Source organism: Rhodococcus sp. IEGM 1241, assembly GCF_033142365.1.
Classification (GTDB): Bacteria; Actinomycetota; Actinomycetes; order Mycobacteriales; family Mycobacteriaceae; genus Rhodococcus_F; species Rhodococcus_F erythropolis.
Window position 1 is genome coordinate 566973 of sequence record NZ_JAWLSE010000004.1, and the last position, 57671, is coordinate 624643.

The 57671-nt window shown below is 64.1% G+C and carries 48 protein-coding genes, 1 pseudogene and 1 riboswitch (2 of these 50 cut by a window edge); of the genes and pseudogenes, 21 read left to right on the forward strand and 28 right to left on the reverse strand.

The window, feature by feature from the left end:
• Window positions 1-1166, forward strand: the 3' portion of a protein-coding gene (locus R4P70_RS20965; protein ID WP_317831520.1) for a DUF2339 domain-containing protein. It extends 679 nt beyond the left edge of the window; the window shows 1166 of its 1845 coding nt (coding positions 680-1845); its start codon lies beyond the left edge, outside the window; it ends in the stop codon at window positions 1164-1166.
• A 1-nt stretch (window position 1167) separates the two neighbouring features.
• Here R4P70_RS20965 and R4P70_RS20970 read toward each other — a convergent pair whose 3' ends face one another.
• Genes R4P70_RS20970 through trmB form a run of 3 tightly spaced genes read right to left on the reverse strand, consistent with a single transcriptional unit; the run spans window position 1168 to window position 5547 of the window.
• Window positions 1168-4074 (reverse strand): MMPL family transporter, encoded by a 2907-nt coding sequence (locus R4P70_RS20970; protein WP_141487721.1) that lies wholly within the window; start codon window positions 4072-4074, stop codon window positions 1168-1170.
• Between the two features lie 10 nt (window positions 4075-4084).
• Window positions 4085-4792 carry an NYN domain-containing protein gene (locus R4P70_RS20975; protein ID WP_003945733.1) on the reverse strand — a complete coding sequence of 236 codons (708 nt, stop codon included), beginning with the start codon at window positions 4790-4792 and terminating at the stop codon, window positions 4085-4087.
• Window positions 4789-5547, reverse strand: coding sequence for a tRNA (guanosine(46)-N7)-methyltransferase TrmB (gene trmB / locus R4P70_RS20980; RefSeq protein WP_019747110.1), 759 nt, complete (start codon window positions 5545-5547; stop codon window positions 4789-4791). Before trmB ends, R4P70_RS20975 begins: the two co-directional genes overlap by 4 nt.
• Window positions 5548-5746: 199 nt before the next feature.
• Here trmB and R4P70_RS20985 point away from each other — a divergent pair, with 199 nt between their 5' ends.
• From R4P70_RS20985 to epsC, 6 genes are all read left to right on the forward strand, one after another.
• Complete coding sequence (locus tag R4P70_RS20985; RefSeq protein WP_317831523.1) at window positions 5747-6643, forward strand: GTPase domain-containing protein; 897 nt, start codon at window positions 5747-5749, stop codon at window positions 6641-6643.
• A gap of 181 nt (window positions 6644-6824) precedes the next feature.
• Window positions 6825-7976: a hypothetical protein gene (locus tag R4P70_RS20990; RefSeq protein WP_317831525.1), complete on the forward strand. Its 1152-nt coding sequence runs from the start codon at window positions 6825-6827 to the stop codon at window positions 7974-7976.
• 133 nt (window positions 7977-8109) lie between these two features.
• Window positions 8110-8448, forward strand: coding sequence for a DUF6802 family protein (locus tag R4P70_RS20995; protein ID WP_021333139.1), 339 nt, complete (start codon window positions 8110-8112; stop codon window positions 8446-8448).
• Between the two features lie 277 nt (window positions 8449-8725).
• Window positions 8726-10555, forward strand: a complete 1830-nt coding sequence (locus R4P70_RS21000; protein WP_029254577.1) for a phosphoenolpyruvate carboxykinase (GTP) — start codon at window positions 8726-8728, stop codon at window positions 10553-10555.
• Window positions 10556-10736: 181 nt separating this feature from the next.
• Window positions 10737-11672: a cysteine synthase A gene (cysK, locus tag R4P70_RS21005; protein ID WP_003945916.1), complete on the forward strand. Its 936-nt coding sequence runs from the start codon at window positions 10737-10739 to the stop codon at window positions 11670-11672.
• Between the two features lie 5 nt (window positions 11673-11677).
• The gene (gene epsC / locus R4P70_RS21010; RefSeq protein ID WP_003945907.1) at window positions 11678-12256 is read left to right on the forward strand and encodes a serine O-acetyltransferase EpsC; all 579 of its coding nucleotides are present in this window, start codon (window positions 11678-11680) and stop codon (window positions 12254-12256) included.
• A gap of 58 nt (window positions 12257-12314) precedes the next feature.
• Here the strand turns inward: epsC and R4P70_RS21015 are convergent, their stop codons facing one another.
• From R4P70_RS21015 to R4P70_RS21025, 3 genes are read right to left on the reverse strand one after another with little or no spacing between them, the layout of a single operon-like run.
• Window positions 12315-12623 (reverse strand): hypothetical protein, encoded by a 309-nt coding sequence (locus tag R4P70_RS21015; RefSeq protein WP_317831529.1) that lies wholly within the window; start codon window positions 12621-12623, stop codon window positions 12315-12317.
• A gap of 28 nt (window positions 12624-12651) precedes the next feature.
• Window positions 12652-13611, reverse strand: a complete 960-nt coding sequence (locus tag R4P70_RS21020; protein ID WP_133727633.1) for a cation diffusion facilitator family transporter — start codon at window positions 13609-13611, stop codon at window positions 12652-12654.
• Between the two features lie 10 nt (window positions 13612-13621).
• On the reverse strand, window positions 13622-14560 hold the full coding sequence (locus R4P70_RS21025) for an alpha/beta hydrolase (RefSeq protein WP_317831531.1): 939 nt from the start codon (window positions 14558-14560) through the stop codon (window positions 13622-13624).
• A gap of 148 nt (window positions 14561-14708) precedes the next feature.
• On the opposite strand from R4P70_RS21025, the gene R4P70_RS21030 reads away from it, so the two are divergent.
• The 5 genes from R4P70_RS21030 to R4P70_RS21050 all read left to right on the forward strand — a co-directional run bounded on the left by R4P70_RS21030 (window position 14709) and on the right by R4P70_RS21050 (window position 19069).
• On the forward strand, window positions 14709-15221 hold the full coding sequence (locus R4P70_RS21030; RefSeq protein ID WP_047889133.1) for a TetR/AcrR family transcriptional regulator: 513 nt from the start codon (window positions 14709-14711) through the stop codon (window positions 15219-15221).
• A gap of 16 nt (window positions 15222-15237) precedes the next feature.
• Window positions 15238-15375: riboswitch (cobalamin riboswitch) on the forward strand.
• 115 nt (window positions 15376-15490) lie between these two features.
• Window positions 15491-16498: a FecCD family ABC transporter permease gene (locus R4P70_RS21035; protein ID WP_003945625.1), complete on the forward strand. Its 1008-nt coding sequence runs from the start codon at window positions 15491-15493 to the stop codon at window positions 16496-16498.
• On the forward strand, window positions 16495-17313 hold the full coding sequence (locus R4P70_RS21040) for an ABC transporter ATP-binding protein (protein ID WP_317831534.1): 819 nt from the start codon (window positions 16495-16497) through the stop codon (window positions 17311-17313). Before R4P70_RS21035 ends, R4P70_RS21040 begins: the two co-directional genes overlap by 4 nt.
• Entirely contained in the window at window positions 17310-18371 is a 1062-nt protein-coding gene (locus R4P70_RS21045; protein ID WP_151531831.1) for an ABC transporter substrate-binding protein, read from the forward strand. Before R4P70_RS21040 ends, R4P70_RS21045 begins: the two co-directional genes overlap by 4 nt.
• Complete coding sequence (locus tag R4P70_RS21050; protein WP_317831537.1) at window positions 18368-19069, forward strand: (2Fe-2S) ferredoxin domain-containing protein; 702 nt, start codon at window positions 18368-18370, stop codon at window positions 19067-19069. Before R4P70_RS21045 ends, R4P70_RS21050 begins: the two co-directional genes overlap by 4 nt.
• A gap of 330 nt (window positions 19070-19399) precedes the next feature.
• Here the strand turns inward: R4P70_RS21050 and R4P70_RS21055 are convergent, their stop codons facing one another.
• The 5 genes from R4P70_RS21055 to R4P70_RS21075 form a co-directional block, all read right to left on the reverse strand.
• On the reverse strand, window positions 19400-20845 hold the full coding sequence (locus R4P70_RS21055; RefSeq protein ID WP_003945530.1) for an aldehyde dehydrogenase: 1446 nt from the start codon (window positions 20843-20845) through the stop codon (window positions 19400-19402).
• 4 nt (window positions 20846-20849) lie between these two features.
• Window positions 20850-22019 carry a hypothetical protein gene (locus tag R4P70_RS21060; protein WP_317831539.1) on the reverse strand — a complete coding sequence of 390 codons (1170 nt, stop codon included), beginning with the start codon at window positions 22017-22019 and terminating at the stop codon, window positions 20850-20852.
• 1 nt (window position 22020) lies between these two features.
• The gene (locus R4P70_RS21065) at window positions 22021-23208 is read right to left on the reverse strand and encodes a phosphotransferase family protein (RefSeq protein WP_317831541.1); all 1188 of its coding nucleotides are present in this window, start codon (window positions 23206-23208) and stop codon (window positions 22021-22023) included.
• 139 nt (window positions 23209-23347) lie between these two features.
• The gene (locus tag R4P70_RS21070; RefSeq protein WP_317831543.1) at window positions 23348-24235 is read right to left on the reverse strand and encodes an ROK family protein; all 888 of its coding nucleotides are present in this window, start codon (window positions 24233-24235) and stop codon (window positions 23348-23350) included.
• A gap of 4 nt (window positions 24236-24239) precedes the next feature.
• On the reverse strand, window positions 24240-25010 hold the full coding sequence (locus tag R4P70_RS21075; protein ID WP_046379788.1) for a class I SAM-dependent methyltransferase: 771 nt from the start codon (window positions 25008-25010) through the stop codon (window positions 24240-24242).
• A 173-nt stretch (window positions 25011-25183) separates the two neighbouring features.
• Between R4P70_RS21075 and R4P70_RS21080 the strand changes: the two genes are divergently transcribed.
• Window positions 25184-26398, forward strand: coding sequence for a glycosyltransferase family 4 protein (locus R4P70_RS21080; protein WP_019747129.1), 1215 nt, complete (start codon window positions 25184-25186; stop codon window positions 26396-26398).
• On the opposite strand, the gene R4P70_RS21085 is transcribed toward R4P70_RS21080, so the two are convergent.
• Window positions 26345-28084, reverse strand: coding sequence for a hypothetical protein (locus R4P70_RS21085; RefSeq protein WP_317831546.1), 1740 nt, complete (start codon window positions 28082-28084; stop codon window positions 26345-26347). The genes R4P70_RS21080 and R4P70_RS21085 overlap by 54 nt on opposite strands.
• Window positions 28085-28117: 33 nt before the next feature.
• On the opposite strand from R4P70_RS21085, the gene R4P70_RS21090 reads away from it, so the two are divergent.
• A complete protein-coding gene (locus R4P70_RS21090) occupies window positions 28118-29344 on the forward strand; it encodes a lipopolysaccharide biosynthesis protein (RefSeq protein WP_030534642.1) in 1227 nt (408 codons plus the stop codon).
• Here R4P70_RS21090 and R4P70_RS21095 read toward each other — a convergent pair.
• Window positions 29325-30281: an ABC transporter substrate-binding protein gene (locus R4P70_RS21095; RefSeq protein ID WP_029254588.1), complete on the reverse strand. Its 957-nt coding sequence runs from the start codon at window positions 30279-30281 to the stop codon at window positions 29325-29327. The two genes, R4P70_RS21090 and R4P70_RS21095, sit on opposite strands and share 20 nt — an antisense overlap.
• Window positions 30282-30450: 169 nt before the next feature.
• On the reverse strand, window positions 30451-31584 hold the full coding sequence (locus R4P70_RS21100; RefSeq protein WP_019747133.1) for a DUF3068 domain-containing protein: 1134 nt from the start codon (window positions 31582-31584) through the stop codon (window positions 30451-30453).
• A 216-nt stretch (window positions 31585-31800) separates the two neighbouring features.
• Here R4P70_RS21100 and R4P70_RS21105 point away from each other — a divergent pair.
• A pseudogene (locus R4P70_RS21105) lies at window positions 31801-32850 on the forward strand (acyltransferase family protein); the annotation flags it as partial.
• 23 nt (window positions 32851-32873) lie between these two features.
• Here R4P70_RS21105 and R4P70_RS21110 read toward each other — a convergent pair.
• From R4P70_RS21110 to R4P70_RS21125, 4 genes are all read right to left on the reverse strand, one after another.
• Complete coding sequence (locus R4P70_RS21110; RefSeq protein WP_317831638.1) at window positions 32874-37208, reverse strand: DUF3367 domain-containing protein; 4335 nt, start codon at window positions 37206-37208, stop codon at window positions 32874-32876.
• A 43-nt stretch (window positions 37209-37251) separates the two neighbouring features.
• Window positions 37252-37425, reverse strand: a complete 174-nt coding sequence (locus R4P70_RS21115) for a DUF2613 domain-containing protein (RefSeq protein WP_003945488.1) — start codon at window positions 37423-37425, stop codon at window positions 37252-37254.
• Between the two features lie 129 nt (window positions 37426-37554).
• Entirely contained in the window at window positions 37555-38643 is a 1089-nt protein-coding gene (locus tag R4P70_RS21120; RefSeq protein WP_317831551.1) for an isochorismate synthase, read from the reverse strand.
• 45 nt (window positions 38644-38688) lie between these two features.
• Window positions 38689-39156, reverse strand: coding sequence for a universal stress protein (locus R4P70_RS21125; RefSeq protein WP_003945900.1), 468 nt, complete (start codon window positions 39154-39156; stop codon window positions 38689-38691).
• 101 nt (window positions 39157-39257) lie between these two features.
• On the opposite strand from R4P70_RS21125, the gene R4P70_RS21130 reads away from it, so the two are divergent.
• A complete protein-coding gene (locus R4P70_RS21130) occupies window positions 39258-40436 on the forward strand; it encodes a glycoside hydrolase family 3 N-terminal domain-containing protein (protein WP_019747138.1) in 1179 nt (392 codons plus the stop codon).
• A gap of 72 nt (window positions 40437-40508) precedes the next feature.
• Window positions 40509-41108 carry a TetR/AcrR family transcriptional regulator gene (locus R4P70_RS21135; protein ID WP_003945885.1) on the forward strand — a complete coding sequence of 200 codons (600 nt, stop codon included), beginning with the start codon at window positions 40509-40511 and terminating at the stop codon, window positions 41106-41108.
• Window positions 41109-41209: 101 nt separating this feature from the next.
• On the opposite strand, the gene R4P70_RS21140 is transcribed toward R4P70_RS21135, so the two are convergent.
• Both R4P70_RS21140 and R4P70_RS21145 read right to left on the reverse strand, forming a co-directional pair.
• Complete coding sequence (locus R4P70_RS21140) at window positions 41210-42073, reverse strand: MaoC/PaaZ C-terminal domain-containing protein (protein ID WP_084326925.1); 864 nt, start codon at window positions 42071-42073, stop codon at window positions 41210-41212.
• A complete protein-coding gene (locus R4P70_RS21145) occupies window positions 42073-43419 on the reverse strand; it encodes a 3-oxoacyl-ACP reductase (protein WP_317831554.1) in 1347 nt (448 codons plus the stop codon). The genes R4P70_RS21140 and R4P70_RS21145 overlap by 1 nt, the downstream gene beginning before the upstream one ends.
• Window positions 43420-43549: 130 nt before the next feature.
• Between R4P70_RS21145 and R4P70_RS21150 the strand changes: the two genes are divergently transcribed.
• Both R4P70_RS21150 and R4P70_RS21155 read left to right on the forward strand, forming a co-directional pair.
• Window positions 43550-44905: an acetyl-CoA C-acetyltransferase gene (locus R4P70_RS21150; RefSeq protein WP_019747140.1), complete on the forward strand. Its 1356-nt coding sequence runs from the start codon at window positions 43550-43552 to the stop codon at window positions 44903-44905.
• Window positions 44906-45199: 294 nt separating this feature from the next.
• Window positions 45200-47482, forward strand: a complete 2283-nt coding sequence (locus tag R4P70_RS21155) for a VanW family protein (protein ID WP_317831556.1) — start codon at window positions 45200-45202, stop codon at window positions 47480-47482.
• Window positions 47483-47486: 4 nt separating this feature from the next.
• On the opposite strand, the gene R4P70_RS21160 is transcribed toward R4P70_RS21155, so the two are convergent.
• The 3 genes from R4P70_RS21160 to R4P70_RS21170 all read right to left on the reverse strand — a co-directional run bounded on the left by R4P70_RS21160 (window position 47487) and on the right by R4P70_RS21170 (window position 49286).
• Window positions 47487-48470, reverse strand: a complete 984-nt coding sequence (locus R4P70_RS21160) for an LLM class F420-dependent oxidoreductase (protein ID WP_317831558.1) — start codon at window positions 48468-48470, stop codon at window positions 47487-47489.
• 85 nt (window positions 48471-48555) lie between these two features.
• Window positions 48556-49044 carry a hypothetical protein gene (locus R4P70_RS21165; protein ID WP_019747143.1) on the reverse strand — a complete coding sequence of 163 codons (489 nt, stop codon included), beginning with the start codon at window positions 49042-49044 and terminating at the stop codon, window positions 48556-48558.
• A complete protein-coding gene (locus R4P70_RS21170; protein ID WP_317831561.1) occupies window positions 49041-49286 on the reverse strand; it encodes a helix-turn-helix transcriptional regulator in 246 nt (81 codons plus the stop codon). The genes R4P70_RS21165 and R4P70_RS21170 overlap by 4 nt, the downstream gene beginning before the upstream one ends.
• A 65-nt stretch (window positions 49287-49351) precedes the next feature.
• On the opposite strand from R4P70_RS21170, the gene R4P70_RS21175 reads away from it, so the two are divergent.
• On the forward strand, window positions 49352-49930 hold the full coding sequence (locus R4P70_RS21175) for a nucleotidyltransferase family protein (RefSeq protein WP_317831563.1): 579 nt from the start codon (window positions 49352-49354) through the stop codon (window positions 49928-49930).
• Here R4P70_RS21175 and R4P70_RS21180 read toward each other — a convergent pair.
• Together R4P70_RS21180 and R4P70_RS21185 are read right to left on the reverse strand one after the other, a co-directional pair.
• Window positions 49927-51939 carry a YhgE/Pip domain-containing protein gene (locus tag R4P70_RS21180; RefSeq protein ID WP_021333162.1) on the reverse strand — a complete coding sequence of 671 codons (2013 nt, stop codon included), beginning with the start codon at window positions 51937-51939 and terminating at the stop codon, window positions 49927-49929. The genes R4P70_RS21175 and R4P70_RS21180 overlap by 4 nt on opposite strands.
• Before the next feature lie 5 nt (window positions 51940-51944).
• The gene (locus R4P70_RS21185) at window positions 51945-52667 is read right to left on the reverse strand and encodes an ATP-binding cassette domain-containing protein (protein WP_317831566.1); all 723 of its coding nucleotides are present in this window, start codon (window positions 52665-52667) and stop codon (window positions 51945-51947) included.
• Window positions 52668-52846: 179 nt separating this feature from the next.
• On the opposite strand from R4P70_RS21185, the gene R4P70_RS21190 reads away from it, so the two are divergent.
• Window positions 52847-53476: a hypothetical protein gene (locus tag R4P70_RS21190; RefSeq protein WP_223257928.1), complete on the forward strand. Its 630-nt coding sequence runs from the start codon at window positions 52847-52849 to the stop codon at window positions 53474-53476.
• 85 nt (window positions 53477-53561) lie between these two features.
• On the opposite strand, the gene R4P70_RS21195 is transcribed toward R4P70_RS21190, so the two are convergent.
• The 3 genes from R4P70_RS21195 to R4P70_RS21205 form a co-directional block, all read right to left on the reverse strand.
• Window positions 53562-55397, reverse strand: coding sequence for an acyl-CoA dehydrogenase (locus tag R4P70_RS21195; protein WP_020906438.1), 1836 nt, complete (start codon window positions 55395-55397; stop codon window positions 53562-53564).
• Between the two features lie 89 nt (window positions 55398-55486).
• Window positions 55487-56119, reverse strand: coding sequence for a class I SAM-dependent methyltransferase (locus R4P70_RS21200; RefSeq protein WP_269577670.1), 633 nt, complete (start codon window positions 56117-56119; stop codon window positions 55487-55489).
• Between the two features lie 21 nt (window positions 56120-56140).
• Window positions 56141-57671: the 3' portion of an ABC transporter permease gene (locus tag R4P70_RS21205; protein ID WP_317831571.1), read on the reverse strand. It continues 953 nt past the right edge of the window; 1531 of the gene's 2484 nt are visible here — the last part of the coding sequence; its start codon lies off the right edge, out of view; the stop codon is at window positions 56141-56143.

Consider the following 57671-nt stretch of genomic DNA (forward strand, 5'->3'; position numbering starts at 1 on the left):
TGACGTCGGGAATATCGTTGACCCTCATCGGTTTCCTCTTCGCGATCCAGTCGGCGACATTCTCCGCCCAGCTCGGTCGTGACTGGAAGTACCTGGGTATGGCGCGCACCGTACCCGTGGTTCTCGCGCTGCTCGTAGCGGTAGCGTCGAATGCAATCTTCAGCGAATCCGGTAACAGTGCAGTGCAATTGGTGATCAGTGCCGGCGTGGTTGCAATCGTGGGGGCCGGCTGCGCGATGGCCGTGCAGTGGAGGGGTTCGCCCTCGCGCGGCGGAGTTGCAGGGGCGTGGTCCACCGCTACCTTTGTTGTCTCGTCTCTTCCGCTGATGAGCGTCGGAGCCGTGCTCGGGCGCACCGAATCCGCAGTGCTGTACGGAATTGCTGCGGCACTACTACTTTCCGCTGCAGCGGCGGCCAAGCCTTTGCCGACGCAACTGCGATTCGGACTGGGCGCAACCGGCGCTCTTGCATTGTTGCTGTGCTGCTTGTCCGGGGCGACGGAATCTCTGGTCGTACCGCTGGTCCTCACCGTCGGCATGATCTTCCTCGGAGTCTCGCTGTATGCAGGTTCGCGCTTCGTCTTCGCCCTCGGAACCGCCTTTGCGGCAATCGGATCGATCGGATACCTCACGACGGTTCCGCCGGAAGCGTTGACGACTGCCCGTGCCGCATCCATGCAACTCGGTGCGATCACGGCACTCTCGAGCCTGACGGCGATAGGTGCACTGGTGATGCTGGTGTGGGCGATTCACCGACTGAAGTTGATCGCCGATTCGAATGCAGCGGTTCTATGGGCGGCCGCAGGGTTTGGTGTCCTCTACGCGGTGACGTGTGCGCTCGTCTCATCCGGCGTCGAAATCTTCGACAGTGCAACCGGATTTGTTGCCGGGCACAGCGTTGCAACCATCGTCTGGATGCTTGCCGCCACGTCAGCGCTGGTGCTCGGCCTGAACAACCGTCAGCATGCTCGCGTTTTGCTCGGAGCTGGTCTTGCTCTCACCAGCGCGGCAGTGGCCAAGCTGTTCCTCTTCGACCTGGCCACGCTCAGTGGGCTGGTGCGCAGCGCTGCCTTCCTGGTGGTCGGCTTGCTGCTCCTGCTGGTCGGGACTCGTTATGCACGAGCCTTCGCCAAGCAGGAGCAGGTCAGCTCCGCTTCTGGATCATGAGTCAGCTTCGCTTCTGGCGAGCGATGAGCTCGCTGACACTGATGGCGCCTGCGTCGTCAGGTCGGTGCCTGCCGGTGGCGTTGTCGTCGCCGTCAGAGGCATCCGAGACTCGGGGCTCGGTGGGACGACGCTCCGGAGCGATCGGTGGAGGCGGCGACTGGGGGGTCGCCTCCACCGAGGTCGGGGCCGAGCCGTTTGTTGCAGCGCCATTTGTTGCAGAACCGTTGGTAGCACCGTTTGCAGAGCCATTCCGGCTCGAGCCGTTGGTACCTGAACCGCTGCTTGCCGAACCGTTAGTACGCGAAGGCGTCCGGACCACCGGCAGCGGCCGTGAGGCCGGGGGAGTCTGTTCCCGAGCCCGCAGGTCCGACAACCAACTCTCGATGGGACGCTCGGCCGGCGCAGCGGGCGTCGGGTTTCTCCGCTTGTCGGTGGTGTTCGGTTGCGGTCGGTACGAAGGATTGGGGACCGGTGCCTCGATCAAGTTCTGGGGCGCGCTGGCTGCACTCCCGATATCGAGACGACGTCGCGGTGCCGGCTTCTCCGCGGCAGGTGTATCCGTGTTCGGTGCCTTGATCGTCATTTCGCTGAGCGGAATGGGCTCGGTGAGAGGATCGGGAACACGAGGTCCGCTTTCCGGCTGTGCAGCCGGGGCAGGCGGCGGCATGACCCGCGAGGCCGCTTCGATCTTGCGCGGCTGACCCGGTCCGGCGATCGCACCGACGGGCGCGATCTGCGGGACGTTTGCGAGCACAAGTTCGTTGTCGAGGATCGGCTCACCCAGCCCGATCTTCTGCTGGATCCGCTTCATCCAGGCCGGGGCCCACCAGCAGTCGTCGCCGAGCAGTTTCATGGTCGCGGGGACCAGGAACATTCGGATCAGCGTGGCGTCGATGATCAGCGCGGAGATCATGCCGTACGAGATGTACTTCATCATCACCAGATCGGACAGGCCGAATGCACCGGTGACCACGATCAGAATCAGTGCGGCAGCGGTGATGATCCGGCCGGTATGTGCCGTGCCGATTCGGATGGATTCGGTAGTACTCGCGCCCTGCGCTCGCGCTTCGACCATGCGGGAGAGCAGGAACACTTCGTAGTCGGTCGACAGGCCGTAGACGATCGCGATGATCAACACCAGGACGGGAGACATGATCGGTCCCGGCGTGAAGTTCAAGAGACCGGAACCGTGCCCGTCGATGAAGATCCAGGTCAAGATTCCGAGCGTCGAACCCAGGCCGAGCGCGCTCATCAACGCAGCCTTGATGGGCAGGACGAGCGAACCGAACGTCAAGAACATCAGCAGCGTCGTCAGCAGGATGACCGATACGACCATCAGCGGCAGACGGTCGAGCAACGCGTCGACGCTGTCCTGCTCGATGGCCGGAGTACCGCCGACGAGCACAGTTGTGCCCTCGGGCCAATCCGCGGATCGCAGATAGTCGATGGTGGGACGTGCCTCGTTGCGCTCGGTCAGACCGGCTTTGAGGACGTTGACCCCGTCCTTGGTCGCGACCTCCGGGGTGAACTTCTCGACCAGACCCGGCGCAGCGTTTGCGGTCTTGGAAATCTGACCGAGAGTGGTGTTGTCCGCTCCCTCGATGACGAGTCGAACGGGCTCGGTGCGATTGCCCGGGAAGAGTTCGTCGAACTGCGCCTGCGCGACACGCGTGGGGCTGTCCGGGGGCAGGTACGTCTCGTTGATACCGCCGAACTTGATGCCCGTCAGCGGAATGATCATCAGCAGTAGAGCCGCGACGATCGGGACCGCGACCTTGAGCGGATGCTGCATGACCCAGCGGGTGAGCTTGCCCCAGAAACCGTTCTCGATTTCCTCGTTGGTCTTGGTCTGGCGCAGCTTCTTGAAGGTCAGCGCGTCGATCCGCTTGCCGAGAATGCCGAGAATAGCGGGAAGAATCGTGATGGACGAGATCGCGGCAAGCATCACGGCAGCAATGGCGCCGTAAGCCACCGATTTGAGGAAGCCCTGCGGGAACAACAGCAGACCGCCGAGGCTGACGGCAACCATGGTCGCCGAGAACATGACCGTTCTACCCGCCGTCATGACCGTTCGGCGTACTGCGGTCGGGGTGTCGTACCCCTCGGCTATCTCTTCTCGGAAACGGCTGACGATGAACAGTCCGTAGTCGATCGCGAGACCCAGGCCGACCAGAGAGACCACGGGCGCAACAAACGCGTTGACCTCGGTGAAGTTGGTGATCAGTCGAATGATGCCGTTGGCGCCGATGACGGTCAGACCGCCGACGATCAACGGGAGGGCCGCAGCGACGACGCCACCGAAGACGAAGAACAGCAGGACACCGACGGCGGGAATTGCGAGCATTTCCATGCGCTTGATGTCGTTGGCCATCGTGTCGTTGAGCGAATTCGCGACAGGTTGCAGGCCGGCGAGTTGCACGTCGACGCCGTCGATGTAGAACTGCGACTCGACGTCGCGGAAGTTGTTGGACACCGCGGTGTCGTTGTCGCCGGCGATCGCGATGCTGGTGACCGCGTGTTGCTTGGTCTTGTCCGCCAGGGCCGCCACCGAGAGACCGTTGTCGACCTTGAAGTACGAGCCGTTGATCTTCATGATCTGGTCGGGGTTGTCGGCGACGAGCCGCTGCAGATTGTCGATGACCTTCGCTTGGAACTCGGGGTCGTCGACGGTCTTGCCCTCCGGCGCCGTGTACAGCGCCAGAACGTCACCCGTCGTGCTGCGTCCGAACGTGCCGTCAGCGAGTTTTGCAGCCTCTACCGATTCCGACCCCGGATCGTCCCAGCCGCTCTGGCTGAGATGATCCTGCAGGCTCAGGCCGTACGCAGCGAGCCCGAGGAGCCCCGCCACCATGACAGCGATGACGGTGAAGCGGGCTCGATAGACGATGCTTCCCCAGCTGGCGAACACTGATCAACTCCTACTCGGCAACACTTTTTCGCCCGATGAGCAGGGCAGAAAGCGGTCGGAACGGCTGCAACCAGGCGCCCTCGTCGGGCAGGGTGTCCAGGCTTACCCGTGGCAGAGGCTCACGGAAGACACCTGGGATGTCCTCGAGATCGACGAAGTCCAAGATATCGGACGACACAGCCCAGCTGGCGTGTTCACGGAACCCGAGAACCTGGACCGGGATACCGGTTGCTGCGATGTCCTCGAGAGGTTCGCGGAACGCTTGGCCGTCGGCGGACGCGACCATGATTCCGGCGAGGCCCTCGCCGTACCGGAGCGCGATGTGCTCGAGCATGTCCGAATCGACATCGCTGTCTTCATCGACCTTCGGCTTGGCGAACACCGCGAAACCCACGTTACGCAAGGCTTCGACCCAAGGACGAACGACGTCGGCGCTGCCGGACGCGATGTTGGTGAAGACGGTCGCTTCAGGCTCGAGCGTGCCGCTGTTCTGTGCGGACAGTTCGGCGGTGCGAGAGAGCAGCCAACGACCCAAAGCGTCGAATCGTGGCCGGTAGGCGGCGGTAGGCCGGCCACCGAGGATGGCGCCGAGGCCCATGTCGAGGTTGGGGGCGTCCCAGACCAGAAGCACCCGCTTGGGGTGGCGGGAGTCACGACCGAAGTCGAGAGGAGATTCCGACGACGTCACGTCGTCGGATAGCTGTTCGCTGACGCTCATGCTCTGATCTTCCCCCATATAAGCTCGGTGATTGCACTACCGACCTTATGGGCTTTGTCCTCGAACTTGGTGACCGGACGCTCGTGGGTCATCGGCGACTCCCAGTCGAGTGCGGTCAGCAGTGGCTCGGCATTGCCGGCTTCTTCGATCCATTCGGCGTACTCGGCGTGATCGGTTGCCACGTGCAGGACTCCGCCGGGCTTGAGGCGGTTGGCGATCAGCGCGAACGTCGGCCCCTGCAGGAGGCGACGCTTGTGATGGCGGGCCTTGGGCCACGGGTCCGGGAAGAACACCCGGACGCCCGTCAGGGACTCGGGGGCGACCATGTTCTCGAGTACGTCCATCGCGTCACCGCGTAGTACGCGGACGTTGGGAATCTCTTCACGCTCGACCTGCTGGAGAAGTTGCGCGAGCCCCGGGCGGTACACCTCGATCGCGATCAGGTTCACGTGCGGTTCCGCCTTGGCCATAGCGGCCGTCGCGGTGCCGGTACCCGAACCGATCTCGATGATCAGGGGTGCCTCGCGTCCGAACCAGGCGTTCGCGTCGAGCGGTGTGTCCGAGACGTCGGCGCCGATGAGCGGCCACTGACGGTCCCAAGCCTGCTGCTGCGCGTCGGTCAGCGCACCCCGGCGAGAGCGAAAGCTGGTCACTCTCGGATGGAGACGGGACCCCTTGGCGTGGTCCGTCTGCCCCGTGTCAGGGGTCTGCGGTGCATGCTGATCGGCTTCGTTCACGAACCCATTGTCACGCATGACCCCCGTTTAGCGCAGACGGGTCTGAAGTTTGAGTTGAGACTTTCTGCGGAAAGTCCTGAAACAGCCGACTTCGGACAGCCAGCGAAAGAGTGGTGTCACCTGCCGTCCTTGCCGAGAACCTGACAGAATCTCACCGACACGATGGGGACGTGGGGTGGGGATGAACACAGGATTTGCATGCAGTAATTGGTCAAGAATGTTGCCCGCAGAATCGATCGACGACGCCTGCGCGGAGCCGATCGACCACTTGCGCGCTCTGGCATATCGGCTGACGTCGATCGATTCGGGAGCCGCAGAGGCGGTTCACTCGGTGCTCGGATCGCTGAGCGCGCCGCTCGAATTGGTGGTCGCCGGGCGAGCCGGGGTGGGGCGGTCGTCGTTGGCGCGGATCCTGGGGCGCGACGACCGGTTCTCGCGCAGAGTCGTCGGCGCACCGGTTGTGGTGACCGAGTCGCGCGCGTTCGACGTCCCTGGAACGTCGAACCCCGATCTGGGTCGTCGTTGCGTTGTCTACGTGGTGGTCGACGCGGTCCGCGACGTCGACGGCCGAGCCATTGCCCGAGTTTCCGATCGTGTGGTCGTCGCTGCGAACAAGGCTGACTTGTTCGGGCCGCGCTGGGACGAGGCGCTGGGACGGGCCGCGGAGATCTCGGAGACCGTCGGCGTGCCCACGGTTCCAGTGGAGACACTGACCGGGCGCGGCGTCGAAGAATTGTTCGAGGCTCTCGGATCTGTTCTGGAGGCGCAGTGGTGGGGCCGGGTCGAGCAGATCGGCCCGGCGCTGAGGCGGTCTGCCTCGCGCAGCGCTGCGGGCAGGGACGAGATCGAGTTGTATCTGAGTTCGGACTCCGCGGTGCTGTTCGGCGCCGCGGCGGCGATGATGAGCCCCGAAATTCGAGCCCTGCTTCAAGGCGAGCCTCCCGATCCTCGTACCGCCGACGACGCGGGCACATGCAGCCGGTGGTGGGGCGAGCTCGTGGACGAGTCGGAACAGGCTCCGCAACAAAGGGTCTCACTGATTCGCCGCGGGTATGTGCGTCGGTGGGCGCAGCTCGGGGGCGATCGCTCCGCTCCGGCGGTGACCGATGGATAGCGTTTCGGTACTTCCGGATTCGGTGCTGCGCGTGGTGCAGCGATGGAATCCGGCATCCGATCCGGGTCGCCAGATCGCCGCCGAAACATCCAGTGGCACTAGAATTTACGTTGTCGGCCCACCGAGGTGTGGACGGGAAGACGTCGCCCGGATGTTCAATGCTTCTGATGACTGTTCGACAGTGACACGCGAGGTGGACGCCGACGTCGTACTTCTGGTCGTCGACGCCGCCAGTGTGATCGGACGCGAGGATCTTCTTCTTCTCGACGACGCTGCAGAGAGCGGAATCCCGGTGGTGGTCGCGCTGACCCGCGTCGACGTCTACCGAGACTGGCAGGCGGTGCGCCGGCGTGATGCCGAGATTCTTGCTTCGCACTGCACTGCTTTTGCTCAGGCCCCGGTGGTCCCGATTGCGCCCGGTCAAGAGCAGTCGCTCGTTTCGGTCGTCAGCCGGGCGGCACGGCAGAGGGAAGCAGGCGGTTCGGATTCCGGTGTCATCGCGCAGACGCGCCGGATGATCGAGATAGAGATCCGGAATCTGCGTGACAGCGTTCCTGGTGCCGAACTGCGGGCCGAGCGATCACAGCTGCTCGCAGACCGCGACGGCCGGCGAGGCGAACGCCTGGTGCAGGTGCGAAGCCGACTGCAGCGAGCGCGCGGGGATCTGTCACAACAAATCGCCGAGGCAACCCGGGCTACGGTCGCGGGGGCACGTGCCTGGGTCGATGTGGCCTCGCGAGCCGAATTGGGTAGCGTGCCGACGCGACTGCAGCACGAGGTCGACCATCACACCCGGGTGTTCGATGCCGCGATGGCGGCAGCGGTGGAAGTGGCGGGCACGACCGGGTACATGCCTTCCCCACGGATTCCGGAGGGCCCGCCGGGACGTCAGCGCGGAAACGAGGACCGGGTGACAATTCTTGTCGGCGCGTCCGCGGGTCTCGGCCTCGGCCGTATCGCGGTGACTCCGCTGGAAATGATTCCGGCCTTGGAGTTCGCGAGTATCCCCGTGACGTTGGTTCTGGGCGGCGCCGCGGCGTGGTGGTTGGCGCGAACTCGCGGGCTGACGGCGGATCGTGCCTACTCCAGGTCGTGGATCGTCGAATCGATGTCGACGGTTCGCGCACAGTGGGAGCAGCGAGTCCAGAGTGTTCTGCTCGAGGCCGAGGCGGATCTGGGAGCGGCGATCATGGCGGAGAGTCGCGAGCAGGTGGCGTCGGCGCAGGCCCGAATCGTGGAGATCGACGGTGAACTTCGCGAGCTTGCCGCGGCCAGATCAGGGCAACTGGCGTCGTGCGAGCGCGACCTCGCCGTTTTGAACGCCGCCTACTGACATTCCGCGAGTGCAGAGTTCTCCACAGCGTCGTAATTTCGGCCTCGACTGATCGTCGGGGTCTGGTAATACTGAGCGGACGGTTTCGGTAGGGGTTGCCGAAGCAGTAGGTCACCATCCAGTAGGGGGAGTAATGGACGCATTTCTGATCACGGCCGGACACATCGACGGGCACGAAGCCGAAGCGCTCGATCCTGGGCGTATCGAGCCCGAGACCTTCGGGCCCTCGTCGGGACCGGTCGATGCCGGCGACCTGAACTTCGACGCCTTCGACTTGGACGGTGACGGAACGGTCGACAGCCGTGTCGTCCACTCCGACGACGACGTCGTGATCGTGTCCGACTTCGATCGCGACGGTAGTGCCGATCGCCTCACGATGATCGAGTCGGACGGCGACTACTCGGCCTGGGAATGCAGTCGAGACGACGAAGGCGCCCTCGTGTGGCAGAAAATCGATGCCGGAGCGCTCTGAGAAGGTTCCGTTTATGTGCTCTGAGCGCCGGGTAGGCACCTGAACACACCAACTGAATCGTTTCTGTGACATTTCTGACCGCACCCGATTACCTGCAGGTGAACAGCCAGCGTTAACCTCAATACATAGGACACCCGGCGTCCGTGAAATCCACGTGAGTGGATGACGCGGCTGGACCCCGTCGAGAGGGGGACACCGGGATCGACTGGTATCGGGGCGCTGCAGTTTGCATCCGGTGTCACGAGAACCCGGTTCCGGCTCACCCCAGGAGAGTTTGATGACCTCAGCGACCATTCCCGGTCTCAATGGAACTGACGGCACGCCCCCCACGCAGCACAAGGAACTGCTTGCATGGGTGCAAGAGGTTGCCGAACTCACCCAGCCTGATCGCGTCGTCTTCGCAGACGGCTCGGACGAAGAATGGGACCGACTGACAACGAAGTTGGTCGAGGCAGGAACCTTCACCCGCCTCAACGACGAGAAGAAGCCGAACTCTTTCCTCGGCAACTCCGATCCGTCCGATGTCGCGCGAGTCGAATCGCGTACGTACATCTGCTCGAAGGAAGAAATCGACGCAGGTCCCACCAACAACTGGATGGACCCGGCGGAGATGCGCACCCTCATGGGTGACCTGTACCGCGGTTGCATGCGTGGACGCACCATGTACGTCGTGCCGTTCTGCATGGGCCCCCTCGACGCCGAGGATCCGAAGCTGGGCGTCGAGCTCACCGATTCCGAGTACGTCGTCGTCTCCATGCGCGTCATGACCCGCATGGGCAGCAAGGTTCTCGACAAGCTCGGCACCGACGGATTCTTCGTCAAGGCGCTGCACTCGCTGGGCGCTCCGCTGGCCGATGGCCAGGAAGATGTCGCGTGGCCGTGCAACGACACCAAGTACATCACCCACTTCCCCGAGGATCGTGAGATCTGGAGCTTCGGTTCCGGCTACGGCGGAAACGCTCTCCTGGGCAAGAAGTGCTACTCGCTTCGTATCGCTTCGGCAATGGCGCACGACGAGGGCTGGCTGGCCGAGCACATGCTCATCCTCAAGCTCATCTCGCCCGAGGACAAGGCCTACTACATCGCGGCGGCATTCCCCTCCGCTTGTGGCAAGACCAACCTCGCGATGATCCAGCCGACCATCCCCGGATGGCGCGCCGAGACCCTCGGTGACGACATTGCCTGGATGCGTTTCGGTGAGGACGGACAGCTCTACGCCGTCAACCCGGAATTCGGTTTCTTCGGCGTGGCTCCCGGCACCAACTGGTCGTCGAACCCCAACGCCATGCGCACCATCGACCAGGGCAACACGGTCTTCACCAACGTCGCTCTGACCGACGACGGTGACGTCTGGTGGGAAGGCCTCGAAGGCGACCCGCAGCACCTGATCGACTGGAAGGGCAACGAGTGGACGCCCGAGTCGGGCACCCATGCGGCTCATCCCAACTCGCGTTACTGCACCCCGATGTCGCAGTGCCCGATCATGGCTCCCGAGTGGGACGACCCGAAGGGCGTGCCGATCTCGGCAATCCTGTTCGGTGGACGCCGCAAGACGACGGTTCCGCTGGTCACCGAGGCTCGCGACTGGCAGCACGGCGTCTTCATGGGTGCAACGGTCGGCTCCGAGCAGACCGCAGCAGCCGAAGGCCAGGTCGGTACGGTTCGCCGCGATCCGATGGCAATGCTGCCGTTCCTCGGCTACAACGTCGGTGACTACTTCCAGCACTGGATCGACCTCGGCAAGTCCGCGGACGCGTCCAAGCTCCCCAAGGTCTTCTACGTCAACTGGTTCCGCCGTGGCGACGACGGACGCTTCCTGTGGCCAGGCTTCGGCGAGAACTCTCGCGTCCTGAAGTGGATCGTCGAGCGCATCGAGCACAAGGCTGCCGGCATCGACACCCCGATCGGCGTCGTTCCCACCGGATCGGCACTCGACATCGAAGGCCTGGACGTGTCGGACGCCGACATCACCGAGGCCCTCGCGGTCAACATCGACGAGTGGAAGGCCGAGATCCCGCTCATCGAAGAGTGGTTCGACTTCGTCGGCGAGAAGCTGCCGACCGGCATACGTGACGAGTTTGAAGCTCTGAAGCAGCGGTTGGCCTGATAAACCGCCCCCGTATGTAGTGGCCTGATGCCGCATTGGTTCAATTTGATGAACCGATGCGGCATCGGTCGTCTGTATGCCCTTGCCTGTAGCCGTTATGCAGTTCAGCCGTAAAGCAGTTCAGCCGTAAAGCAGTGATCAGCGAGCGGGTCGACACACTCGATCCTCAGGAGGACCAGATATGAGCGGGATCTACAACAACGTGACCGAATTGGTCGGGCGCACCCCGATCGTGCGGCTCAACCGTCTGACCGAGGGCCTGGACGCACAGGTCGCCGTCAAGCTCGAGTTCTACAACCCGGCCAACAGCGTCAAGGACCGGATCGGCGTGGCAATCATCGACGCCGCCGAGAAGTCCGGTGCACTCAAGCCCGGCGGAACCATCGTCGAGGGCACCAGTGGTAACACCGGTATCGCACTCGCCATGGTCGGTGCTGCTCGCGGCTACAAGGTCATCCTGACCATGCCCGAGACCATGTCCACCGAGCGTCGCGTGATGCTGCGTGCTTACGGCGCCGAGATCGTCCTTACCCCGGGCTCCGAGGGCATGGCCGGTGCAGTCGCCAAGGCCAAGGAAATCGTCGAGCAGACCGAGAACGCTGTCTCGGCCAGCCAGTTCGCGAACCCGGCCAACCCGGCCATCCACGAGGCAACGACGGGCGAAGAGGTCTGGGCCGACACCGACGGCGCCGTCGACATCTTCGTGTCCGGCATCGGCACCGGCGGCACCATCACCGGCGTCGGACGCACCCTTCGCAAGTACAAGCCCGAGGTCAAGATCGTGGGCGTCGAGCCCATCGACTCGCCGATCCTCAACGGTGGCCAGCCCGGTCCCCACAAGATCCAGGGAATCGGCGCGAACTTCGTGCCCGACGTCCTCGATCGCGAGATCTACGACGAGATCATCGACGTCTCGTTCCCCGATTCCATCGAGGTCGCTCGCGCACTCGGCACCAAGGAAGGCATCCTGGGCGGCATCTCGTCCGGCGCCATCGTCTGGGCCGCACTCGAGTTGGCGAAGCGTCCGGAAAACGCCGGCAAGCTGATCGTGGCTGTCGTGTGTGACTTCGGCGAGCGTTACATCTCCACCCCGCTGTTCGAGCACATCCGGGACTGAGACTTGTGAGTATCCTCGGGACAATTCGCGAGGACCTGCAGGCTGCGCGCGGTCAGGATCCTGCCGCGCGCAGCAATGTGGAGAACGCGCTCGTTTATTCAGGGCTGCATGCCATTTGGGCGCATCGGGTTGCGCATCGTATGTGGGCCGTCCCTGCACTACGCGGCCCGGCGCGAGTGCTCTCGCAGCTGACACGCTTCGTTACCGGCATCGAGATTCACCCCGGTGCCACCATCGGTCGACGGTTCTTCATCGACCACGGCATGGGCGTCGTGATCGGGGAGACGGCCGAGGTCGGTAACGACGTGATGCTCTATCACGGCGTCACCCTGGGTGGTCGCTCGCTCGAGCAGGTCAAGCGTCACCCGACGCTGGGAGACCGGGTCACCGTCGGCGCTGGTGCCAAGATCCTCGGACCTGTCGTCATCGGTGAAGGTAGCGCTATCGGCGCCAATGCCGTTGTCACCAGAGATGTTCCGGCCGAATCCATCGCGACGGGTATCCCGGCGGTGGCGCGGCCACGGACCACCAAGGAAAAACTGGTGGACCCGAACAGTTACATCGATCCTGCGATGTACATCTGAAGCACTCCTTCTTCGATGGCCACCCTCGTGTAGACGGCGGGTGGCCATCGGCGTCTGTTCAGGCTCGCGTCAGGTGCCACCCGCGACGTCCCAGTACGATGGCCGTCGCAGCGCCCAGTGCCGCCCCGATCAGGGGATAGCAAGCGAGAATTAGCCACTGGAGCGAGTTGTCTGGAAGCGCCATGTAGGAGATGTCCAGGCTCGACTCGTAGTCGCGACTCATCTGCACACCCCGGATCGGTTCGTAGGCACCCTGATAGACGATGGTCGTGTCTTGGCCGGTCATCACATCGATCAGACTGCCCACCAGGGGAATTCCCCCGACGACAAATCCCAGAACCGCCAGAATCACGATCAGTGCGCGCATCGAACGAGCCTATCGCCCGGCCGGAAGTTCAGACTGTGATCGACGGTTCTTCGGGGGTCGAGAGGGTCAGGATCGCTCGCACGACGCGTGGACTCTGCTCGAGTGAGCGTTCGAGTTCGCGCAACGTGTGGGCCACACGGGATTCCGCGTAGTCACCGACCAGATCGACGCTGGCCACCAGGTACACCTGCCGCGGACCGAGGTATTCCATGCGCAGGAACGTGATTCGGTTGATCTCGGGCAGTTGGGTGAGAGCTTCGACGGCTGCTGCCCGCAGCGTCGGTGAGGCCTCTTCGCCGACCAGGAATCGGCGGTTGCGATCGATCAGGATGATCGCGATGACTCCGAGAAGTATGCCGACGAAGATGGAGCCGAGGGCGTCGGGGATCGGTGAACCGGTGATCTGGTGCAGTAGGACGCCGACGAATGCGATGACCAAACCGATCAGTGCCGCAGCATCTTCGGCGAACACGGCCCTGGTCGTCGGGTCGGACGTGTTGAGCGCCTGGGCCATGACGTCGCGGTTCACTGCGGATGCTTCGGTTCGGAGTTGCTTGTACGCCTGCCGGAACGAGATGCCTTCGAGGATGAACGAGACGCCGAGGACTGCGTAGGCGACACCGAAGTCGGTGGCCGGTTCGGAATGGAACAGTTCCTGGATGCCGTGGGTGATCGACACACCTGCGCCGAGCGCGAAGAGTCCGAGGGCGGCGAACATCGACCAGATGTAGGCCTCCCGGCCGTACCCGAGTGGCTGGTCTCGGTCGGGAACCCTTTTCGAGCGGCGGTTCGCGATCAGCAACAGCACTTCGTTGCCGGTATCGGCCCAGGAGTGGGTGGCCTCGGCGACCATCGATGCAGATCCGGTGACGATGGCTGCCGCCGTCTTGGCCCCGGCGATCAGCGCGTTAGCCGCAAACGCCAGTACGACTGTCGTGGTGCTCTCGTCGCCGTTTCCCGTCGGCTCGGCCTTGGGTTCGATGCTCACGAACTTCAGGCTAGGCGGGTGGCGACGGTTTCGTGCGGTGACGCTCGGCGACGGAGCGCAGCAGTGTGTCGACGGCGTCGTGGAACTGCGTCAGGCCCGGCTCTTCTACGGGAAAGTGCCCGCACCCGTCCAGCATCACGAATTCGGTGGGTGCGTTGATGCGGCGGAGGAACTGCAAGCTCAGTTCGGGTGGCGTCCATCGGTCGGCGGCCGGGTGGGTGAGCAGAACGGGCGTCGTCCGAAATGTTTCGGGTGCGGTGTGCTCGAACGAGAAGTAGCTGCTGAGGAATCCGAGTGGCACCCGAACACCGCCACCACGCGGATCGGTTGCGCACAGCGTCGCGAGTTCACGGTTGCTGCTCATGTTCGCGACGTCGGCGACCCAACGGATGGGCACGCGGATACGGCCCACCAGTCGTTCGGTGCGGCGCATCAGGGGAGCGCCGTAGACACCCATCGGGCCGAACCGCGCCGCGGCAGCTCTGGCCGACGGATTCGAGGGATCGAGCAGACAGGTGGCGACGACGGCGTCGGCCAGACCGGTCCGCGCGGCTACCTCGTAGGCCAGCAGACCGCCGATGCTGGCGCCCAACAACACCAGCGGCCGATCGTCGGCTGCCTTCTCGGCTCGGACGAGATCGCAGAGGAGATCGACCCACTGCTCGTACCGGACGCCGGCCGGATCGGCTACGACGGTGTCGCCGTACAGCGGAAGATCGGGGAAGAGGACTTCGGCTCCGAGTTTCACGCCGATCCCGGCGAACGGCCACAACGCGCCCGAGTAGCCGCCGGCGCCGTGGATGCCGAGAACACGAACCGGCGCGTCTGGAACCACCGCCCGTGCGACGTGGACGGTGTTGCCGTTCCACTCCCACCACGTCGGGGTCGGCGCCGGCATGTGGTCGGTGTACCGGTCGGGCATAAACTTCGAGTAATCGGCGCTGGTCACCTACACAATTCTCGGTATCGGCGTCGCGGCTGACAACTCGCATCGGAGGACCGTGTCGACTCGGCGGAAAAGGCCCTCCCAGCAGCGCTCGAGGGCTACCTACGACGCGATCCTGGAGGCAGCTACTCGCGTTTTCGCGTCGGAGGGCATGGCAGCGACCACCAACCGGATCGCTGACGAGGCAGGGGTGTCGGTGGGCTCGCTCTACCAGTATTTCGGCGACAAGTACGAGATCCTCGCGGAGTTGGCGAACCGTCACGTGAGTGCTGCGCGGGAGAGTTTTGCGCTCTGCCTTGCCGACATCGTCGAGCGTGAACTCACCCCGGACGAGGCCGTCCGGATGTTGGTGGAGTGCGCGGTCGAAGTGAACAGTAAGCCGCGAGAGTTCTTTCACCTGCTCTACGATCAGGTTCCGCGTACGCGTGAGCTCATCGCGCAGGTCGAAGGAATGAATCGGCAACTGGTACTGGGTTTTTCGGAGTACTTGCAGAGCCGCGGTTTCAGTGCGGACGATGCGTTGTTGACGTCGCGGCTGACCGTGACTGCCGTGGACAGCCAGGTGCATCGGGTTGTGCTGGAATCGGATTCACCCGAAGAACTTCGAGTGCGAACGGAAGCCGTCGTGCGGCAGGCGAGATCGATGATCGCGTCGGAATCCTGATCCGGTGTGCGGAATGGTGACCACAGTCCGTTATGGTTCTGACGTCATCATCGAGGTAATGGGAAGTCGGTGCAATTCCGGCGCGGTCCCGCCACTGTGAGGTCGTCCCTGCGTCGACCGTAGCCAGATACCACCCTCGTTGACGTTGTGTCATGCCACGAGGATGGATCGGTCACACCATGAATGCTGTTGGCGGAGCTCTGTCTCCACCTACCCACCTGCCTTCGCCGAAGGCTGGTGCGCCTCGAGGACGGCTCAGTCCGGGTATCGTGCTGCCCGCTCTGCTGGTCGTCACCGTGCTCTCTGCTGTGTGCGCGTTGGCATTCGGATCCGAGATGCTCCCCGTGTCCACTGTGGTGGACGTGGTGCACTCGCGCTTCGGAGGCCCACCCGTCACGCGTTCCGAACTTGCGATCGTGTGGGGGATCAGAGCACCTCGGGTACTGCTCGGTCTGGCCGTCGGCGCTGGTCTTGCCGTCGCCGGCGCGGTGGTGCAAACCCTCGTCCGCAACGCTCTCGCCGATCCCCACTTGCTGGGAGTGTCGTCCGGCGCGAGTGTAGGTGCCACCGCCGTCATCACCACCGGACTGTTCGCCGGCGCGGGAGTGTGGGCGCTCAGTTTCGGCGCGATGATCGGGGCGTTGGGAGCTGCGATTCTCGTCTTCACCATCGCGACGCTGCAAGGCGGTATCACTCCACTGCGATTGGTTCTGACCGGCACCGTTACCGCATCCGCCCTGTCGGCGATCGCGAGTTTTCTGGTGCTGCGTACCAATGATTCCCAGGCCGCGCAGTCCGTATTGTTCTGGCTCCTGGGAAGTTTGGCCGGGGCATCCTGGGACAAGTTGTGGGCGCCGGTCATCGTAGTGTTCCTGCTGACGGCAGCGGTGTTCGCCCTGCACGGTTGGCTGGATGCGCTGGCGGCCGGACCGGACGTCGCGGCTTCGCTCGGTATTCCCATCCGAACCCTGCGAAACGTGCTGTTCGGCGTGCTGGCAGCGTTGGTCGGCACGATGGTTGCGGTGTCCGGCGCGATTGCCTTCGTAGGCTTGGTCATACCGCACGTCACACGCATGCTTGTCGGAGCCAGACATCGAGTGGTGTTGCCGGCGGCAGCGCTGATCGGCGCGTCGTTCCTGGTGTGGGTCGACGTCGTGGCGCGGACCTCGTTGCGGCCGACCGAGATCCCGCTGAGCGTGGTGACCGGGGTGATCGGTGCCCCGCTGTTTCTCCTGCTTCTCGGCCGTCGGCGCTACCGATTCGGTGGCAGTTCGTGAGCGCCCGCGCCCTGGCGGTGACCGCGTCCGGAGTCGTCGTCCGCATCGACCGCCGAGCCGTCGTCAAGGGCGTCGACATCGCGGCGGACGCCGGTGCAGTAGTCGGCGTCGTCGGTCCGAACGGATCGGGCAAGTCGACTTTGTTGCGTGCGCTTGCCGGTCTCGGACCGATCGCCGACGGTGACGTACGCGTCGGCGGCGAGTCCGTGCACGCGATGTCCGCGCGTTCGCGGGCCAAAGCCATTTCTTTTGTGGCGCAGGAAGAGCAGAGTCCCGCCGATTTGTTGGTTCACGAGTACGTGACTCTGGGGCGCACGCCACATACAAAGCCCTGGAGTGTCGGCGGAAAGCACGAGAATGCCGTCGTTGATCGTGCTCTGGGCGAGGTCGGAATGATCGAGCACAGGCTCTCTTCGATGGACACGCTTTCCGGCGGCGAGCGTCGGCGGGTATTTCTCGCCCGAGGTCTCGCGCAGGACGCCGGCGTGCTCATCCTCGACGAGCCGACCAATCATCTCGACATCCGGCATCAACTCGAACTGCTAGATCTGGTCCGGTCGTTGGACCGGACGGTGATCATGGCACTGCACGACCTCGATTTGGCTGCGGCAGTGTGCGATCGGGTGCTCGTGCTCGCGGATGGAGTTGCCAGGGCGTTCGGACATCCATCCGACGTACTCACCACCTCGGTGGTGGCAACTGTCTTCGGCGTCGAGACTTTCGAGCTCGTGAACCCCGCGACAGGCCGTTCACACCTCGTATTCGAATCACGAAATTCTCAACTACAACAATCATTTTCGGAGAGTGCACTTTGATACATGTCAAGACTCGAGCGTCGTTCGGTGCGGTTGTAGCCGCGACAGCGTTGTTGACAGTTGCCGGCTGCTCGGCAACTGCACCGGTGGACGAAGCTGCAGACAAGACTTCGGTGACATTGGAGAACTGCGGGACCGAAAGCACTTTCCAGCTTCCGATCGAGAACGTCGTTGCGACAAGCAATGCGGCCAATATCGGCACCATTCTCCGAGTCGGCGGTTTGGATCGTCTCGCGGCCGTCGTGTTGAACACGAACAACGACGCGGTCATGGAGTCGATGTTCGGCCCTGGAATTGCGGACGTCCCACACCTGGACGGAACGATCACGCTGGAGACGATTCTGGGTAAGCAGGCGGACCTGGTGGTCGGCTCCTACAGTGGCTTGTTCAAGGGAGCCTCCGGTGTGACGCCGGAATCGCTGCAGAGCAACAACATCGATGCATATGTGATCTCCGATAGTTGTCGGCAGAGTGCCGCAGCGGATTCCGCGCTCGGCACGATGGGTCCGTGGGATGCCCTTCGTGCGGACGTGACCAATTACGGCAAGCTGTTCGGAACCGAGGACACCGCCGCCGAGGCACTGACCGAATTGGATTCACGTTTGGCACGTCTGGAGTCCGCGCCAGATGCCGCTGACAAGCCGAAGGTTTTGATCTACGACAGCGGTGAAGAAGATCTGTACACCAGCGGAGGCAACGGAGCCCCCAACGGAATCATCGACGTCGCCGGGGGAACCAACGTGTTCGCCGACGTCGACAACACCTGGTTCAAAGCGAGCTGGGAGACCGTCGCGAAGTCAGAACCCGACGTCATCGTGATCATGGATTACAAGAAGAGCGCTGACGAAGTACAGGGCAAGATCGACGCGATCAAGAGCCGAGAAGGCCTACGCGATCTCGACGCCGTCAAGCAGAACCGCTTCGTCGTACTCCCGCTCGCGATGTTCACCAGCGGATTCCCCAACGTCTACGGCGCGGAAGAGCTGCGCGCGAAGATCGAAGAGTTCGGACTTGCTCCGTCGAGCGGGATCGACTGGACAACCGCGCCGTCGGCATGAGTGTCGACAGTGGTTCGAATCGGGTGATCGTCGTACTGCGGCCGACCGTCAGCGGCCTCGACGAGTCGGCCGCGCGACGGATGTTCGACGCTGTTCGGGCCGGCACCGACGCCGACGTTCGTATTGCGTACCTCGATGTCGCGTCGCCGAGCCTTCACGAGGAACTCGATCGAGCGCATACCGATGACGTGGGCAAGGTCGTGTTGATTCCAGTTGCGGTGCCGAGGGATCGGTACCTGCTCACGTGGACCAGCAAGGCGGTTGCGAACTGGCGCGAAACCCGGATCGGTGCCGAACTGGAAGTTTCGCTCCACGAATCGGAAACGCTCGAAGGTGCCGTGGCCGCGCAGGTGATCGATGAACTCGGCGCGGCAGGAAAGCCGATCACTGCCAGTCCGGCGTCGTATCGCAGTCCGGCTTGGTCGGTGATCGAGCAGCACGATACACATCTGTTGGTGTGCAAGGGGCCCCGCTGCATGGCGTACGGAGCAGGGCCTCTCCACCGGGCCATGAGTGCGGCGGCCAAAGGCACTTCGGCAAAGGTGACGGGAACCGGTTGTCTGAGCCCGTGCAACCTGGGCCCGTTGGTGATCGCGAACCCCGGTGGCACCTGGTTCGGTCATGTGGACGCCGGTGACGCTGAAGCATTGGTCGTAGGTCAGGAGAATCAATTGGTGGATCACGTTCTGGACCGGTAGATACAGGTCGGCGAAACAGAGAACCCGCTGAGCGCGAAGTGCGCTCAGCGGGTTCTGTTGTCCTGTCTCAGGAACCGAAGGGAAGGGTTCCCGGCGGGATCTGGTATCCACTGCTGCCGACGGAGGCGCTGCCCCAGAGTGCGAGGAAAGCGTTGATGGCGTTGGTGAGCATATGAATGTCCTTTGTGAGATGACTGATTCGTTTTCGACGGTACCGGGTGGATCTGTGGATTCGCTGGGAGTTGGCACCCATTTCATGGGGCTGGCACCCGTTCCGGCAGGTCGGAACGGGTGCCAACTGTCAGCAAAGGGTGCCAACTCCCGGGTGGGTCAGCCCACGTAGCCGGGCGGCATGAGTACGGACTTGGTCTCGCAGAAGGCTTCGAGGCCCTCAGGTCCGTTCTCGCGCCCGATACCGGAGTTCTTGTAACCACCGAACGGTGATCCGGGATCGAAGGCGTACCAGTTGATCGCGTAGGTACCCGTGCGGATCTGCGCGGCAACTTCGAGTCCGTGATCGATGTCGGTGGTCCACACCGATCCGGCGAGGCCGTAATCCGAATCGTTGGCGATCTTGATGGCCTCGTCCTCGGAGTCGTACGGGATCACCGAGAGAACGGGTCCGAAGATCTCCTCGCGTGCGATGGTCATCGAGTTGTCCACGTCGGCGAAGATCGTCGGCTCGACGTACCAGCCCTTGTCCAGGCCGGCGGGACGTCCACCACCGAGTACGACGCGCGCGCCTTCTTCCTTGCCCTTGGCGATATAGCCCTCGACGCGCTCGCGCTGCTTCTCGGAGATCAGCGGGCCGAGTTGTGCTGCGGGATCGGACGGATCGCCGACGGTCATGAAGCCTGCCGCGGTCTTCATTCCCTCGATGACCTCGTCGTAACGCGAACGGGGAGCGAGGATTCGGGTCTGAGCGACACAGGCCTGGCCGGTGTTCATCAGGCCGGACATGACGAGCATCGGCATTCCGGCGGCGATGTCGGCGTCCTCGAGGATGATCGCGGCGGACTTGCCACCCAGTTCGAGGGAGCAGCGCTTGAGGTTCTGCGCGGCGATGGCACCGATCTTGCGACCGACGGCACTGGATCCGGTGAACGTGATCTTGTCGATGCCCGCATGAGAGACCAGGTATTCGCCGGTCTCGGCTCCGCCGGGGAGCACGGAGATGACGCCTTCGGGAACGCCTGCCTCGGTGAAGATCTCGGCGATCACGTGGACGGAGAGAGGGGATTCGGGTGCGGGCTTGAGCAGTACGGTGCAGCCGGCGAGCAGCGCGGGGGCCAGCTTGTTGATCGCCAGGAACAGCGGGACGTTCCAGGCCAGCACGGCGGCGACGACGCCGACGGGCTCACGGGTCACCTTGGTCTGCCCGAACGCACCGGTGCGCTTCTCTTCCCACGCGAACTTGTCGGCCAGCTCGGCGTAGTAGCCCAGCGTCGCCATCGATGGGGTCTGCTGCATCATGCCGACCATGGCGGGCGGCTGGCCCATCTCGTTGGAGATGAGCTGGTTGATTTCCGCGCTGCGCTCTTCGATCAGCTTGGCGGCCTTGGCGAGGATCGCGCCGCGCTCGGCGGGGGTGGTGCGTGACCACGGTCCCTCGAACGCCGCGCGGGCTGCGGACACAGCCGCGTCGATGTCTGCCGGTGCTGCGATGGGACAGCTGCCGACGCGCTCCTCCGTTGCGGGAGAGAACACTTCGAGTACCTGGTCGGTGGCCGGGGCCACCCATGCTCCACCGATGTAGAGCTTGTCGTAGTCAGTCATCAATTCATTCCTCGGTGTTGTCGGTCGCCGCGAGGGCATACGCGTCGTCTGCCTGTGCGGTGTCGGTGAAACTGGTGAATCCGTATTTCTCGTGCGGTCCGATGGCGGCTACCTCGAAAAGACCGGTGCCGGTGTTGGTGTTCGTGCCTTCGGTGAGCGTGAAGGACGCGAGGTTGTCGACGGGGGAGAACATGCGTTGGAACGGTTCGATCTCGTGGACCTTGTGGCGGAGCCCTTGTACGACGAGTTCGCCCTGCCACATTCCGTGACGCCAGTCCTGTTCGAGCCCGTAGCCGGTGCCGATTCCGATGTAGTTGGCCAGCAGCAGTTCGCAGGCGACGGTGAGGACTTCACCGCCTGGCCGGTGGAAGGTGATGGTCGCTCCGGTGACGTCGCGGGTGTCGGGGCAGAACGTCAGTTCGTGTTCGGGTCGGCCGAGCCATTCGTTGTCCCTGGCTTCGTCCGGCCACACTCGCATGGCTTCTTCGACGATGCGCCTGCCCTGCTCGTCTTCCTGCATGATCACCGAGATCGTGAACTCGTCGAACTGCATGACCGCGTAGATCCAGAAGAAGTTCTGGATTCCGTCGACGGCGCGTCTACCTTGCGGTTCGGCCTCTCCGACCGGACGCACACCCCACGAGCGGTCGCGGTTACCTCGCCACGTCTTCGGGTCGATCGCGAGGTCCTCCCCGTCGACGGTGAGCGATCCGGTCCACGTGCCGGTCTGCAGGAAGCGTGAGGTGTCGAACGTGACTCGTTCGAGTTGACGGCGAAAGTGCTTGGGCTCGAGCGCCGCCGGGATGGTGGCATCGAAGGTGATGTCGAAGGAGAGATCGTATTCGCTGCCCGGTTCGAGTACGACGCGGAGCTTCTGCAGTCCCTCGAGCACTTCGACGCGCAAAGGTCCGACGGCGGTGTCGGTACGGTCGGCACCCAGCGCCTTCGACATGCGAGCAACGATGTGGTCGTCACCGCGGCGAAGGACAGCGAATGCGTCCATGACGCCGAGGTTGGGGTACTGGCCGAGTCCGACGATGAGGAACACGTCGGGGGATTCGGTGGGGTAGCAATTGAAGTAGTAGCGGTCGTAGAAGTTTCGATCCGAGGTGGCTACGTGACGGATCGGTTCGGCGATCTGGTGAACGGGATAGTCGTCCATCGGTGAGAGCATGTCAGGCCAACCTCTCCCAGTAGGTACCGTCGAGCATCGCGGCGAGCGAAGCGCGGTGCATGATCATGTCGTCGGGGTCTTCGGGTCGCTGTGACTGGCCGAAAGCTATGGCGCGGGCCTGGATTCGCCACATGATGACCGCCTGACGCAGTGCGGCATAGGTAACGTAGAACTCCAGATCGTGTGGGGTGTGGCCGGTGATCTCGGCATAGGTCTGCGCGAGATCCGGCAGTCGAAGGAAGTCGGGAAGGCCGGGTAGGTTCGCCAACCCGGCGATGTCCTCGAAGAACCTGTGCAGGAATGCCATCCAGCCCAGATCCATCTCTCGCGGGCCGAGAGTTGCCATTTCCCAGTCGAGTACGGCTACCGGCGCGAAGTCCTGGTACATGACGTTGCCGATGCGCGAGTCGCCCCAACAGAGCACCGCCGGAGAATCGTCCGCGGGATTGTTCTCCTCGATCCAGTCGAGGGCACGTTCGATGAGCGGTGATCTGATGCCGTCGGAGACCACCCACTCGTAGTACGCGCGCTGCTCGGCGATGTGCGCCGTGAATGCGTCTCGTGCAGTCGTTCCCGAATTCGGGAGTCGGAGGAAGTCGAAACGCTCGCACGGCTTGTCGATGGCGTGCAATTGAGCCAGGACGTCGACCGAGTTCTGTTGGAGGGTTTTTCGCTGCTCGGGGGACGCTTCGGTGACCCACGATCCGAAGTTGTACGGCATGACGTCTGGCGGCACGTCGCCGGAGATTCGTTCCATCACGAAGAACGGCGCACCCAACGCGTCCGGGTCGGATTCTGACCAGTACACCGCGGGTACGGGCACCGCCGAGTGCTCGCGCACCTGAGCCATGGTGCGGAACTGGGATTCGAGGTCGTAGGTCGGAAACACCGGCATGGTCGATTCCGTCGGTGCCACCCGAGCGACCAAGGGATGATGATCGCCGTCCCAGGTGGCGTCGAAGAGGATGGTTTCGCTGGACATGCCGTTGGCTGCGGGCAAGGTGACGTCGGCGACGGTCACAGTGGATCCGCTCGGCACTTTGCCGGCCATCCACCGTTCCAGGCGCTCACGGAGGTCTTCGGTGTCGCGGAGGGAATCGCTCGGTCGGGCGACCTGGGCGTGATGATCGGTTTCATCGGTCGAAGAAGCAGTCGAGGCAACGTCAGATGAGGAAGCGTCTGGGCTCACGGTCACCTCCTTCCCGTAGGCGTCACGTGCAATGCCCGTAACGGTGTGAGTCAGAACACTAAAACACGTTACAGAAATTGGGAACAGGCGGCACCCGTTTAGTGGGACTCCCTGCGGATTTATCGGGGAAGAACGCGTGTCAGATAACGGCGGTGAGCGCGAGCAAGCCCGCACCGGTCAGAGTTCCGGCGCCACCCAGCTCGGCGGGAACGATCCGGAGCCCGGCGATGAACGACAAACGGGCATGTCGGGCAGCCGCGTCGAGCATCGGTTCCCACAGCGGTGCACCCGACTGGGCGAAACCGCCGCCGATCACCGCGAGGTCCACGTCCAGGAGGGCAGCCGCCGAGGCGATGGCACCACCGAGCGCCGTCCCTGCGCGGTGAAGCGCGTCCACGGCGATCGCGTCGCCGCTGCGTGCACCCTCGGCTAGTTCACGGCCGGTGTTTCCCGACCAGCCCTGGCTACGAGCCCATCGCACCGCGGACGGTCCACTGGCCACCGTCTCGAGGCAGCCGACGCCCCCGCAGCTGCACGGTTCGGAAGATCCTGGAGCGACGAGGTGGCCGATGTGACCGGCGTTCCCCGTGCGACCCCGAGCAATCTCACCGCCGAGGACGATTCCTCCGCCGATTCCCGTCGAGACGACCAGGCTCATGAGGTTCGGGGTCCCGCGTCCGGCGCCGTGGTGGAACTCCGCCAATGCCGCTGCGGCTCCGTCCATGGCGAGGGCAGTTCCGGCATCGGGAAAGACGCTGCGGACGCCCGCTACGAGCTCGAATCCCTGTGCCCACTCGGTGATGTTGATGGGGGCGACGACGCCGGCGACGGTGTCCACCGGCCCGGCGCAAGCGATGCCCACACCGTCGACGTCGCGGCCGTCTGCGACTCGTTCGAGCAGCGCCGCACACGCTCTCCACGGGTCGGTCTGCGGCGTCGGCACGCTGTCGAACACGGGAACACGGCCGTCCTCGGACACGACGCCGGCCGCCATCTTGGTGCCACCGATGTCGAGTGCGAGGCGCATGTCGCTATCGCTTTTCGAGAACCACGACGAGGTTGCTCACCAGGAACTCCCGAAGACCGGGGACTCGGACCATCCACCACGCCCACGACGGGTGGTAGCGCGGGATCGCGGCGAGCAACGTGCCCTGGCTGGTTCCACGGGCCCAGCGTAGGCCGTCGGTGGCGCCGACTTTGAACAACGACACCCCGAATCTGTTCTTCGGTTCGCGTCCGGTCTTGCGGAGGTACCGCTTGGCTGCGTACTCGCCCCCCAGCGCGTGCCACGGTCCGGTTTCGTGGCCGCCGAACGGACCCCACCACAAGGTGTACGAGAGAACCATCAAGCCGTCGGGCTTGGTCACGCGCAGCATTTCCTCGGCCATCAGCCAGGGCTCGCTGACGTGTTCGGCCACGTTGGAGGAGAAGCAGATGTCCACGGACGAGTCCAGGAACGGCAGTGCCAAACCGGAACCACGCACCGCGCCGCCCACGGTCAGACCCGCAGCATGCATCTCCGACGGATCGGGTTCGACGGGAATGTAGCGGGCACCTGCGGCTTGAAAGACCTCCGCGAAATAGCCCGGACCACCGCCGACGTCGAGGACGGTGAGACCGTCGAGGGATCGTCCGGTGTGACCTTCGTGCAGGTCCGAGATCAACTCGACGGAGTCGCGCGCGAGCGCGCCGTAGAAGATGTCGGGCGCGGACTGCTCGTGGCGGAAGTCGCTGAGCAGGCCGAACGAGCGTTTCAGGGTTGCCCGTCGGCCGAAAATGCGGGTCACTGCGGGCTTGGTCACGGGTAGCAACTTTAGCCACTGGGTCGCCCGGTCCACGAACACCGTCAGGAGCGCGGCAATACGGACGCTCGAACAGTTAGGGTGTTCGGCAGGGTTACCGGCCGGTCAGGCGGGGCATCCCGCAGGATCGCCCGAACCGGGGTGGCCACCGACCAACTCAGGGAGTAACGCACGTGCGCGAGGTTCTGTTGCTCTGCTGGCGCGATACCGGGCATCCCCAGGGTGGTGGAAGCGAGCGTTACCTCGAGCAGGTCGGATCCCAGTTGGCCGAGCGCGGTATCAAGGTGACGCTGCGGACGGCGTCGTACCCCGGGGCGCCCGCGTCGGAGGTTCGAGACGGCATCACGATCAGCCGGGCCGGTGGACGTTTCAGCGTGTACCCCCGCGCTCTGGCCGCCATTGCCGCCGGACGTCTGGGTTTCGGATCGCTCAAGGGCATTCGCCCCGACGCGGTGATCGACACCCAGAACGGCATCCCCTTCTTCTCGAAGACCGTGGCGGGTGCGCCGGTCACGCTTCTGGTCCATCACTGCCATCGTGAACAATGGCCGGTGGCAGGCAAGCTCGTCGGCCGGATCGGCTGGTGGGTCGAATCGCGATTGTCACCGCGCACCCATCGACGTAGTCAGTATCTGACGGTGTCGCTTCCTTCGGCCGAAGAATTGGTGGACCTCGGTGTCGAGCGCGAACGAATTGCCGTGGTGCGCAACGGTGCCGATCGGCTCCCCGTCGGCGTCGACGCGGGTGGATCGATCACCAGGGCCGAGCGTCCCACCATCTCGGTTCTCTCACGACTGGTGCCGCACAAGCAGATCGAGGACGCACTCGAGGCCGTCGCAGCCCTGCGTCCGACGCTTCCGGACATCCATCTCGACGTCATCGGTGGTGGTTGGTGGGAGCAGAACCTGCGAGATCGCGCCGCCGAGTTGGGAATCGGTGACGCCGTCTCGTTCTACGGTCACGTCGACGAGGCTCGTAAACATGAACTCCTTGCGCAGTCGTGGATTCACCTCATGCCTTCGCGGAAGGAAGGGTGGGGCCTGGCGGTCATCGAGGCTGCGCAGCACGGTGTTCCGACGATCGGTTACCGCAGTTCCAAGGGCTTGACCGATTCGATCGTCGACGGAGTGACCGGGCTGTTGGTCGGCGGTGAGCACGCCGGCGACGGCGACATCGCTGATCTGACGCAGGCGGCAGGCACCCTGCTCCGCGACCACGAACTCCGCACGGTGCTCGGTGAGAAAGCTCGGGTGTGGTCGGGCGAGTTCTCCTGGGAGCAGACCGGCACCGGAGTGCTCGAGGTGCTGACCGCGCACAAGGACGGTCGTTGGGTCTCAGGACTGGCCGCGCCTCGCGAGTCGAATTCGGTTCTGGTTCAGTCCGACTGAGATCAGCGCGATCACGCCCATCAGTATCCAGGCGAGATGCGCAACGATGACGGCCGTTCGGGCACCGGTCGACGCTTCCTGCGCGGCGACATCTCCCGGTACCCGGTAGAGCTCGAGATCGTTGTCGGCAAAGACCTGTTCCAATCCGTCGAGTGTCGCTGCCGCCTTGCCGAGTTGGCCTGGTGTCTCACGCTCGATCAGTACCCATCCGACTCCGAGATCGGCCAACTGCGTAGGACTCCCGCCGGCAAGCAGCAGATCCTCGACCTGGGTGGCCCGGGTTCCTTCACCGCCGACAGCACCACCGGCAACCACCAGTTGGCCGGTCTGCAGCACGTCGAGGGGTAGGAAGCGTGGTGCTGGATCGAGTACCGGCGCATCACCGCTGTAGGGGAAGGCGCGGAACATCCCGGCGGGAAGCACTGCAACGTCACCGGTTTCGTCTCGTAGTTGCTCGGCCACCACGGTCCAGGACCCGGGATAGTGCACGGGCTTCAATGCGCCGCCGACACCCCACACCAGATCCGGTAGCGCCACGATCGTCACCACGACGGCGGCGATCGAGAATGTCGGGCGGGGAAGGGAGAACCGATTGCCCGCCCACATCACCGCGGCGGCGGCAGCGAGTGCGTAGAACGGTACGGCCAGCGCGACCCACTTCTGGGCGTCACGCAGTAGACCGGCGCCGGTGAACACCTCGACCGACCATCGGCCGACGTCGAGCCCCCACGGAGTAGCGCCCAGGGTCGGAGCGAGCACCGCGAACAGGGCCAGCGCGCCGAGTCCACCGACAACGGGGTTCCGGCGTCGGCGCCATAGAGCGGGCACACCGGCAAACACCACGACAAGCAGAAGAACTGTTCCGACCAACGCGAAGAGTGTTGTGCGCGTGGAAGGTACCGCTGCCGAGTTCCAGATACCGCCGAGCCCGGCGAGGCTGCCGAGCGTCGCGAGTCCGGGTTCTGCTCGGGCGGCAAAGGCGGCGACTCCCGCCGGATCGGAACCGTCGCCTGCTGCTCCGGATACGAAGGTGGCGACCAACCACGGCGAGGCGGCGACGAGGAACAGCCCGATAGCGCCGCAGACACGCCGCATGGCCGAGGTTCGGCCTCCGGGGGTGGCAACCACCACCAGCGCGGCCGTCAGAGCGAGTAGAGCGCCGGTAGGTGTCAGGCCCGCGAATGCCAATGACGCGGCCAACGCCCACCAGGACCCGGGCGTGGCTCGGCGAACTCCGATTCCGGCACCCACGATCCACGGCAGTGCGGCATATCCGGTCAGCAGGCTCCAATGTCCTTGCAACAGGCGCTCGGCCACGTAGGGGTTCCAGAGCATCACCGTCGACGCGACCAGTTGTGGACCGAGACCGGCCGTCGGCAGCAGGACAGCGACCATGCGCGCCGCACCCCAACCGGCGAGCCAGAGCGCCACCAGCAGGATGAACTTGACCACCAGTCCGCCGTCGATCACGGTGCTCAACGCTGCGATCAGCGCGTCCTGGGGAACGGCGCGGGCTGCGGCGTCGGTGAGTCCGAGGGCGGAGTCGGTCAGGTACGAGCGCGGCGTGCTGACGGCGTCGCGCAGCAGGAGGTAGCCGGGGCCGAGCAGCGGTCCGAGGATCAACAGTGCCAGCGCCAGGCTGTACGCCGCAGGCAGGTAACGGCGGTATCCGGCTTGCACTGTCATGACGCGCACGATACGTGGTGCATCATTACTGCCATGCCTCGCCAACCACTCGATCGCGCCGCCGCGGCCGGGGTCGGCATGGTTTTGGTGGGATCGATGACGGCCAATGTCGCGTCGTACCTGTTGGCATGGTTGGCCAGCCGATGGTTGGGTCCGGTCGGCTACGGCGAGTTCGCGAGTCTGCTTGCCGCCCAGTTGGTACTTGCGGTTCCGGCTTTGGCGTTGCAGACGGTGGTCGCCCGCGAGGCGGTGCGTGGCAAGAGCACAGATGCGTTGCGGTCGTTGGGGTATCGATGCACCGCGATCGTCGCCGTCCTCGCGGTTGCGCTCGCTCCGGCGATGGCGTGGCTGCTCGACACCGGAATCGTGGCGTCGTTCTCGGCATTGGTGACTGCGCCCATGTTGGTTCTACTGGCAACGGAGCAGGGGTTGTTGCAGGGTCACGGTCGATTCGGCACTCTCAGCGCCGTGCTGGCCGGGGCCGGGGTGATGAAAGTCCTTCCGGCAGTGATCGTTCTGGCTTTCGGCGGCGGGGCAGGCGCGGCATTGGTCGCGGGCGCGGCCGGAACTGCGTTGCTGGTGGCGATAGTTCGAGTGGTCGACCGAACCGTCTCGGTGAGCGAGGACCGTCCGGTGCGTATCGGCGTCGTCTCCGTGCTCGCGGCGTCGCAGGTTCAGCTTGCGTTGATCGCGTTGTCTTCGCTGGACCTGCTGATCGTCCGCGTCGTCCTCAGCGAGTACGACGCCGGTGTCTACGCACTCGGAGCCGTCGCGACGAAGGTGGCGTTCTGGCTGCCACAGGCAGTGGGCGTCGTGCTGTACCCGAAGATGGCGAATCCGGCGCACTCGGCGCAAGCGGTTCGCTCGGCGTTGGCGGTGCTCGTCGGTATCGGCGCCGTGTTGGTTCTGGGGGCGGCGGTTGCCGGCCCGCTGGTGCCGATGCTCGTGGGCGACGCGTACGCCGCCGTGGCTCCGATGCTGTGGGCCTTCGCCCTGCACGGTGCAGCGCTGGCGGTACTCCAGGGTGCTTTGCTGTCCGCAATCGCGTCAGAACGCACGCGAGTGGCCCTTCTGGCGTGGGCAGGACTGGTTGTGGAGGCGACGGTCATGCTGGTGTGGGCGAAGACGCCGGGAGAGTTGATCGGCGTCGCCGTGGTGGTTGCGTCGACGACGGCCTTGGCGGTGTCCGTCGCCGCAGTGCGAAGTGCCGACCGCGCCCGGCCGGCACCTCACAGCGACGTCAGTTCTCCAGACGCGTGAACAAATCGTCGAAGTAGTCGAGCGTACGCATCGCGGTGTAGACGGATCCGTAGTTGATGTTCCCACCCGTGTAGACGACGTTGTCGCCTTGTACTGCGCGGATACGGTTCCACATCGCGCGGTCGTCGGTGACGGGATCCACGCCGGGCGCGGTGGTGACGATCATTCCGTCGGCCGAGTCGAGGGAAGTCACCAGGTTTTCGGTAGAGATCTCCTTCTGTCCCTCGACGGGCCACTGGAGCTGGACGCCGAGGTCTTCGGCCACCTGCGTGGAGATGCCCTTTCGGTTGACGCCGTTGACCTTCTGATTCACGTAGTTCAGCAGCACGATCTGCTTGCTCGCCAAACTCCGGGCGTGGCGTTCCTTCAATCCGGCTGCCTTGTCCTCGTACGCTCCGATGACCTGACGGACTTCGGGGTTCTCGGTGCGATCCAGCCAACTTGCCAACTGGTCGATGTTCTCGCGCCACGGACGGGTGAAGTCCATCGGAAGCACAGGAGCCGTCTGGCTCAACTGCTGCAGCGGCCACATGTCGGAGGCCTCACCGATGTCGGTGCAGATGATCAGGTCCGGTTCCAGCGCGAGAATTGCCTCGACGTTGACCGGTGCCTCGAACACCTGCGCCGTGGGATCGGCCGGAACCCACGGCTCGGCGGCGTCGAAGCTGTACGCGATGACCGGCAGGCCCATCGCAACGGCTGGTTCGAGGTCGAGTCGGGAGTCGATGGCGACGACGCGCTTCGGTGTCACCGGGATGTCGTAGGTTCCGAGCGAGGTCGTGACCGTGCGCATCCCGGACGCATCGCCCTCGGTACCGGCGGACCTTGCGCAACCGGCGGCGAACAGCCCGGAGAATGCAGCACTCCCGACAACAAATCTCCGACGTGTCAGATCGCTGACACAGATGTGCGAACCCAGAACTGTTGATGCGGGCATGTGGCTCCTCGTGTTCGGGGTGGTCTGGACTTCCAGAAAACGCTAAGCCCGCGACCACGCGGAGGGAACGACCCGTTGCGCCAATCCGTACGCCGATCCGGCAACAAAGTCCCGAAATGCAGCAGAGCGCCCCTTCCGTGTGGAAGGGGCGCTCTGCTTACTGCCTGAATCAGTCCTTGCGCAGATCCGGACGCGGGATCACCTGAGTGTCGTCCGAGGTCCAGTCGTGCTCACCCGGAGCCGGCTCGGGCGAACCCTGGCCGCTGGGATTCTGGTTCGTTCCGCCGTGTGCAGCGCGGGCCGGAGTTCCGCCCTTGCCGCCGCGAAGGCCGAGGAAGATACCGGCGATCAGCGCGATGACTCCGAGGACACCTGCCACGATCGGGACGGTGCGGCCGAACAGCGAGAGCTTGTCCATGCCGTCACGCGCCTGCTGGACCTGGTACTCGATGGTCGCCTCGTCGAAGGGCAGCGTGACCTTGAGAACCTCGACGTCGACGGCATCCTTGTTGCGGCCGTAGTACTGGTGCAACTGCTCCTGGCCCTTGACGACGACACCGGTCTTGGGCTCGACCCACAGATCACGGACGTTGGTGTACCAACGCGTCATCGTGATCGGGGTTGCGCCGCCGGGAACGCCCCAGGTGTCAGCGGGAAGGCTCAGCTTGTTGGTGGGGGAGTTGACGACCTTCGACAGGTCGACGGGATCGATCGTCTGCTGGAAGTGGTACACCTTCAGACCGTTGATCTCGGTCTCTTCGACGAAGTCGATGTCCTTCGTGGCGCGAGCGTTCAGGTCGAAGTAGGGGTAGCTCTTCTGTTCCGTGTTGAACGGGAACTTGTACTGCAGACCGTCGCGGGAAACTTCTTCGGCGGGCTGGTCGCTGGACGTCTGGACGGTTCCGACCGGATCGTTGGTCGGCATCGAGCTGACGCGATCGAGCGTGACGCGGTCCAGGGTTGCGGTCAGCAGTCCGGTATCGCCCTGCTTGTCGGTACGACGGACCGTCTGGCCGGCTTCGACGGTGATGATGTCGGCGTCGGACGGGTCCTGCGTGGTGACGTAGCGCTGAGCGACGATCGGCACGTTGGTGTCGACCTGTGCCTTTCCGCCGAGGAGGGCCGCCGAGTTGAGGACGCTACCGGTGCCCGTGGCGACGGTGGTCACCTCGAGGTCGAGTGGCGTCTTCTCCAGCTTGCCTACCGTGTAGGTAGGAATGAGGATGGCGATGGCCAAAAGGAAGGCACCGAGGCCCACCAGAATGCAAGGAAGTATCCGGCTCGGCCCTGAGCGTTCCGCCATGCTGTGACTCCTAACCCGTTAAGTCTTTCGAGGTTCCCCAACCGGCACAATATGAGCTGCGCAGATCGCATGGGGCCCCCGATGGACACCATGTGTGGCAGAACACTAACAGTCCACCGGCCCGGTTTGTCGCATGAGGGCATGAATTGGCCAGGCATTTTGTTGTGAGTCCCTGGTGGTTTCCCTCAATCGGCCTGGGGTGCACACTTATCCGTGATGATCAGTTCCACGAATTCCTCTCAGACGGTCCCGCCACAGGCTCGGGGCTTCGTTCCGGCTTTGGACGGTATGCGTGGATTGGCCGCGCTCGGCGTCCTCGTCACCCATGTCGCGTTCCAGACCGGTGAAGCGCAGTCCGGTGCGATCGGGCGCGCGTTCGGTCGACTCGATCTCGCCGTAGCGGTGTTCTTTGCCTTGTCCGGATTTCTCCTGTGGCGCCCCCACGCGGCAAAGGCTCGCGGAATCGGGCAGCCGCAGTCGACCGTCCGGTACTGGATCTCCCGCGCGACGCGCATTCTGCCGGCGTACTGGGTGGCAGTGGTCCTGATCCTGCTGTTCCTGCCCGGAGCCGGCGGGGGCTACCAAGTGTGGCTGGCGAATCTCGGGTTGGCGCAGGTCTTCGTGCCGTTGACACTCACCGAGGGCCTCACGCAGATGTGGAGCCTGTCGGTCGAGGTGGCGTTCTATGTTCTGCTGCCGCTTTTCGCGTATCTGATGGTCCGACTACGAGGAAACTCGGTCCGGTTCCGGCTGCCGCTTCTGCTCGGGGTGTCGGTCTTGGCCTTGACGTGGGCATTCATTCCGATTCCGACGCCGGACGCTATCCACCACGACAACTGGTTGCCGGGCTACCTGCCGTGGTTCGGCGCCGGCATGGTGCTGGCCGAGCTGGCAGTGGGCCCGTCGACATGGGTGCATCGCCTCGCGCACCGTCGGGTACTCCTGACCCTGATTGCCTTTATCGCCTTCGTTCTCTCGTGCACTGATCTGGCCGGGCCCGAAGGTCTGGTGCGGCCTGAGCCGTGGCAGTACGCGATCAAGATTGCACTCGGTGCGATCATCAGCTTCTCGTTGATCGCGCCACTGGTTCTGCGCGATCAATCGCAGCATCGGTTCCTGGCCAGTCCATTGGCGCTGGCAATCGGACGCTGGTCCTACGGCCTGTTCATCTGGCACCTGGCCGTACTGAACGCTGTGTTCCCCGTATTCGGCATAGTTCCGTTCTCGGGCAGCTTCTTCTACGTCCTGGCCCTCACGGTCGTCCTGAGCGTCGCTGTGGCCTCGGCCAGTTACGCCTTGGTGGAGGAACCGGCGCGCGTCGCGGTCACGCGGTGGGAGAAGCGCCGCCACATCGGTGAACCGGCAAAGGGCAACGCGGCCAACCCGGTCACGACCAAGGCCACCAACATCGAGAACTGAATCGCGAACGAATCGCCCACATAGCCGCCCGGTGCCCGCCACGGTCCGGTCGAGAGCAGCGTGATGCCGATCATCGCGGCCACGCCGGCGGTGCCGACGAGAATGCGTGCGGTCCGAGCCGGGCCGAAGATTCGCAGCGCGGCAAGTCCGAGGATCGAGCACACAACTGCGATCGCCGCTCCCACTCCGCCGCCGATGACGGTGGCCGCCGCGAGCACGCCCACCCATCCTGCCGCGACGCTGCGCCACGGTCGGGGTGGTGTGAGGGGCTTGGGCTCTCGGCGCGTGGGGACAAGAGCCGCGAACAACAGCGGGATCAGCAACACGAGCCCGCCGAAGATGCCGAGGCGGTACCAACGGTCGCTGGGGAAGTCGATGGTGACGGTTCCCGCGGTGCCTGCCGGCACGATCCAGCCCTGCTGCCAACCGTTCACGACCACCGGCGTCAGCTCGGAACCGTCCGGCGCCGTGGCGATCCAACCGATGCTGGTGCTCTCGGGATTGACGATCAGCTGATCGGCGGACGAGTTCGTGACGGTGAGTTCGCGGTGATTCGCCGTCCACGCGGTCGATTCGAGCGGTGTATTCCGTTGCGCGGCTGAAGGACCGACAGCCGTCAGATCGAGATTGTCGACCGAGAATGCGGGGCCTGGTTCGACGACCACTTCAGGCTGTCCCGCCGGCAAAGTCGCCGAAGCGTCCACACCGCACACACGTGCCTCGACGGGTGCGCCGGTCCGAAGTTGCGTCGCCGTCGCCGTGATCGAGGTGGGGAACTGCTGTCCGGCAACCGAAATGGTCGGGCCGTCGCCACAGGTGACGGTGACGGTGCGGTTGTCGAATGATTCTGCGCCCTGCACTCCGGAACCGGCGATCGGGGTTCCGTCGGCACCGACGACGCCGACCTCGGCGAGGCCGGTGGGCTGCGCCTGGGCGAAGCCGAGCGCCGTCTGATCGAGGACCGGTTCCCAATCGGTGATGCTCAGGACGATCTTGTCGGTGACGAAGGGGGAGAGGGTAACTCGACTGGTTCGAGGCGTGTCGTCCGAGGGTTCGGGCAGCTCTCGCACCTGCGGCCCGTTGCCGAGATTCACCGCGACACTGGTCGGCAGCGACGGCAGAGTGCCAAGTCCCCGCGTGATGTCCAGGCCGGTGACCAGGGTGGGCTCGGGAAGATTGAGAGTCATTGTCGGTTTCGGGCCGCCCGGTTCTGTGGTGCTCTGCGGCGCCGACCACGTGGTGCGTGCGTCGCCGTCGGTGGCAGCGAAGGCAGACCCGCGTGTGTCGCCGATGTCGCTCGAACCCGAAGCCGTGATTCGGCCGGGGACGGAAAGCAGATCTTCGAGGGCGTTGCCCTGACGCGCTCGGACAGTCAGTGTCGGTGCAACGACTGTGTTTTCGGGCACCGTGAGCGTGCGCTGGAAGCGGCTCGGCTCTTCGGGTATCGCCATGAATGCATTGCTGCACCGCACGCGGTCCGTCGAGTCGGCGCAGGCGTTGCGGCCGGGGAACTCCTGGCTCAGGTTCCACGCGTTCACAGATGCGCCCGTCGGCGTGCTCGGCAGGACTGTGTCGAAACGGATCGGTACGGTCTTCGGCGCGCTGCGATCGGAGAAGTCTTCGACGGAGAGTTCGCTGATGCCGAACTGTGTTCCAGGCGATCCGTTTTCGGTGTGAGTCGCTGTGACGCGTACCCACGGAGTGTTGCCGCCCGGGATCGAGACGGTGATGGGCTCACCGGGACGCTCCACCTTCACCGCCGTGCTGCCATTCGGTGTCGAGACCTCGAGCCATTTGACGGGAGCTCCGATTGCCGCGGCACTGGTGGTCAGATGAAGCAACCCACTGGAAATCGGTGTGTCGAAGTCGATCTGCAACCACTGGCCCAGTGCGCGCTCGATGCCGTTGCTGAACCAGCCGGTGGCCGGATCGCCGTCGACCGTCGACGCGGGACTGCTCGACGGTGAAGTGCCGCCCAGCTGGGTGGCGTCGGAGGCGGCGCTGGAAACGGTGATCGAAGCTCCGCTCCAACGGCCTTCCACGAGAGGCGTGTTCGCTACCGGGTAGTCGGGCACCAGATTGTAGGTACGACGAGCGTCGTCAGGGGTGCGCAGGGCGGAACTGTGGTTGTCGACCTGACCGAAATCGGTTTCTCGATCGCGCGGTGTGTCGGTGACGGTGACAGAATCGACGGGCAGTCCCGCAGCTTCGGCGTCGGCGGCGAGAATCATCGGCCCGGTCCCCGGAACCAGCCCGCTTTCGTGAAGTCGTACAGACGATTCCGGCCCACCTTGTACACGCGGAACCTGGTTCAGGTCGACGGAGTACGGGCCACTGACCGCCGGGGTGCCGTCGGGCGGGGTGACCTCGAAGATTTCGATGGCCGGGTAACCGGGACGCAGATCGCTGTCCGCGACCAGCCCTTCGATCGGTTCGGGGCTGTCGTCTTCACCGAAGTGGGCGACTCGCCCGATCCCCGGCGAGCCTTCGACCGCCTGGTGCACGAGTATCGGCCTGGCCGAGCGCGACGTTTCGCCGTCGAGGTCGTTGCGCATCACCAGGTAGTGGATGCCCTGCCCAAGCAAGGTCTGTGCGAGGCCGTCCGACGGACGTCCGTCGGCGATGAGACGTTGCACCGAATCGAGCGCTCGGATGGCGCCGGGAGGGGTCAGCGGGACCGAGTCACGCACCGCCCACGGCGTACTCGCCAAAGCCTGAAGCGGTTCGTCACGCGTCAGACCCCAGACCTGGCTGCCGAAGGGCGCTCCCGGGACGACCAGGGCACGTTCGGCTTCCGATCCGGGGGAGGTGTTGTCCTCGAGCCACTGCGCTGCTTCGTTCCAGTACGAGGGAACGTCCGGGTAAGCGCCGCGGGGAGCGAGCTTTCCCGTCCAGGCCAAGGCAGTCGAGAGGGTGAGGGCAACGAGGATCAGGCTGGTCAGTGCGACCATCGGTTCGCGCTCGGGATGGGCGAACGCGCGGCGCCATCGGGCGAGTGGAACCGATCCCGGTAGTGGCACTTTGGCCAGCAGGTGTGCGAGTCCGAGCACCAGCGGCAGACGGACCAACGGCTCGAGCTTGTGGACGTTGCGCAGCGGAGCACCCGCCGAGTCGAGGAACAGGCGTACCGACTCCGACACCGGCGAGCTGAGTTCACCAACGTATCCCGCGGCCAGGCCGGTGATACCGACGAACAGGACGAGTGTCAGCCGGCCGCGAGCAGGCATGGACCGCATGCAGAGCCCGGCGAGGCCGGCGGCGGCAACCAGACCGGTGGCGACAACTGCTGCGGGCTGGGTGACCAGGACGGCGCCGGCAATGCGTTCGGGGGAGACGAACGGGGTCCAACTGTCCGTGCCGCGAAGTATCTCGGCCAGCGACGCCCATTGCGTGGTGACACCGGCGGACTCGATGTAGTCGAGGAACGGTGGGCTGATCTTGCCGAGCAGCAGTAGCGGCACGATCCACCAGAGTGTGCCGAGAGCGACGAACAGCGCCCACCACGCGGTGAACTTCAGCCATGTTCGGTTGGGTTTGTGCGAGAGCCACCAGATGATCGCGACCAGGCAGGCCGCGGCAGTGGCGACGGCATTGATCGAACCCATGAGCGCGACGGCAAGCGCGGATTGCGCGGCCAACCGCCTCAACCCCCGTGAGCGGTTAGGGAGTCCAGGGACTCCTTTTCCACGCACAGGGCCGAAGGCCAAAATCACCGGCAACAACACCCACGGCGCCAACATCATCGGCAGGGTTTCCGAGGAAATCGAACCGAGCGTGGTCAGGACGCGGGGAGAAAGAACAAAGGCAACCGCTGCGATGACGCGCGAACTACGGCTGCCGATACCGAGAGCCTCGGCAACTCGGATGATGCCCCAGAATCCTGCGATCAGAAGCAACGCCCACCAGATGCGCTGGGTGATCCACGGCGGAACGTTCGCCAACTCGCCGAGGGCGAAGAACGGCCCGTGCGGAAAGAAATATCCGTAGGCCTGGTTCTGAACCTGGCCGAGCGGGGCCTGACTACTCCACTGATGCGACGCGCGTTCGAGAAAACCGAACGGATTCTGCGTCAGGTCGTACTTGGTGTCAGCGGTGATCAGACCCGGCGATTGCAGAAAAGTGAGAAGAAACGCTACGACGGAGGCGCCGAACAGCCACCGCTTCGACAGGGGCTCTGCCGACGGGGCGGTGTCTACCGAAGACACCGCTGCGTCGGCGGAAGAACGGGAACTCGCGAGGCCTGCGCTCTCAGCGGCTGCCGTACTCAACCTGGTTCAGCACGGAAGAATCTGCGTTTCCGCTGCGGTCGATCTCGGGACGAGTGTTGTCCGACGCGGCGGCCGTGACACCGAAGATGACGCCGGCACCCAGAACGGCACCGATGACAGCGCTGGCCACACCGGGGACAAGGAACTTCGTCATCGCGGATCTCCCAATTGGTCGTTAGTCGGTCGTTCGCGGTCGGACGGACTTACCGGCCCGTACGAACTGCTCGGGTCAAGGTATCACCCGCACTCGAGAATCCGGACGATTACCCTCGTGACGTGCTGGTCAGTCGAGGGTTTCGGCACCGAGCGCGGTCAACAGAGTGCGCAGTTTCGTAGATGTCTCGTCGAGTTCGTCCTGCGGATCCGATTCGGCGACAATTCCACCACCCGCGCTGGCCCAGGCGTTGCGGCCGTCAGCACTGATCTCGGCGCAGCGGATGGCAACCACCCAATCGCCGTCACCGGCCTCGTCGCACCATCCCACGGCGCCGCCGTAGAAACGCCGAGGCTCCTCGGTCTCGCGGATGACTTTCAGTGCCGCGTCGGTGGGTGTTCCGCACAGCGCGGGCGTCGGATGCAGCGCGATGGCGAGGTCGAGCGCAGTGGTGTCGTTTCGCAGCGTGCCGCGGATCGGGCTGGCTAAGTGCCAGACCTCGTGAGTATTGGTCAGTTCGGGAGTTGCCGGTACCGACAGATCACTGCACATCGGTTGCAGGACCTCGCGGATCCACGCCGTCACGAAGGCGTGCTCGGCCAGATTCTTCGTCGAATGCAGAAGGCTTTCGCCTGCCTCGCGGTCTTGATCGGCGTGGGCGGATCGCTTGGTGGTGCCGGCCAACGGGCGACATGTCACGACGCGCCCGCGTCGACTGACCAATACTTCGGGCGTCGCGCCGACCAGGCTGTGGCCCTCGAATTCGGCTCCCGCAGCAGAGAGGTCGACGGCAAAGGTGTTGGCGACGGGATTGAGCGCCGCCATGCGTGCGGCGAGCGCGGTCGGGGAGATCGGGGTCTGCGTCCGAAGTTCCACAGTGCGAGCCGCGACAACCTTGTCGATCTCGCCGCTGCGGAGGCGTCCGATCAACTTTTCCACCCGACGACGATGCTCCGACGACGACGGGATCTCCCGGTCAACCCGGGTCGTCGGCAGGGCCTGGGGATCGCGCGGTTGCCACGGCCGCGACGCGATCGTCGCCTCGGCAGGTTCGTACAACGCGGTTGCGGCAGCCGGGTCGAAGGGGAGCGCTCCGACGATCAGCTTTGTCGTACCTGCCGACAGAGCGTGGGTGGCCGCGTCGGAGCTGTCGAAGCTGCGTCGTACGCCGCGGGTGACCACGCTGTGATCGGGGCGCGAGAGAACAAAACCGTCCATGGTGGCTTCGACACTAGTCGGCCACGGATCAGGAATGCGCGAAGGTCACTTCCCTGGAGGGACGATCAACACCGGCCGATGACTGTGACGCAGAACATGATCCGCGACGCTGCTCTGCAGTAGCGACCGCAAACCCGTAGTGCCACGGGTGCCGGTCACGATGATGTCGACGTCCAATTCGTCTGCGGTTTCGCAGATTGCAGACCAGATCGCGGATCGGCACTCGGCGCTTCTGCCTTCGACGGTCAGGCCTGCGGCCTCGGCCAGTGCGACGCCCTCGGCGAGGGTGACTTTGGCGTCGGTGTACGCGATGTCCTCGACGTCGTCGTCGGGAACCCACTCCGGTTGCATCACCCCGGACAGGCCGGACATGCGAGCGGCCTGGCGAACCATCGGCTCCCAGGCAGTGACGAGAACAGCACGATTGGCGGAGAGGAAACGCCCCGCATAGTCGACTGCACGCTTGGCGTTGTCGGAACCGTCGTACGCGATGAGCATCAGACCTTGTGGCATCACGACCTCCTCGTCAGCGGGGGAATCGGTTCTCTTCCAGGCTACCGTCCCGATGTGCCCGTGAGGGAGTGTATGGGTACCGGGTCCGTTACGGTCGAGGTATGCGGATCAAGTTTCTGAAGGCTGCGACGACCATTGCTTTATGCGGAGGGTTGGTTGCGGGATGCTCGGGCGAAAACGGGACCGCCGATCCGGTTTCGAGCGCCCCGACCAGCACCACCTCCGAGATCACGTCGACGCCTGCGGCATCCAGCTCCGCGCCCGTCGCCGCGTCGTGCGGTAGTGACCTTCTGGCTTCACTGTCCCTGCGTCAGAAACTTGCCCAGCTGCTCAACGTCGGCGTCACCGGGACCGACGACGCGTTGTCGATAGTGCAGAACGAGGAGATCGGCGGCATCTTCGTCGGAAGTTGGACCGATCAGTCGATGCTCACCAATCGCGAAGTGCCGCAGGTTGCTTCGGCGTCGAAGTTGCCGTTGATGGTGACGATCGACGAAGAAGGTGGACGAGTTTCCCGCGTCGCGGACATCCTCGGGCCCGATCCGTCGGCCAGGGAAACGGCGCAGACCATGACAGTGGAACAGACGTACCAGATGGCACTCGAGCGTGGACGTGGGTTGAAGGATCTCGGGATCACCGTCAACTACGCCCCCGACGTCGACGTCAGCAGCCAACCCGACGACTCCGTGATCGGGGACCGCTCGTACTCCGACGACCCCCAGACCGTGGTTGCCTACGCCGGTGCGTACGCGCAGGGTATGCGCGATGCCGGAATCTTCCCGGTGATCAAGCACTTTCCCGGGCATGGCAGCGCGTCGGGTGACTCGCACCGGGGCGAGGTGACAACGCCGCCGCTACAGGATCTGATCGCGTCGGACCTGATTCCCTTCCGGGAGCTGTCGGGAACCGGAGTCGGCGTCATGATGGGTCACCTCGAGGTTCCCGGTCTGACCGAGCCCGGTACCCCTGCCAGTATCAGCCCCGCCGCCGTCGCGTTGCTTCGCGACGGAGTGGGTTACGGCGCAGCGCCGTTCACCGGCCCGGTATTCACCGACGACCTCAGCGGAATGCAGGCGATCACCGACCGATACGATATTGCCGACGCGGTTCAGGCTGCGCTGGTGGCTGGAGTCGATCAGGCATTGTGGCTGACAACCGACGACGTTCCGCGGGTGCTCGACCATCTCGAGCAGGCCGTCGCGTCCGGTGAGCTTCCGCAGGCGCGGGTCGATCAGGCCGTGGTCACAGTTGCCACTGCCAAAGGTGCCGTGACCTGCTGAGTCGAAGTCAGGATTCGACGCACAATCTTACCGTAGAGTAAGATCGACATTTACCCTGTGGTTGGAGGAAGCATGGCCGGCGGTACCAAGCGACTGCCACGCGCAGTGCGTGAGCAGCAGATGCTCGACGCGGCTGTGGACGTGTTCTCCGACAGGGGGTTTCACGAAACTTCGATGGACACCATCGCAGCCAAAGCCGAGATCTCGAAGCCGATGCTGTACCTGTACTACGGCTCGAAGGAAGAGCTGTTCGCGGCGTGCATTCATCGTGAAGGGCTCCGCTTCCTCGAAGCGCTCGCCCCGGCCGGCGCGCCGAACCTGACTCCGCGTGAACAATTGCGCGCCGCTCTCGAGGGCTTCCTCGGGTTCGTGGGCGCAAACCGCAAGTCGTGGATGGTGCTCTACCGTCAGGCCGTCGGGCAGCAGGCTTTTGCGGGAACCGTGCAGTCCAGCCGCGATCGGTTGATCGAGTTGACTGCGCATCTGCTCGAGTCCAGCACCAAGGATCCTGATGCCGCGCACGATTACGGGATCATCGCCATTGCGCTCGTCGGCGCCGGTGAGGCGGTAGCCGACCGGGTCGCGGGTGGGGAAATCGAAGTGGATGCCGCAGCGGATCTACTCGAATCCCTCGCGTGGCGCGGCCTGTCGGGCAAGAAGAAGTCCGAATAGCCCCCAAACCACTCTGAGCGAACGTACCTTTCCGCGCATCCAAGGCGCTGAAAGGTACGTTCGCTCAATTGGGGTGGGTGGGAAACCCGACAAAACTCAGGTCAGCGCAGCGTCGCCGTGACGTGCGGGTAGCCCTTCTTCGGGTGACGCAGCGACAGATCCCAGCCGCCGTCGGTGCGATCAGCGTAGGCATTCAGCGTCGCCGGTAGCAGAATCGGCTTGCCGAAACGCACGCTGTAGGTGACCTTGTCCGCGACGGATCCCTCGACGGTCCGCAGAACTGCCGCGGCACTCCACATTCCGTGAGCAATGGTCTTCGGGAAACCGAAAGCCTTGGCGCCCAGAGACGAGACGTGAATCGGATTGCGGTCGCCGGAGACGGCGGCGTACTTGCTGATCGTGGTCTGGTCGACGCGGATGGTGCTCATCGGCATCGGCGGGACCTCGTCGGCCTTGGGCTCCGGACCTGGCTGGCCGGACAGGGAGGTCTTCTGCTGGTTCAGGAAGCTCGAGGTCTGTCGCCAGACCAGTTCCCGTCCCACCCGAATTTCGGTGATCACGTCGATCAGCAGGCCCTTGCGGTGCTCACGCAGGTTCTCGGCATGCACCGAGAGGTCAAGCGGTTCGCTGACGGAGATGGGCCGCAGCGATTCGATGACGTTCTCGGCGTGAACGGAGCCGACGGCGGCGAAGGGGAAGTCCTTCGACACCATCAGCTTCATCACGGTCGGGAAGGCCAAGGTGAAGGGATACGTGATCGGCAGAGTGTCGCCGAATCGCAGTCCGGTCACGCGGCAGTACGCCGCCAGATTGTCGGTGTCGACCTTCAGTCCGGTGAGGGTGAAGGTCTGCTGTGGCACCGAGCGCGAGTTGGACTTGTTCCACGGCAACAATCCCAGTACCGCCCGGGAGTAGATGTCGATGGTCTTTGGCTGCTCGGTGAGCGCGACGGTCTTTGTTGCCATCATGCGCCCAGGAGGCTCTGGCCGCAGACGCGAACGACCTGTCCCGTAACGGCATTGGAGGCCGGGCTGGCGAAGTATGCGACGGTCTCGGCGACGTCGACGGTCTTGCCGCCCTGCAGGAGCGAGCTCATGCGGCGGCCGGCTTCGCGGGTGGCGAAGGGGATGGCTGCGGTCATGGCGGTCTCGATGAAGCCCGGTGCGACGGCGTTGATGGTGATGTTCTTCTTCGCCAGGACGGGAGCTTCGGCGTGTACGAGGCCGATGACGCCGGCCTTGGAGGTGCCGTAGTTGGTCTGGCCGCGGTTGCCCGCGATGCCGGCGATGGAGGAGACGTCGACGACGCGGCCGCTTTCCTTGAGGGCGCCCTTCTCGACGAGGTGCTCGGTGATCTTCTGCGGTGCAAGAAGATTGACGTTCATGACCATGTTCCAGCGGCCCTCGTCCATGTTGGCGAGGGTCTTGTCGCGGGTGATGCCGGCGTTGTGGACGATGATGTCGGCTCCGCCGTGACGCTCGAGGAGGTGAGCTGCGAGGACCTCGGCTGCGTCGGCCGCCGTGACGTCGAGGGCGAGGGACGTGCCGCCGACCTTGTTCGCGGTCTCGGACAGTGCTTCGCCGGCGGCCGGGATGTCAGCGCAGACCACGTGTGCGCCGTCGCGGGCCAGGACCTCGGCGATTGTGGCACCGATGCCGCGGGCTGCGCCGGTGACGACGGCAACCTTTCCTTCGAGCGGCTTGTCCCAGCTTGCGGGCGCGACGGAATCTTCAGCACCGACGACGATGACCTGGCCGTCGACGAAGGCGGACTTTGCCGAAAGGAGAAAGCGCAGAGTCGATTCCACGCCGGACAGTCCGGTGGACGCCTTGGGGGAGACGTAGACCAGCTGAGCGGTGGAGCCGCGCTTGATCTCCTTGCCGACGCTGCGGGTGAAGCCTTCGAGCGCGCGCTGCGCGACATGCTCGTCGACGCTCGACGTTTCTTCCGGCGTCGTGCCGAGAACGACGACGCGAGCCGACGGTGCGAGGTTGCGGATCACGGGCTGGAAGAACTCGAACAGCTGCTCGAGCTCGCTGACCTGAGTGATTCCGGTGGCGTCGAACACGAGTCCGCCGAAGCTGCTGTCGTGTGCCTGAGCGGCCGGGTAGTCGGAGAGCAGTACGCGAAGTGGTTCTGCGAGCCGACCCTTGCCGCCGATGAGGACAGGTCCGGCGAGTGCGGGTTCCCCTGCTTTGTAGCGACGCAGGTTCTCGGGCCTGGGCAGGCCGGCCTTCGACGCGATGAATGCGCCGGGGGCGGACGAGAGGAACTGTGAATAGAGGTCGGGAGCTCCCTTGCTGGCTGCCACGGTCCTACCTTCTGTTGTGTTTCGGGTTGTCTCTCACCGGGCAATCGGAAGAATGCGGCGATAGACAAGTAACTTACTACTGAGTAAGAATAGTCTTCAACAGGTAATCGCACCATCCTTGGAGACGCAAGTGACAAGCAAAGCCCGTTCAAACGCAAAGCCCGCCGCACCGCGCACCGCACCGGCCGCAGCCGCTGCGAAGTCCGCAGGTCAGCGCCGTCCGGTTGCGATCGTCGGCGGAAATCGCATTCCGTTCGCACGCTCGGACAAGGCGTACGCACAGGCGTCCAACCAGGACATGTTCACTGCGACGCTCGACGGTCTGGTGAGCCGATTCAATCTGCAGGGCGAGAAGCTCGGCATGGTCGTCGGCGGTGCGGTGCTCAAGCACAGCCGTGATTTCAATCTCATTCGCGAGTCCGTTCTCGGCAGCGCGCTGAGCCCGTACACGTCGGCGTACGACCTTCAGCAGGCGTGTGGCACGGGACTGCAGTCGATCATCGCCGTCGGCGACGCCATTTCAGCCGGCCGCATCGATTCGGGCATCGGCGGCGGCACGGACACCACGTCCGACGCCCCGATCGGCGTCAACGATCAGGCGCGCGAGTTCCTGCTTTCCCTAAACCGTGCGAAGTCCACGGGCGACCGCATCAAGCTGCTCGGCAACGTGCGTGCGGGCATGCTCGGCCTCGAAATTCCACGCAACGGCGAGCCTCGCACCGGCAAGTCGATGGGTGACCACGCTGCGATCACCGCCAAGGAATTCGGCATCAAGCGCGAGGACCAGGACGAACTTGCCGCTGCCAGCCACAAGAACATGGCGGCTGCCTACGACCGCGGTTTCTTCGACGACCTCGTCACCCCGTTCCTCGGCCTGACCCGCGACGACAACCTCCGTCCCGGTTCGACCGTCGAGAAGCTGTCGACGCTCAAGCCTGTCTTCGGTACCAAGCTCGGCGACGCGACGATGACGGCAGGCAACTCGACGCCGCTCACCGACGGCGCTTCTGCAGTCCTCCTCTCCACCGACGAGTGGGCAGCCGAGCGCAATCTTCCGGTTCTGGCGCACCTCGTCGATTCCGAAACCGCTGCCGTCGACTACGTCCACGGCAAAGACGGGTTGCTCATGGCTCCCACGTACGCGATTCCGCGTTTGCTGGCCCGCAACGGTCTGACCTTGCAGGACTTCGATTACTACGAGATCCACGAAGCCTTCGCTTCGGTGGTTCTGGCAACCCTGCAGGCCTTCGAGTCCGACGAGTACTGCAAGGAACGCCTCGGCCTCGACGGCGCGTTGGGATCGATCGACCGAAGCAAGCTCAATGTCAACGGATCGTCCTTGGCTGCAGGTCACCCGTTCGCGGCAACCGGCGGACGTATTGTGGCTTCCCTCGCAAAGATGCTCGCGGAGAAGGGTTCGGGCCGCGGTCTGATCTCGATCTGTGCGGCCGGTGGCCAGGGTGTCACGGCGATCATCGAGCGGTAACCGCTCCACAATCTCCCCACGCGACTGAAAACTGCGCTCACCTGCAGTGATCGTCGCGAGGGGATGCGTAATCGGGGATCCGGCCACGAGGGGTGGCCGGATCCCCGAACTCTTTGCAAACTTTTTCGCGCAGGCGTGTAACGCTGCAGAATAGCTACCGATATTCATGACAGCCCCGTGTTGCTGCCTGACCCCCGACCTGGCAGCAGCGCGGGGCTCTCGTATGTCCGGATATCCTGTATTGAGTTGTCGGTGAGCGCCGCAGCGACGGTTGATGCAGCGAGGAGCCAACAGGTGAGTGACGAAGAGGGTCCGTCCGTCGAGAAGACGAACAGCGAGGACTCGTCCCTCCCGGAACAGGAACTCGAGTCGGTCGGGGAACCTCAGTCGGTCGAGGAACCTCAGGCGGTCGAAGAGACCGAGTCGGTCGAGGAACCCAAGACCCCTGAGGACACCGAGGCGGTTGTCGAGGCTGAATCAGTAGAACCTGAACCAGCCGAAGCACCAAGGCCTGTCGACGAAGAAGCAATCGATTCCACAGAAGCGACAGTCGACGAAGCAGTAGACGAGCCGACAATCGTCGAGCCCACAATCGTCGAACCGGCCATCGACGAATCGGCAAACGAGGTCACCACCGTCATCCCACTCGTCCCAGCGGGGGACGCACCGCCGACGGAAGTAGTCGACTCGGCTCCGGCGACAGAAGCCATCGACGAGCAGACAGAGCAGTTCGAGCCCCCGGCAGTGGTGGTTCCCCCGAAGCCGCCGCGTCCCGAGTTCGTGCAGCAGTACGACACCCAGCAATTCGAACCCATCCAGCAGCAGTACGAGCCTGTTGTCCGCGAACCAGAGGCAGTTGCACCACCAGCACCGCAACAACAGCCAGAAGCGCCCGCTCCGGAGTCTTCCCGTAAGTGGGTCAAACCGGCGATAGCAGTCGGCGCCATCTTTGCCGTCGCAGTTATTGCCTACGGAGTGGACATCTTCACGTCGTCGGGGAAGACACCACGCGGCACCCAGGTCGCCGGGGTGGACATCGGTGATCTCACGCCTGCCGACGCAGAGGCCACGCTGCGCGCCGAACTCGGCCCAAGGCTCGTCGAACCGGTAGCGGTACATGCCGGCGGCGTCGATTCCGAGATCGTTCCCGCATCTGCGGGTGTGGACGTCGACTGGTCGGCGACGCTCTCGGGCGTGAACGCTCAGCCGATCAACCCGATCACCCGCATCACGTCGTTCTTCGGCTCCCGCGAGGTGCCCGTGGTGTCGACGGTCGACCAGGGTGCGTTGGATGCCTCGATGTCGCAACTTGCGGCGAACAGCGATCGTGCGCCCGTCGAAGGCGCAGTCGTGTTCGAGAGTGGGAAGGCGACGGGTGTTTCACCTGCCGCCGGCCAGGCTCTCGAAACGCAGCAGGCGGGCGCAACGTTCGCCGCGGAGTGGTCTGACGGTGGCGTCGTCGATCTTCCGGTCGACGAGGTGCCGGTGACGGTCACTCAGGCCGGTGTCGATCGCGCACTGCAGGAGATTGCCATTCCGGCTGCCTCGGGTGATGTCGTGGTCAACGGCCGTGACGGCAAGGTTGCGACGCTCGGCGTCGACCAGATCGGTGAGGTTCTGACCTTCACCCCTGACGGCTCGGGTGGGCTGACTCCGCAGTACAACACGGATGCTGCGATCAAGATTCTGACTCCGCAGTTGGTATCGACTGAAGTACAACCCAAGGACGCGTCGTTCACCTTCGCCGGTGGTAAGCCGTCGGTTGTGCCGGGTGTTGTCGGTGATCTGATCAACTGGCCGGACACGGTCAAGGAACTTCCGGTTCTGCTGGGCAGCACGGCTTCTCGGGCAACACCCGCCGTGTACGGACCGGTCCCGCCGGCGTTGACCACCGAAGCCGCGGATGCCCTCGGCATCAACGAGGTGATCGGCGAATTCACCACCGGTGGTTTCGAATACGCGTCTGGTGTGAATATCGGCCTGGCCGCATCGGAGATCGACGGGGCCGTGATCAAGCCAGGGGATACGTTCTCGCTCAACGAGTACACGGGCCCGCGCGGTGCGGCTCAGGGATACGTCGAGTCGGGGATCATCAACAATGGTCGCCCGGACAAGGCTGTCGGCGGCGGTATCAGCCAGCTCGCGACGACGCTCTACAACGCGACGTATTTCGCAGGCATGGACGACGTCGCGCACACCGAGCACAGTTACTACATCTCGCGGTACCCCGAGGCGCGTGAGGCGACCATCTTCGATGGAGCGATCGACTTGCAGTTCCGTAATCCGGCGAAGACCGGCGTGATGATCGAGACGATTGCGACGTCGTCGAACATCACCGTTCGGATCTGGGGAACCAAAACCGTCGATGTCGCTTCGACGACCGGCCCGCGTACGTCGCCGACGTCGCCGAACACCGTGACGTTGCCGGAGGGGCCTGGTTGTGTGGCTTCGAGCGGTGCGCCCGGATTCACGGTCAGCGACACCCGCGTGATCACCGACCACGCGAGTGGCGCCGAGATTTCCTCGAACACCCGGACCGTCAAGTACGACCCGGTGCCGATCGTGAAGTGCGAGTAGGGAACTACTTGCCGACGAGTGGGCCGAGGGAGCGGCCCGCGAGGTCGACGATGCCTGGCTCTTCGCCGTTGGTGATCAGGTTGATCACGACGCCGTCGATGCCGTGGTCGAGGATGCGCGTCTGAACCTGCTCGGCGACGTCGTCCGGGCTGCCGACGAAATGGCGTTCGGTGGCCTTGGCGACCACGTCTTCCGGCGCCGTGGTGATGTCGAGTCCACGCTCCGCGAGAAACGTTCGCTGATGCGCGCGAGCCTTGTCGCCGTCCTCGTCGATCATCATGAACGTGAGGAAGCTGGTCTCGAGGGTTGCGGGATCGCGACCGGCTTCGTCGCAGCGTGCCGCAAGTGCTTCCATCTTGCGCGGCAGTTCCGAGGGATCGCAGATGATGTTGAGGTGATCCGCGAAGCGAGCGGCGAGGCCGAACGTCTTCTTCTCACCGCCACCGCCGAGCAGGATCGGCAGGTCGTCGCGGACTCGAGGCTCGTTGATGGCGTCCTCGACGTGGTACCACTTGCCGTCGAAGGTGGGGCGCTCACCGCGGAGCATCGGCGCGATGATCTGCAGTGCTTCGTCGAGCTTCTGGAAGCGCTCGGTGAACGTTCCGAACTCGTATCCGAACGAATTGTGTTCGAGTTCGAACCAACCGGCGCCGATGCCCAGGATGGCCCGACCGCCGCTCACCACGTCGAGGGTGGTGACGGTCTTGGCGAGCATGGGCGGATTGCGGTAGGTGTTTCCCGTGACCAGTGCAGACAACTGGATGGTCTCGGTGGCCGTCGCCAGCGCGGAGAGCGCGGAGTAGGCCTCGAGCATCGGGGCGTCCGGCGCTCCGATTCCGGGGAGTTGGTAGAAGTGATCCATCACGAATGCAGTGTCGAAGCCTGCGGCTTCGGCTTCGCGGGCCTGCGCTATGACGGTGGGGAAGAGGTCCTTGACCGGACCGCCGTAGCTGAAGTTGGGCATCTGGTATCCGAGGCGAGTGCTCACCGTTTCGACGTTACTCGCGATCGGTTGACCTGGCACGATTTTACCAACTCTATGGATTCCGTTGTGCCGGGCAGACTTCCGGAATTCAGAGAAGTTCTTCGGCCGCTTCGCGTCGCTTGGCGCGCTGCTGGTGAAGCTTGACTGCCGCGATTGCGACGCCGCCACCGACGATTCCGCCGACGAGAGCGCCGACCCACGTGGACGATTCTTCGTACGAATCGAATTTGAGGCGCGCCATGATGCCGACTGCCGCGACGAGGTACAGCGCGATGCTGATCACGACCCGGGGACGGTTGTAGTTGGACAACACGTAGACATCGACGTCGCGCCGAAGTGCATAGACAATCGTGACCACCGAGCCGAACAGCGCGACGATCAGCAGCGCGAGCGAGATCCACGCCCCTGTTCGGCCGGCGACCCAGGGCAGAATCGCCGAGCTGACGAAGACTGCCCAGAAGACACTCTGCAATCCCACCGCCGAGGCTTCGTTCCAGACGTCGCGCTGCCGCTCGTCCTTGTAGAAGTCGTCGTCCAGATCTCCGACGAACCGCATTGCCTTCATCATGGTGCTCATGCCGTCTCCTCTGGAATTTCTGCGGTGAGTGCCGATTCGGGTAAGGGGAAGAGCGCTTCGACGGTGGTCCCCAGTGCCAGTGCCAGGCGAAGTGCCAGGTAGACACTCGGTGCGTAGTCGCCGCGTTCGACGGAGACGATGCTCTGTCTGCTCACCTGACCTGCCGTGGCCAGTTGCGCCTGGGTGAGGCCGGCGAGGCGTCGGTGCTCCCGCACGTTGTTGTCGCCGACCTTTCCAGTCATAGGAAAAGTAAAGAATACTTGTCACATGATGTCAAGTTTACTTGTCATATGAGAGGCTGAAGAGCATGCGTGAACGATTTCTCGAGATCGCCCTGGCCAATCCAGTGGTCGCAACGATCGTGGATCGGGCGCCGAAGCTGGGATTGTCGGAGTGGTACCTGACGGCGGGTGGGCTCTTCCAAACCGTCTGGAATCACATCGACGGCCGTGACCTCGGCGCCGGAATCAAGGACTACGACCTCTTCTATTTCGACGCCGGCGATCTGAGCTACGACGCGGAGGACCGTGTGATTCGTTCGGCGGCAGAACTGTTCGCCGATGTGGATGCCGATGTCGAAGTACGCAACGAAGCCCGCGTGCACCTGTGGTACGAGCAGCATTTCGGGATTCCCGGCGTTCCGTTCACCAGTTGCCGCGACGCTATCGACCACTTCGCTTCCACAACTTGCTGTTTCGGGATCACCAAGTCTGCGGGCGGCACTGTGGACGTGTATGCCCCGCATGGATACGACGATCTTTTCGACATGATCGTCCGTCCCAACCCGGTGCTGGCACCGAGAGAGGTTTACGAGGCCAAGGCGGCACGGTGGCGCGGGGAATGGCCTGCGCTGACCGTGGAGCCTTGGCCGGAGACCCTGACCTAGACTTCGATCGGCGGATGCAGCCTGTCCATGGTCCATTGCCGATTTCGGCGTGCAGCAAGTGAACTGGCCCCGAGTGAGGCGACGAGAAGGCCGCCGAGGACGGCGATCGAGACCCACAGTCTCGAGTCGATACCGCCGACGGTGAGTTGTCGTAGCCCGTTCACCGCGTAGGTCATCGGGTCGAAGGGGTGGATGATCTGGAACGGTTTCGCGGTGGTTTCGACGGGATAGATGCCGCCGGCCGAAACCAGTTGCAGCATCAGGAACGCCAGGGTGATGACGCGTCCGACGGATACTCCGAAGATGGCGTTGAATGCCTGGATCAACGCCATATACGTGGCAGTGATGAGCATCAGGAATCCGACGGTGCCGAGGGCGTGTGTGGGGTGCAGGCCGACGGCGAAGTGCACGACCAGGTACATCACGATCACCTGGCAGATGCCGATGAGCAATGCCGGCCAGTACGAGGCGAGGACCACTCGCAGCGCGCCGAGTCCGTTTGCGATGGGCCGGTTCTGGAGCGGCTTGAGCAGCATCCAGGTGATGATGCCGCCCACGAACAGCGCGAGGGGCAGGAAGAACGGAGCAAAACCGGTACCGAAGGTGCTTGCCCGGTTCTCGTAGGTCTCCTGTAGTTCGACCGGGCTGGAGAGGGTTTGAGCGGTTGCGGTTCGCTGCTGATCGGTCCAACTGGGAACCTGACCGGCGCCCTCGGTGAGTTTGGTCGCGAGTTCGGCAGACCCGGCACGGAGTTGCTCGGTGCCGTCGGCGAGTTTGGCTGCACCATCGGAGAGTTGGACGCTGCCGTCGGTGAGTTGAACCAGTCCACTGCTGAGGGTTTGAGCGCCGTCGTTGACTTGCTGACCGCCGTCACGCAGCTGCACCAGGCCGTTGCGGAGTTCACCGCCGCCGTTGGCCGCGGCATTCAGCCCTGCTCGGAAGGTGCTCGACGGATCGTCGAGTTGGTAAGCGAGTTGTTGTGCACCGCTCTTGAGTTCGCCTAGTTGGCCCATGGTCGCTTCACCGAAACCCTGAGTGCGCAGCATGTCCTGGGCAGGCGCGAGGGCATTGGCGATCTGTTGGCTGACAGGATCCGGGTTCAGCCGAAGGCTGGCCACCGCCTGCCCGACCAGCTGTGCGACGTCTGCTTGTGTGTTCCCGAGGACGCTCAGTTGGTCGACGACCTGGGTGACGCCACCACTGAGTTGGCTTGCGCCGTCGCCCAGTTGGACGGCTCCGAGATCGAGTTGCCCCAAACCGTCGGTCAGTGCGAGGACGCCGTCCGTGGCGGTATTGATACCGGTCGAGAGTTGCGCTGTACCGCCGGCAAGAGTGGCTGCACCGTCACGTGCGGTAACCATGTTGTCGGCCAGCGTTTTCGAGCCCGACGCCAATTCGCCGGCTCCGGCGTTGGCAGTGTTCACTCCGGCCGAGAGCTGGAGTGCTCCGTCGGCGGCCTGCTTCAAACCTGCACCCGCATCGGTCAATCCGACCAGAACCGTCTCGACGGACTGCGCGCCGATCTTGTCGCTGACTTGACTGAGAACCTGCTGGGCGGCATTTTGGCCGATGATGGTGCCGAGGTAGTTGTTGACGTCGTTGAAGGTGAACTGCAACTGAGCTTTGTGGGGGTCCTTGGACGTCGGGGAGGCAACGGCCTCGCTGAAATTCTCGGGCAGAGTGAGAGAGAAGTAGTACGTCCCGTCCGAGACTCCCTGTTCGGCTTCCTGCTGTGAGACCAGGTGGAGATCGAGCTCACCGGAATCGAGAAGTGCTTGGCTTACTTCGTCGCCAGCCTTGAGCTCTTGACCCTGCACCATTGCACCGCGGTCGGTGTTGACCAGTGCGACGGGGACCTTGTTGACCTCACCGAACGGATTCCAGAAGGCCCACAGGTACATTGCGCCGTACAGCAGTGGCATCAAGATGATGGTGACGAGTGCGATCCTGGGCATCGCGCCGCGGGAGAACCGCTTGAGTTCGGTTCCGAGAGACATTCCAGCGAGCATCGCGGTTACCTCGCCCCTTCTTGGTCGGGATTGGTGACTTCTTGGAGCAGGGCGACGGCATCGATGGGTGATCCGTCGGGCAGCGGGTTGACGGTCGACGCGATGATGGTCTGGTAGCTCCCCATCTCGACGAGTCGCTCGACGAGGTACGCGCGTTCGGAGTCGCGCCGCACCTGTTCGAGATCGTCGACGACGAGCAGGGCCGGCTTCTTCGTGTTCGCGACGGCGATACGCAGCAGGGTCGCCTCGAGTTCCCCGAGATCGCTGACGTACCGGCCGAGCGCAGGTAAGGGATGATCGCCGAAGGCGGGAGCGCACACCGCTTCGAGTTCGCGGTCTCCGGCACGTCCGATGAGCTTGTACCAGGGCGCATCCCAGCGAATTTGTTCGGTGATCAGATCTCGGACGGTGACGGACTCGGCAAGCTCGTCGATGTCCTCGAACCCGGCGACCCCGGCGATCTCGAAGATCTCTCGGGGACGCGTTCGACCGAAGACGGACAGTGATCCGGAACTGGCTTTCATTCGTCCGCTGAGTGTCAGAAGTAAGGACGTACGTCCTGAACCGGCGGAGCCTTCGAGGATGGTCACACCGCCTGCACGAATCTCGAGATTGACGGGTCCGAACACCGGCCCCCATGGGCCGTCGAGCGCCAAGTCCGTGGCGGTCAATGCCAGTTCAGGGGCGTAATCGAGTTGTGCGTGCTCTGGTGCGACCACGATGATCACCTGTCTGTTGATCTACTCGGCCTTCGAAAGAACCGAGTGCTGGTTCAGTGGACGTTCGTGCTCACCCAATCACATCGGTAGCGGGTGAGCGGTCCCACGAATGGGATGTGTCGGACACGATCGGTAACTTGGAGACCGAACGGTATGTATTCTGTTGGAAACGGACAGGGGGTGTCGAGGTGCCGGTTCGTAGACGCGGTATGTGCGCGTTACTGGTCATGGCCGCCCTGTCAGTTGTCTCCTGTGCCGGTGAGCGCGAGTCGCCCCCGTTCGTGTCGAGCGAGAGGCTTTTCGAGTTCACCGGTCGCAATGTCGGACCCGTGACCGTTCCGCCCTTGCCTTCCGATCGGCACGAGTCCGAAGCAGCGCCATACGGAGCCATCACCCTGTCCGGTGGGTGGAGCGGCGCAGCCAATGTCTCGCTGCCCGGATCCGTCACGTGTTTCGAGCACAACTGGGCGGATTCGCTGCCCGCCGGTCACCGCCAGTGGGCCTACGAGGTGCACACGAGTTCCTTCTACGAGTACGACGGCGGCGGCGAATATCCGGGGCGTGATTTCCAGTTGCAGGTCTACGTGAACGAAAACCCGGAACCAGGTCAGTCCGGGGCGACGATGATGTTCTCGGATCAGAGCGGACAGTTCGTGTCCTTCGGCGGCGGCGTCGACAATTCCATCGAAATAGTCAGTTCTCCGGACCGCAGGCGCGTGGCGCTTTCCCTGGTAGGAACGGCGGCACGGCCCGGCGAACAACCGACGACGTCCGTACTGTCCGCACAGATCAGTTGCCCGACCGTCGAGCGCAGATGACCACAGATTGCCTTGACTGCCGAGCATGAAAATGCCGGTCCCGAAACATTCTCGGGACCGGCACTTTTCATGAATCAGGAACGAATCAGAATGCTGCTTCGTCGATCTCCATGATGTCGTTCTCGGTGTTCGCGATGATCTCGCGTGAAGCGGTGAGCTCGGGCAGGACGTTCTTGGTGAAGAAGGACGCGATGGCGACCTTGCCCTCGTAGAAGCCCTTGTCCTTGTCGGAAGCGCCGTTGTCGAGTGCCGCGAGAGCGATCTCGGACTGGCGGAGGAGCTGCCAGCCGATGAGCAGGTCGCCGACGGACATCAGGAAGCGGACGGAGCCGAGGCCGACCTTGTACAGCTCGGTGGGCTGCTCCTGAGCTCCCATGAGGAAGCCGGTGAGCGTGGCAGCCATGGCCTGGACGTCTTCGAGTGCGGTGGCGAGCAGCGCGCGCTCCGCCTTCAGGCGACCGTTGCCGGCTTCGCTGTCGATGAAGGTCTTGATCTGTCCGGCAACGTGAGCGAGCGCGACGCCGCGGTCACGAGCGATCTTGCGGAAGAAGAAGTCCTGAGCCTGGATGGCCGTGGTGCCTTCGTACAGCGAGTCGATCTTGGAGTCGCGGATGTACTGCTCGATCGGGTAGTCCTGCAGGAAGCCGGAGCCACCGAGGGTCTGCAGGCTGTCCGTCAGGTACTGGTACGCACGCTCGGAGCCGACGCCCTTGACGATCGGGAGCAGCAGGTCGTTGACGCGGAACGCGGTGTCCTTGTCTGCGCCCGAGACGAGCTGGGCGACAACCTCGTCCTGGTGTGCTGCGGTGTAGAGGTACACCGCGCGCAGGCCTTCGGCGTATGCCTTCTGCATTGCCAGGCTGCGACGCACGTCGGGGTGGTGCGTGATGGTCACGCGCGGCGCTGCCTTGTTGGTCATCTGGGTCAGGTCAGCACCCTGAACACGCTGCTTGGCGTAATCGAGAGCGTTGAGGTAACCGGTGGAGAGGGTGGCGATTGCCTTGGTGCCGACCATCATTCGAGCGTGCTCGATGACGTCGAACATCTGGGCGATGCCGTTGTGGACCTCGCCGACCAGCCAGCCCTGTGCGGGGATGCCGTGGCCGCCGAAGGTGACCTCACATGTGGCGGAGACCTTCAGGCCCATCTTGTGTTCGACGTTGGTGACGAAGACGCCGTTACGCTCGCCGAACTCTTCGGTCTCGAAGTTGAAGTGCGTCTTCGGGACGAAGAACAGGCTCAGGCCCTTGGTGCCGGGTCCGGCGCCTTCGGGGCGAGCGAGAACGAGGTGGAAGATGTTCTCGAACAGGTCGTCCGAGTCGGCCGAGGTGATGAAGCGCTTGACGCCCTCGATGTGCCAGGAGCCGTCGTCCTGCTTGATCGCCTTGGTGCGTCCGGCACCGACGTCGGAGCCGGCGTCGGGCTCGGTGAGGACCATCGTGGCGCCCCATCCGCGTTCGACGATGGTGGCTGCCCACTTCTTCTGCTCTTCGGTGCCGTTGTTGAACAGCACGTCCGCGAAGGCGGGTCCGGCCTGGTACATGTGCGCTGCAGGCTGTGCGCCCAGGATCAGCTCACCGATGGCCCACACGACGGAGCGGGGAACCGGCACGCCGCCGACCTCTTCGCTCAGTCCCATGCGGTACCACTCGGCATCCCACAGAGCCTTGAACGACTTCTTGAAGGATTCCGGAAGTGCAACGGTGTGCGTCTCGGGATCGAAGACAGGGGGGTTGCGGTCCGCGTCGGCGAAAGATTCGCCAAGCGGTCCCTCGGCCAGGCGTGCGACCTCTGCCAGCATGTTGCGGACAGTGTCGGCATCCAGGTCGCCCCAAGCGCCTTCGCTCAGTGGCTTCTCCAGTCCGAGAACCTCGAAGAGGTTGAACTCCAGGTCCCGAACGTTGCTCTTGTAATGGCCCATGTCTTCTGCTTCTCCCAGTGAGGTGGTGCGGTCCAGCACTCCTAGTACCGCCCGAAGTTTATTACTCGTCGGTAACTTAATACATGTTACTAGCCGTTCTTTGCATTGCCAACACCGGATTTGCGTCCGATGACAAGCGCGTCGACCGCGATTCCCGTTTCGGTGTGTCTGTGCGGATTTCCGGCGATCTCGAACTCGAGCCTTCCTTGGAACTCCTGCATCAATTCTTCTGGTGTGTAAAGGATTTCGGGATCTTTCGGTCCGCCGACGCCGTAGTCGATGTTGCTTCGGTCGTGCCCCAAAATCATGAGGATTCCATCAGGTTTCAGAGAATTTATGGCACGGTTCACAACCAGGGTCCGTTGTGGTGCGGGCAGATGAAGGTAAAGAAGCAGGGCCAAGTCGTATCCCTGCCCGTTCCTGGAGGCGTAATCCGCGACGGTGACGTCGCCGCATCGGTAGTCGAGCCGCTCGAGAACCGATCGAGGTGAGCGGGCCGCGATCGTGCGGGCTTTCTCGATCGCGACGGCCGAGTAGTCGATGCCGGTGACCTCCCAACCGCGGGTCGCGAGCCACAACGCGTTACGGCCCTCGCCACACGCCAGGTCCAGTGCCTGGCCGTGGGGGAGGGCCGTCGCGTATTCCACCAGCAGTTCGTTGGGAGGAGCGCCCCAGACGAGCTCGGTTTCTTCGTACTTCTTGTCCCAGGCCGCCGCATCCATAGATGACGACGGTAGTGCCACTCAGTGGTTACGCACTCCGTCCATCGGGTTCTTGCGAAGGGCGGCGCGCGTCGGGATCGCGATGGAGACAAATCCCAGAACAGCGGTCACCGCGACGATGGAACCGTAGATCGCCGGTGAAATCGCCGGGATCGGCTGCCCGGACACCGCTACGGCGATACCCATCAGAGGCGGCAGGGCGATCAGTGATCCGACCACGACGGCGATTCCCACCACCATCAACGACTCGATGCGCATCATCGCTCGGACCTGCCTCGTCCGCGAGCCCACCAGTTGAAGGAGCGCGAACTCGCGGGAACGCTCGGCAGTGGCGGCGACCAGGGTGTTCACGACGGCGACTGCGAGATAGCCGAGCAGGACGAGTACGGCGAGGATGCTGACCCAGGACTGCATACGACGCTGATCTTCGCCCGCGGCCCCGAACTGGTCCTGGTTCATCGCGGCGATCGAGGGGAACGAGCGCAACGACTGCTGGACTTCGGCCGACCGTCCGGGTTCCGCAGCAACCAGAACGGTGTCGATCAGAGCGTCGGTGGAGTGCTGACGCAAAGTCTCGATCGGCATGGTCACGTCCCCGAATCCGAGGCCGCGACCGTATCTTGCGACGACCATCGGATGCACCAGTGTGCCGTCCCCTAGATAGAGGTCGACGCGCTGACCTACCTTGGCTCCGAGTGTGAAGGCGCCGTCTTCGCTCACGGCAACGGTATCGCCGGTCAGAGCGCTCAGGTCGCCCTCGGTCACCGCGAGATCGAGGGTCGCGTCGGCGCTGGCGGCGTCGATGCCCTGGGCAGCGATCGCGCTGTCGGCTGAGCCGCCTTCCTCACCGCTGGGTACCGGCAGGACTTGACTGCGGACCACCGGGTTTGCCGCGCTCACTCCAGGCACCGATGCGATCGAGTCGAGGAGCGAGGGAGCGATACCGGCCGGCGCGCCGACGATCAGGTCGGCGGTGACGCCCTTGATCGACTGGTTGGTCGCCTCGGCGGCGACGGTGCTCTGGCTGAAGAACTGCACCGAGCCCAGTGCGATTGCGAGAGCCAACGGAACAACCGCCGACGAGAGCCGTCTCGAATTGGATTCGGCGTTGGCGGCAGCGAGAACTTTGGACGCCGACCCACTACGGCGCAGTGGACCGCCGATCACCTTGATGATGCCGCGCACCAACAAGGGGCCGAGCAGTGCGACCGAGAAGATCAACAACAGTGCGCTCGAACCGGCTCCAGCGGCTGCCACGCTGCCGGGCAGGAAAGCGGGGAGCACGCACGCGCTGAGGCCGGCGGCGCCGAAGATCAGCCCGGTGACGATGCGTCCGCGGCTCAGTTTCGCCGGGCCGCTTTCGGATTCGCGAAGCGCTTCGACGGGGTCGAGCTTCGCCGGTCGTCGTGCCGCGATCGCCGCTGCCGCGCGGGCAGTGAGTACGCAGATCAGGAAAGCCGCGATCGCCGGAAGCGGGCTGTACGCCAGCGCGAAATCGGTGGGCATGACCCCGGCGTCGGCAAACTGTGCACCCAGGAATCGGGCGAGCAGG

Bases quoted from the DNA above. Each gene is read 5' to 3' on its own strand.
- R4P70_RS20995 (WP_021333139.1), top strand. From the start codon at position 8,110: ATGGACGCATTTCTGATCACGGCCGGACACATCGACGGGCACGAAGCC.
- R4P70_RS21165 (WP_019747143.1), bottom strand. From the start codon at position 49,044: ATGAGCACCATGATGAAGGCAATGCGGTTCGTCGGAGATCTGGACGAC.
- R4P70_RS21180 (WP_021333162.1), bottom strand. From the start codon at position 51,939: ATGCTCGCTGGAATGTCTCTCGGAACCGAACTCAAGCGGTTCTCCCGC.
- R4P70_RS21095 (WP_029254588.1), bottom strand. From the start codon at position 30,281: ATGCCCGCATCAACAGTTCTGGGTTCGCACATCTGTGTCAGCGATCTG.
- R4P70_RS21070 (WP_317831543.1), bottom strand. From the start codon at position 24,235: ATGCGCCTCGCACTCGACATCGGTGGCACCAAGATGGCGGCCGGCGTC.
- R4P70_RS20985 (WP_317831523.1), top strand. From the start codon at position 5,747: ATGTTGCCCGCAGAATCGATCGACGACGCCTGCGCGGAGCCGATCGAC.
- R4P70_RS21090 (WP_030534642.1), top strand. From the start codon at position 28,118: ATGCCTCGCCAACCACTCGATCGCGCCGCCGCGGCCGGGGTCGGCATG.
- R4P70_RS21135 (WP_003945885.1), top strand. From the start codon at position 40,509: ATGGCCGGCGGTACCAAGCGACTGCCACGCGCAGTGCGTGAGCAGCAG.
- R4P70_RS21060 (WP_317831539.1), bottom strand. From the start codon at position 22,019: ATGCTCTCACCGATGGACGACTATCCCGTTCACCAGATCGCCGAACCG.
- R4P70_RS20975 (WP_003945733.1), bottom strand. From the start codon at position 4,792: ATGAGCGTCAGCGAACAGCTATCCGACGACGTGACGTCGTCGGAATCT.
- R4P70_RS21030 (WP_047889133.1), top strand. From the start codon at position 14,709: ATGGCAGCGACCACCAACCGGATCGCTGACGAGGCAGGGGTGTCGGTG.
- R4P70_RS21200 (WP_269577670.1), bottom strand. From the start codon at position 56,119: ATGGATGCGGCGGCCTGGGACAAGAAGTACGAAGAAACCGAGCTCGTC.
- R4P70_RS21115 (WP_003945488.1), bottom strand. From the start codon at position 37,425: ATGACGAAGTTCCTTGTCCCCGGTGTGGCCAGCGCTGTCATCGGTGCC.
- R4P70_RS21000 (WP_029254577.1), top strand. From the start codon at position 8,726: ATGACCTCAGCGACCATTCCCGGTCTCAATGGAACTGACGGCACGCCC.
- R4P70_RS21085 (WP_317831546.1), bottom strand. From the start codon at position 28,084: ATGACAGTGCAAGCCGGATACCGCCGTTACCTGCCTGCGGCGTACAGC.
- R4P70_RS21055 (WP_003945530.1), bottom strand. From the start codon at position 20,845: ATGACTGACTACGACAAGCTCTACATCGGTGGAGCATGGGTGGCCCCG.
- R4P70_RS21140 (WP_084326925.1), bottom strand. From the start codon at position 42,073: ATGGCAACAAAGACCGTCGCGCTCACCGAGCAGCCAAAGACCATCGAC.
- R4P70_RS21120 (WP_317831551.1), bottom strand. From the start codon at position 38,643: ATGGACGGTTTTGTTCTCTCGCGCCCCGATCACAGCGTGGTCACCCGC.
- R4P70_RS21130 (WP_019747138.1), top strand. From the start codon at position 39,258: ATGCGGATCAAGTTTCTGAAGGCTGCGACGACCATTGCTTTATGCGGA.
- R4P70_RS21050 (WP_317831537.1), top strand. From the start codon at position 18,368: ATGAGTGTCGACAGTGGTTCGAATCGGGTGATCGTCGTACTGCGGCCG.
- R4P70_RS21100 (WP_019747133.1), bottom strand. From the start codon at position 31,584: ATGGCGGAACGCTCAGGGCCGAGCCGGATACTTCCTTGCATTCTGGTG.
- trmB (WP_019747110.1), bottom strand. From the start codon at position 5,547: ATGCGTGACAATGGGTTCGTGAACGAAGCCGATCAGCATGCACCGCAG.
- R4P70_RS21170 (WP_317831561.1), bottom strand. From the start codon at position 49,286: ATGACTGGAAAGGTCGGCGACAACAACGTGCGGGAGCACCGACGCCTC.
- R4P70_RS21175 (WP_317831563.1), top strand. From the start codon at position 49,352: ATGCGTGAACGATTTCTCGAGATCGCCCTGGCCAATCCAGTGGTCGCA.
- R4P70_RS21195 (WP_020906438.1), bottom strand. From the start codon at position 55,397: ATGGGCCATTACAAGAGCAACGTTCGGGACCTGGAGTTCAACCTCTTC.
- R4P70_RS21015 (WP_317831529.1), bottom strand. From the start codon at position 12,623: ATGCGCGCACTGATCGTGATTCTGGCGGTTCTGGGATTTGTCGTCGGG.
- R4P70_RS21125 (WP_003945900.1), bottom strand. From the start codon at position 39,156: ATGCCACAAGGTCTGATGCTCATCGCGTACGACGGTTCCGACAACGCC.
- cysK (WP_003945916.1), top strand. From the start codon at position 10,737: ATGAGCGGGATCTACAACAACGTGACCGAATTGGTCGGGCGCACCCCG.